A 55752-nucleotide genomic window follows, 5' to 3' on the forward strand; every position below is an offset into this window, starting at 1 on the left:
CCGCGTCCCCCCCCGGGGTTTTCCCCCCCCCCCCTTGGGCCCCGCCGGCCCCCCCCCTTTCCCCCGGGGGGGGCGCCGGGGGCCCCCCCCCCGGGGGCCCCCCGGGCCGTTCCTCGTCCCGACGTGTTAGGTTGTGCGCAATATGATTGCATGCAGCAGGATCACCCGCGCGGTCGGTACCGCCCTCACCGCGCACGGCGCGGCGACGTTCGTCGCCGACCCGCTCCGGCAGCGCGCCGGCCGGATGGCCGACCGCGGCTTCGCCCCTGGCGTCCCGCACGCGGTCCTCGTCCCGCTGCTCGAGGTCGCGTCCGGCACCCTGCTCCCCCGCACCGGACGGGTCGGCGCTGCCGCAGCCGCGGCAGCCACCGCGCTCGGTGCAGTCCGCGTCGGTGCGGACGTCGAGGACCGCACGGTGACCACCGGCACCGCTGCTGCAGCCGGCCTGACCGTCGCCGGGCTGGGCGCTGCCGTCCGCGCCACCCGAGGCCGTGCTCGCGCCGGACTCCTCGCCGTGATCGGCACCGTCGTCGTGTTCGAGCTCGTCCGCCGCCGCCGCGTGCTCCGGGCGCGCTGACCCGGTCCACCTCCCTCCCCTCCGGCTCCCCCACCACCGAAAGGCACCCGAACCGATGTCCCGTCGCCGTTCCTCCCGCTCCTCCGTCCCCCGCACCGTCGTCCGCATCCTGCTCGGCGCGACGATGACCTGGGCCGGCATCAGCCACCTCACCGTCGCCCGCGAGGAGTTCCGCGCCCAGGTGCCGAAGTTCGTGCCGCTCGACCCCGACGTGACGGTCCTGGCATCCGGCATCGCCGAGATCTCGCTCGGCGCCGCCCTCATGTTGCTCGTCCGTCGTCAGGCGACGGTCGGCTGGGTCGCTGCAGTGTTCTTCACGGCGATCTTCCCCGGCAACATCGCGCAGTGGATGCACCACCGCGACGGCTTCGGGCTGGACACCGACACCAAGCGCTTCGTCCGCCTGCTGTTCCAGCCGGTGCTCATCGCCGTCGCACTCTGGGCCACGAACGCGCTCCGCAAGCGCCGCTGAGCCGCCCCTCGCGGTGAGCTAGCCTCGTCCGCGATGACGACGAGTACCCGGGTCACCCTCGGTCGCCGCGAGGACCTCGGCGCCGACTGCGCCAACTGCTTCGGCCTCTGCTGCGTCGCGTTGGCGTTCACCCGGTCGGTGGACTTCCCGGTGGACAAGGACGCCGGCGACCCCTGCGCCAACCTCGACCCCACCGACGGGTGCACGATCCACCCACGCCTGCGGGCCGAGGGGTTCCGTGGCTGCACGGTGTTCGACTGCTCGGGCGCCGGGCAGAAGGTGTCCCGCCACACGTTCGCCGGCCGGTCCTGGCGGGACGACACCGCCACCCGGGACGCGATGTTCGCGGTCTTCCCCGTCGTCCGACGGCTGCACGAACTGCTCCGGTACCTGGACGAGGCGATCACCCTCGCCCACGACGCCCGGGCGGCCGCACCGCTGACGGAGCGGTTCGACCGGGTGCGCGCCCTCAGCGACGCCGACCCGGACACCCTGCTGGCTGCCGACGTGGACGCGGAGTACGACGCCACCCGGCCGCTCCTGCTCGGCGCGAGCCGGGACGCCCGCGCCCGGAGCGCTCGTGACGGCAGCGGCGACGACCGGCGCATCGGCCGCCTGCGCGTCGGCCCCGGCGCCGACCTGCTCGGAGCCGACCTGCGGCGCGCGGACCTGCGGGGTGCGAGCCTCCGCGGTGCGCTCCTCATCGGTGCCGACCTGACGGGTGCCGACCTCCGCCGATGCGAGTGCATCGGTGCAGACCTCCGCGACGCCGACCTGTCCGGAGCCGACCTCCGCGGCGCGGTCTACCTGACACAGATGCAGGTGAACGCGGCTCGAGGGGACGGGCGGACCCGCCTCGACGACGGCTTCCAGCGGCCGTCCCACTGGGCGGGCTGACCCGCACGATCGCGCTCCGCACCGCGCCGCAGCCCGTCGACGACACGGCCGGACGACGGCACGGCCGCGTGACGACACGGCCGGACGACCACTCGGTGCGTCGACGACGCAGCCCGACGCACCCAGACCCGACGCACTCAGACCCGACGCACTCAGACCCGACGCGCCCCACCCGCCGCGACCCACCCGCCGCGACCCGCCGACGGCCGGGAGGCCCGTGGCGGATCCGCCACGGGCCTCCCGTCCGTCAGCCGGCGACGTCAGTAGTCGACGCGCCCGTGCCGGTTGTGGAACTCGCCGGTCGGCCCGTCCGGACCGAGGAGCGCGAGCATGACGGTGGCGTCCGTGCCCTCGGTCACCGTCTGGTGACCGGAGTGCCCGTTGAAGTCCGTCGCGGTGTAGCCCGGGTCGCTGACGTTGACGCGGAAGCCCGGCAGGTTCTTCGCGTACTGCACGGTGAGGGTGATGACGGCGGCCTTCGACGCGGCGTACGGGATGCTCGGCACGTGGAACTCGTCGTGTCCCGGCGTGCTGAGGAACCGCGGCCAGCCGACGCCGGACGCGACGTTCACGATGACGGGGTTCTCGGAGGCACGGAGCAGCGGCAGCGCAGCCTGGGTGACCCGGACGATGCCGGTGACGTTGGCGTCGAGGACGGACGCCATCGCGTCGGCGGTGAGGTCGTCGACCCCGTGCGCGGTGCCGAGCACCCCGGCGTTGTTGACGAGGACGTCGAGCGCCGGGATCGACGCGACGGCCTCGTCGATGCTCGACTGGTCGGTGACGTCGAGGCGGACGACGGTGGCGCCGAGGGCACGCACCTCGTCTGCGTCGTCGGGGTTGCGGACGCCGGCGTACACGGTGTGGCCGGCTTCGAGGAGTCGGCGGGCGGTCTCGAGTCCGAGGCTGCGGTTCGCCCCGGTGATGAGTGTGGTGGTCATGGGGACCATCGTGCTCGCTCTGCCCCGACTCCCCCAGGCCCCGGTCGACGTGCTGTCCGGTGGACCCTGGGACTGTGAGTACCACGGTCCCGCTGCCGATCCGCGCGAGGATGGGTGCATGAGCGAGTTCGCCGACGTCCTGCGGTCCTGGCGCGACCGGGTCACCCCTGCCGAGGTCGGGCTGCCCGCCGGCGCCGGGCGGCGGACCGCGGGCCTCCGGCGTGAGGAGCTCGCGGCCCTCGCCGGCGTGAGCGTCGACTACGTCGTCCGGCTCGAGCAGGGCCGTGCGACGAACCCGTCACCGCAGCTGCTCGCCGCCCTCGCCACCGCGCTCCGTCTGACCGAGCCGGAGCGCGACCACCTGTTCCGCGTCGCCGGCGCCGCTCCCCCGTCGCGCGGGCTCGTCCCCCGGCACATCACGCCCGGTGTGCAGCGGATCGTCGACCGGCTCACGGACGTGCCGCTCGCCGTGTTCACCGCCAGCCACGACCTGCTGCACCGCAACGAGCTCTGGGCCGCGGCCACGGGCGACGGCGACCGGTGGCAGGGGCGCTCGGCGAACCTGGTCTGGCAGTTCTTCACCGACGGCCACGCCGGGGTCGACTTCGACGACGAGCACGCTGAGGCCTTCGCGTCGGACCTGGCCGCAGACCTCCGCACCGCGCTCGGTCGTTACCCGGACGACCGCCACCTCGCCGAGCTGGTGCGGGACCTGCGGGCGACGAGCCCCGAGTTCGAGCGGCGCTGGGGTGAGGCCCGGATCGCCGAGCACCGGACCAGCCGCAAGACCCTGCGGACGCCGGTCGGCCCGATCGAGGTCGACTGCGACACCCTCTCGGTGCCGGGCAGCGACCTGCGGATCGTCGTCTACACGGTGGTCCCCGGCAGCGAGGACGCGTCGCGACTCGACCTGCTGCGGGTCACGGGCCTCCAGCGCGTCTGACCCTCCGCAGAACGCAACGTGGGCGGCACCGCGCAACGGAGTACCGCTGCGAGGAACCGCCCACGTTGCGTGTTGCGAGAGGACTACTCGCCGAAGCCGGAGCGGACCAGGTCCGCCAGCGCGTCGACCGCCGCACGTGCGTCGGGGCCGGAGGCCTCGATCGTCACCGACGCACCCTGCGGCAGGGCGAGCGCCATGATCGCCAGCAGGCTCTTCGCGTCGACGCCGTTCACCCGGACGGACGCGTCGTGCTTCGCGGCGGTCTTCACAAACTCCGCGGCGGGACGTGCGTGCAGGCCGGACGCGTTGACCAGCTCCACGGTGGCGGACGCGTGGGTCCCGTCGGCCGCAGCAGCGTGGGTCCCGTCGGCCGCAGCAGCGTGGGTCCCGTCGGCCGCAGCAGCGTGGGTCCCGTCGGCCGCACCGGCGTCGGTCACGTGGGGCGCGCCTCCCGGGAGGCCCGTGGCCGCGTCGTCGGGACCGGCGTCGGTCCCGCCACCGGCAGCGCTGGCAGCAGCCGCCAGGACCGCGTCGACGGCACCGCCGGTCTGGGCAGCGACCGCCGCAGCGACGGTCCCCTCGACGACCGGTGCCTTCGAGACGTGCACGCGTGCACGGACCTCGTCGTCGAGGAAGTCGAGCGCGGTGTCCGTCGTGAGGTAGGCCGATCCGAGGTCGCAGAGCACGACGATGCCGTCCGCTCCGGCGAGCTGTTCGATGCCGGCGGTGATCGCCTCGAACGAGGTGCCGATGCCGCCCTCGTCGGTGCCGCCCGCTGCGACGAGCTGCACGTCGCCGGCCATCTGCCGGGCGATGTCGACCGTGCCCTGAGCGACGGCGGCGCTGTGCGAGACGACGAGGATGCCGACGCTCATGCCGCGTCCACGGCCGCGCGCAGGACGTAGGCGCTCGACTGGGCGCCCGGGTCGCGGTGCCCGACGGCACGGTCGCCGAGGTAGCTCGCACGGCCCTTCCGGGCGACGAGTGCGTCGGTCGACTCCGCACCGGTGGCGGCGGCGTCGGCGGCCGCGGCGAGCACGCGCTCCGGGGTCTCCCCCGCTGCGGCTGCCGCAGCTGCCGCGTCGACGGCCGGCGTCCACGCGTCGATCATCGTCTTGTCGCCGACCTCGGCCTTGCCGCGGGAGACGACGCCGTCACGCGCCGCGGTGAGGACCGCGACGAGCGTGTCGGCGTCGAGCTCCGTGGCGTCGCCGGCAGCCTGGGCCGCCTTGAGGTACGCGGTGCCGAACAGCGGGCCGGCCGCGCCACCCACGGTGGAGATGAGCTTCGTCGCCACGAGCTTGAACACGGCGCCCGGGGTCTCGAGGTCCGCGTCGTCGAGCGCGACGAGCACCGCCCGGAACCCGCGGTCGAGGTTCTCACCGTGGTCGCCGTCACCGATCTCGCGGTCGAGCGTGATCAGCTCCGCCCGGTGCTCGTCGATCGTGGCGGCGGTGCGGCGGACCCAGTCGATGGCCCAGGCGGTGTCGAGCGACAAGGTGTGTCCCTTCGTGCGGCCGACCCGTGGTCGGCGTCGTGAGCGGAGTCGTCGTGCGGTGTCAGCGCCCCCAGCGGAGCGACGGCGTCTCCACCGGCGCGTCCCAGAGTGCCGTGAGGTCCTCGTCGAGCACCGTGACGGTGAGTGAGAACCCCTGCATCTCGAGGGAGGTGACGTAGTTGCCGACCAGGCTACGCGCGACCGTGTAGCCGCGATCCGACAGGACCTCGGCGGCGCGTCGGTAGGCGATGTAGAGCTCCGACTGCGGCGTGCCGCCCATGCCGTTGACCAGCAGGAGCAGCTGCGAGCCGGCGGGTGCCTGCAGGTCGGTCAGGATCGGCTCGAGCACGCGGTCGACCAGTTCGTCGGCCGGGGCCATCGGGATGCGCTCGCGACCGGGCTCGCCGTGGATGCCGATGCCGAGTTCGACCTCGTCGTCGGCCAGCGTGAACGAGGGCTCGCCGGCGTGCGGGACGGTGCCGGAGGCCAGCGCGAGCCCCATGGACCGGGTCACCTCGTTGACGTGCCGGGCCACCGCCGCGACGGCGTCCAGGTCGTCACCGCGCTCGGCGGCGGCGCCGGCACACTTCTCGACGACGACCGTGCCGGCCACGCCACGGCGACCGGCGGTGAAGAGCGAGTCCTGCACGGCGACGTCGTCGTCGACCACGACGCTCTCGACCCGGACGTCGTCCATCGCGGCGAGCTCGGCGGCGGTCTCGAAGTTCAGGACGTCCCCGGTGTAGTTCTTCACGATGTGGAGCACGCCCGCTCCCCCGTCGACGGTCTTCGTGGCGGCGACGATCGGGTCGGGGGTCGGGCTGGTGAACACCGGTCCGGGGACCGCGGCGTCGAGCATGCCGTGTCCGACGAAGCCGGCGTGCAGGGGCTCGTGGCCGCTGCCGCCGCCGCTGACGATGCCGACCTTGCCGCTGACCGGGGCGTCCCGGCGGTGCAGGTGCAGCGGGTCCTCGACCAGCACCACCTGTTCGGCGTGGGCGAGGGCGAACCCCCGGACGGTCTCGATGACGACGTCGTGCGGGTCGTTGATGAGCTTCTTCATGCTGCGCCTCCGGGAGTGCGACGAGGGTGTGACACGGGTACGACACGGATGTCCGGCACCGGTCCACCGTCTGCACACCGCCGACGTCGTCCGGAGTCGGCTCACTGTACCGCCGGGACGTGTCCGTGCCAGGGGCAGTTCCGGGCACCTGTGCCGTCGTGCTGCACGTTCGTGCAGCCGTCGCTCGTCCCGAGCCCGTCCCCGAGTCCTCGCGCATCCACGTCCGGTGCACGTCCGTTCACTTTCGCCGGAATGCGGTTCGTGTCCATCACCCTCCGGAAATCCCCAGCACTATGCTCGGGCTCAATCACTCGACGGGGAGTGCCGGTGCTCAGCCGGGCCCCCGACCACAGCAAATCGGAGGTACCGGTGGACGACATCGGCGTCAAATTCCTGTCTGAGCTCGTCGGCACGGCGATGCTCATCATCCTGGGTGGCGGCGTGGTCGCCGCGGTCTCCCTCACGAAGTCCAAGGGCTTCGGCGCAGGCTTCCTCATGGTCACGATCGGTTGGGGCTTCGCGGTCTTCGCCGGCGTCACCGTCTCGTACAAGTCCGGCGGCCAGCTGAACCCCGCGGTGACCATCGCGCAGGCCATCATCGGCAACATCACCGTCGGCGAGATGTTCCTCTTCTGGCTCGCGCAGCTCATCGGCGCGATCATCGGTGCCGTCATCGTCTGGCTCGCCTACAAGCAGCACTTCGACGAGGAGCCCGACCCCGCGGCCAAGCTCGGCGTGTTCTCGACCGGCCCCGCGATCCGCAACTACGCGTGGAACCTGGTGACCGAGATCATCGGCACGTTCGTCCTCGTGTTCGTCGTCCTCGCCTTCACGAACGGCAAGACGCCGACCGAACTCGGCGCCATCCCGGTCGCCTTCCTGGTGATCGCGATCGGTGTCTCGCTCGGTGGCCCGACCGGCTACGCGATCAACCCGGCCCGTGACCTCGGCCCGCGCATCGCGCACGCCTTCCTTCCCATCAAGGGCAAGGGCACCAGCGACTGGTCCTACGCCTGGGTCCCGGTCGTCGGCCCGCTCGTCGGTGGCACGATCGCCGCGCTGCTCGCCGGACCGCTGCTCCCGATGGCGTAGCTCGTCCCCGCACCAGCACGACGCACGACGCACGACCAGCAGCACCCGCGCGGCCGCCGCACTGCACCTCCGGCGTGGCGGCCGCGTCCCACCCAGCGCGTCCAGGCGCGCCGCACCACCCGCACCACCCGCACAACCCGCACCACCTGAGCGACCGGGTCGACCCGTCCCGACCGCAGCACCGAACACCGTCGTAAGGAGCACCAATGGCCGACTACATCGTCGCCATCGACCAGGGCACGACCAGCACGCGAGCGATCGTCTTCGACCACTCCGGGTCGATCGTCTCCGTCGGTCAGAAGGAACACGAGCAGATCTTCCCGCGCGCCGGTTGGGTCGAGCACGACCCGGCGGAGATCTGGGACAACACCCGCGAGGTCATCGGCCAGGCACTCTCCCGCGCCGACATCACCCGCCACGACGTCGCCGCCGTGGGCATCACCAACCAGCGTGAGACCGCCGTCGTCTGGGACCGCACCACCGGCAAGGCCGTCTACAACGCCATCGTCTGGCAGGACACCCGCACCCAGGCGCTCGTCGACAAGCTCGCCGACGGTGACACCGACCGCTACAAGGCCATCGTGGGCCTGCCCCTGGCGACGTACTTCGCCGGTACCAAGATCATGTGGATCCTCGAGAACGTCGAGGGCGCCCGTGAGAAGGCAGAGGCCGGCGACCTGCTCTTCGGCACCACCGACACCTGGGTCCTCTGGAACCTGACCGGCGGCACCGACGGCGGCGTGCACAAGACCGACGTCACCAACGCCTCGCGCACCCTGTTCATGGACCTCGAGACGCTGCAGTGGCGCGACGACATCCTGGCCGACTTCGGTGTGCCGAAGTCGATGCTCCCCGAGATCGTCAGCTCCTCCGAGGTCTACGGCCACGTCGAGTCCTCGAGCCTCCTCCGCGAGGTCCCGATCGCCGGCATCCTGGGCGACCAGCAGGCTGCGACCTTCGGCCAGGCGGCGTTCGACCAGGGCGAGTCGAAGAACACCTACGGCACCGGTAACTTCCTCATCTTCAACACGGGCACGGACATCGTCCGCTCGGAGAACGGGCTGCTCACGACCGTCGGCTACAAGCTCGGCGACCAGGAGACGCACTACGCCCTCGAGGGGTCGATCGCCGTCACCGGGTCGCTCATCCAGTGGCTCCGCGACAACCTCGGCATCATCGGCAGCGCGCCCGAGGTCGAGACGCTCGCCAAGTCGGTCGAGGACAACGGTGGCGTCTACTTCGTCCCCGCCTTCTCCGGCCTCTTCGCCCCGTACTGGCGTCCGGACGCCCGCGGTGCGCTCGTCGGCCTCACCCGCTACGTCAACAAGGGCCACATCGCGCGTGCCGCCCTCGAGGCGACGGCGCTCCAGACCCGCGAGGTCCTGGACGCCGTCAACGCCGACTCGGGCGTCGAACTCACTGAGCTCAAGGTCGACGGTGGCATGACCGCCAACGACGCGCTGATGCAGTTCCAGGCCGACATCCTCGACGTCCCCGTGGTCCGCCCGGTGGTCGCCGAGACGACGGCCCTCGGTGCGGCCTACGCCGCCGGCCTGGCCGTCGGCTTCTGGGCGAACCTCGACGAGCTCCGTGCCAACTGGCAGGAGGACAAGCGGTGGACGCCGTCCATGGACGCCGAGGAGCGCGAGCGCACGCTGCGCCTCTGGAAGAAGGCCGTCACGAAGACCTTCGACTGGGTCGACGAGGACGTCCGCTGACGTCGGTCGTCTGACCGACCACGCAACAGACGGGCGGGGGCCGGCCGCGCGGGGGGGGGGCGGCGGGGGCGCCGGCGGGGGGGTGGGGGGGGGGGCGCCCGCCCCCGCCCCCCCCCGCCCCCCCCCGTCGTTGCGTGGTGCGCGCGACCCGACGCGCGCTCCCGTCGGGTGTCGGCGGCTCAGGGCGACGTGACGGCCGGCGCCACACCGACCCACTCGTCCAGTTTGCGCATGGCGGCGCCGGAATCGATCGAGTCCGACGCGATGACCAGCTGCTCGCGGAAGCGCTGCAGGATCGGGCGGTCCGCCTCGGTCGGGTCCTGCGCGAGACGGAAGGACACGAGCCCGGCCGCGGCGTTCAGCAGGACGATGTCGCGCACCGGTCCGGTCTCCCCCGCGAGCACCGTGCGGAGGATCGCCGCGTTCTCCGCCGGCTCGCCGCCGAGCAGGTCCTCGGTCCGGGCACGGGCGATGCCGAGGTCACGCGGGTCGAGGTCGTGCTCGGTGATGCGGCCGCCGGACACCTCCCAGATGTGGCTGTGGCCGGTGGTGGTGAGTTCGTCGAGGCCGTCGTCGCCGCGGAACACGAGTGCGGTCGCTCCCCGGGTCTGGAACACGCCCGTGATGATCGGCACGAGTTCGAGCTGTGCCACGCCCACCGCGTTCGCCTCGCACCGTGCCGGGTTCACCAGCGGGCCGAGGAAGTTGAACACCGTCGGGACCCCGATCTCCCGCCGGACCGGGGCTGCGTGGGCGAATCCGGGGTGGAACGCGCTGGCGAAGGCGAAGGTCAGACCGACACGCCGGAACGTCTCGGCGACACGCGCGGCGTCCATCGTGAGGTCGAGGCCGAGCGCGGCGAGCACGTCGCTCGAGCCGGACTTGGACGAGCTCGCGCGGTTGCCGTGCTTGACGACGGGCACGCCCGCGGCGGCGATGACGATCGCGGCCATGGTCGAGACGTTGACCGTGCCGACCACGTCACCGCCGGTCCCGACGATGTCGAGCGCCATCGGGTCGACGTCGAGCGGGACCGCGGCGTCGAGGATCGCGTCGCGGAAACCGACCACCTCGTCGACGGTCTCGCCCTTGGCGCGGAGGGCCACGGCGAAGGCCGCGATCTGTGCGGACGTGGCCTTCCCCTGCACGATCTGCTCCATGGCCCATGTGGACTGCCTGATCGAGAGGTCCTCGCGCGCCATGAGCGCGCTGATCACGGCCGGCCAGGTGAGTGCGTCAGACATGGCTCGATCGTACTGATTCTGGAGGACCCGCCAGTTGCCTGCGAAAACACTGTCGGGGGTTTCCGCCATAATGGAAGACGTGACAAGCACCCCTCTCTCCAGATCCGTCAGCGGTCCGGTCTTGAACAGGCCGAACCCCGTTGCCGTGGGGACGATCGTGTGGCTGGGCAGCGAGGTCATGTTCTTCGCCGGCCTGTTCGCGATCTACTTCACGCTGCGAAGCACCTCCCCCGAGCTCTGGGCAACCGAGAGCGCCAAGCTCGAGGTGCCGTTCGCTTCGGTGAACACCATCGTCCTGGTGCTGTCGAGCTTCGCCTGCCAGTTCGCGGTCTTCGCCGCCGAGCGGTTCCAGGTGCACCGCACCAGCTGGAACCCCAAGGACTGGGGCATGACGGAGTGGTTCTTCGTCACCTACTGCATGGGCGCGATCTTCGTCTGTGGGCAGATCTTCGAGTACGCCAACCTCTGGCACGAGGGCATGACGCTCTCCTCGAGCGCCTACGGCTCCGCGTTCTACATGACCACCGGCTTCCACGGTCTGCACGTGACCGGCGGTCTCATCGCCTTCCTCCTCACGCTCGGGCGTGGGTTCGCCGCGAAGAACTTCGGGCACAAGGAAGCCACCACCGCGATCGTCGTGTCGTACTACTGGCACTTCGTCGACGTCGTGTGGATCGGTCTCTTCGCCGTCATCTACCTCCTCAAGTGAGAATCAGGCAGCCCCACAGCATGTTCAACACATCGAAGAAGAACAAGAAGGGCCGTCGCTCCCCCCTGGCGACCGTGTCCCTCCTCGCCGTCGCACTCATGACGACGGGTGGTGCGTACGCACTGTTCAGCACGTCGGCCAACGCCGACGACAGCACCAACACGACACTGGCCGCATCCAGCCAGTCGCAGGTCAACGAGGGCCAGAAGCTCTTCGCGTCGAACTGTGCCACCTGCCACGGCCTCTCCGCCCAGGGCACCAGCGAGGGCCCGTCCCTCATCGGTGTCGGCGCCGCCTCGGTCGACTTCCAGGTCGGCACCGGGCGCATGCCGCTCGCCGCCCAGGGTCCCCAGGGTGAAGAGAAGCCCGAGCAGTTCACGGACCAGCAGGTCGACGCCATGGCCGCCTACGTCGCCTCGCTCGGCCCCGGCCCGTCGATCCCCTCGACGAAGCTCACCGACGGTGCCGAAGGGGACGCCGCCGAAGGCGCCGAGCTCTTCCGCATCAACTGCGCGATGTGCCACAACGTCGCCGGTGCCGGTGGCGCCCTGACCGAGGGCAAGTACGCGCCGAACCTGCGCGACGTCTCCGGCAAGCACATCTACGAGGCCATGCTCACCGGCCCGCAGAACATGCCGGTCTTCAACGACCTGAACCTGACCCCGGACCAGAAGGCCGACGTCATCACGTACCTCAAGTACGTGCAGGACAACAAGTCGCCCGGTGGCTTCGGTCTCGGCGACCTCGGCCCGGTGGCCGAGGGCCTGTTCATCTGGATCTTCGGTCTCGGAGCGGTCGTCGCGATGACCGTCTGGCTGACCGCGAAGACCAACTGATCGTCCGTGTCGCACGACACTGAAGGGAACACCATGGCAGAGCACGACGACGAGGCACTGAACTCGTCCTCGGCTGTCGAGAAGCACGGCGCCACGGAGCCGGTCGGGACCGCTGTCCTGCCGCACGAGCCGTTCGAGAACCCGGGCGAGCCGCCGCACCGCGCCCGCCGCACGGACGTCGACCCGAAGAAGCAGCGTCTGGCCGAGCGCCAGGTCGCGACGTTCTTCTACGTCTCGATCGTCGCGAGCGTCCTGTCCATCGCCGCGTACATCGCCTTCCCGATCGACCCGAACGACTTCGGGACGGTCCGCACCGCGAACCTCTTCCTCGGCCTCTCCATCACGCTCGCGCTCCTGGCTCTGGGCATCGGTGCCGTCTACTGGTCGAAGACGCTCGTCTCCGACCGCGAGATCACCGAGATGCGCCACACCACGCGTGGCACGGACGCCACCCGCGCCAAGGCGGTCGAAGCCTTCCAGCTCGCCGACAAGGAGTCCGGGTTCAGCCGCCGCAAGCTGATCCGCAACTCCCTCATCGGTGCCCTGGTGGCCTTCCCCCTCCCCGGCATCGTCCTGGTGCGCGACCTCGCGCCGAAGGAAGACCCGAACGAGCTGCTCCGTCACACCTTCTGGAAGTCGGGCCTGCGCCTGACCAAGGACCCGACGGGTCTGCCGATCAAGGCCTCCGACGTCACCATCGGATCGGTGTTCCACGTCATCCCCGAGGGCATGCTCGACTCCGAGCACATGCTTGAGGAGAAGGCGAAGGCCGCTGTCCTCCTGATGCGCCTGGACCCGAAGGACCTGAACCCCGCCAAGGGCCACGAGAACTGGGGCTACGACGGCATCGTCGCGTACTCCAAGATCTGCACCCACGTCGGATGCCCGGTCGCGCTCTACGAGCAGCAGACGCACCACCTGCTGTGCCCGTGCCACCAGTCCACCTTCGATGTCTCGAACAACTGCGAGGTCATCTTCGGACCGGCGGCCCGCCCCCTTCCCCAACTTCCGATCTCGGTCGATGACGACGGCTACCTGGTCGCACAGAGCGACTTCCACGAGCCGGTCGGCCCGTCCTTCTGGGAGCGTGCCCGCTCATGAGCAGCACAACGACCACATCCCCCACCACCGAGTCGGCGAACAAGCCGGCTCCTGACCGTGGTTCGCGACTGATCAACTACACCGCGAACTACATCGACGAGCGCACCAGCATCTCCGGCCTGGTGAAGGAGGTCGGTCGCAAGATCTTCCCCGACCACTGGAGCTTCATGCTCGGTGAAGTCGCGCTCTACAGCTTCGTCGTCGTCCTGCTCTCGGGGACCTTCCTGACGTTCTTCTACCAGGCGTCCATGGCCGAGGTCGTCTACAACGGCACCTACGTCCCGCTCAAGGGCGTTGACATGTCGGTGGCGCTGCAGTCGACGCTGAACATCTCGTTCGAGATCCGCGGCGGTCTGTTCGTCCGGCAGATCCACCACTGGGCAGCACTGCTGTTCGTGGCCTCGGTCATGCTGCACATGGCCCGCGTGTTCTTCACCGGCGCGTTCCGCAAGCCGCGTGAGCTGAACTGGGTCTTCGGCTTCGTGCTCTGGGTCCTCGCCATGGCAGAGGGCTTCACCGGCTACTCGCTCCCCGACGACCTGCTCTCCGGCAACGGTCTGCGCATCATCGTCGGCATGATCGAGGGTGTCCCGGTCATCGGTGTCTGGATCGCCTACCTGCTCTTCGGTGGCGAGTTCCCCGGTACCGACATCGTCGGCCGCCTGTACACGCTGCACATCCTGTTGCTGCCGGCGATCCTCGTCGCGGTGCTCGGTGTCCACCTCGTGCTCGTCGTCATCAACAAGCACACCCAGTACGCCGGCCCCGGCAAGACCAACGACAACGTCGTGGGCGTCCCGATCCTCCCGGCGTTCGCCGCGAAGGCCGGTGGCTTCTTCTTCATCGTCGCGGGCATCCTCGCCGCCATCGCGTCGTTCTTCACGATCAACCCGATCTGGAACTACGGCCCGTACGACCCCTCCCCCGTGTCCGCCGGTACCCAGCCTGACTGGTACATCGGCTTCGCGGACGGCGCGCTCCGTCTGGTGCCGCCGCACTGGGAGGTCAACTGGTTCGGCTACACGGTCTCGTTCAACATCCTCGTGCCGATCGCGATCCTCATGGGTCTGATCGTGACGATCTTCGTGTACCCGTTCATCGAGGCCTGGGTCACCGGCGACAAGCGTGAGCACCACATCGCTGACCGCCCGCGCAACGCCCCGACCCGCACCGCGATCGGTGTCGCCGGCATCACGCTCTACGGTGCCCTGTTCACCGCGGCGTCGTCGGACCTCATCGCGACCCACTTCATGGTGTCGATCAACCACGTGATCCACGTGCTCCAGGCAACGACGGTCCTCGGCCCGTTCGTCGCCTTCTGGATCACGAAGCGTGTCTGCCTCGCACTGCAGAAGAAGGACCGCGAGATCGTCCTCCACGGGTACGAGTCGGGCCGCATCGTCCGACTGCCGCACGGTGAGTACATCGAGGTCCACGAGCAGCTCGACGAGTACGAGCGCTGGCGTCTGCTCGAGTTCAACGACTACAAGCCGCTGATGATCCGCCCGGACTCCCGCGGCCGCATCACCTCGCTGCAGAAGGCCCGTGCACGTGCCTCCCGCTTCTTCTTCGAAGACCGCATCGAGCCGGTGTCGAAGAACGAGCTCGAAGCAGCGCACGCCGCCCACCACGGTCCGGACCTCGAAGGGACCCACCAGGCCCCGCAGGTCGGTGCCGGTAGATAACACTTCTCGGCAAGAACACACGAGCCCCCGTTCGCTTCGCGAACGGGGGCTCGTGTGTTCGCCTCATGTCGTTCTGCCTCAAGACACCGGACACGCCGCCCCAGTTCACGGGGCGTTCAGACGGCAGTGCTGGAATCGTCGAGGACGGTGTGGCACTGTGTTGCACCACGCACCCGCTGCCAACGGAAGAAGAGACCGATGGACGCCCGGACGGCTGAACACCCCAGGCCGAACCACTTCCTGCTCCACCTCAGCGACACCCACCTCATCGCCGGCGACGGCGCGCTCTACGGAGCCGTCGACTCCGCCGCACGACTCGGTCAGATCATCGCCGAGATCGAAGCCTCCGGCTCCCGCCCGGAAGCGATCATCATCACCGGCGACGTAGCCGACAAGGGTGAACCCGGCGCCTACGTCAAGGTGCGCGACATCATCGAACCCGCCGCCGAACGCCTCGGCGCGCAGGTCATCTGGGCGATGGGCAACCACGACGAACGCGGGGCCTTCCGGCAAGAGCTCTTCGGCCTGCAACCCACCGACCGTCCGGTGGACTTCGTCTACGACGTCAACGGCCTCCGCGTCATCACGCTCGACACGAGCGTCCCCGGGCACCACCACGGCGAGGTCTCCCCCGAGCAGCTCGACTGGCTCGCCGAAGTCCTGTCCGAAGCGGCTCCGCACGGCACCATCCTGGCGATGCACCACCCGCCGGTGCCCAGCGTCCAGGACCTCACCGTCCTCGTCGAACTGCGCGACCAGCCCGCCCTCGCCGAGGTGGTCGAGGGCAGCGACATCCTCACCATCATCGCCGGCCACCTGCACTACTCGACCAGTGCCGTGTTCGCCGGCATCCCCGTCTCCGTCGCCAGCGCCACCTGCTACACGCAGGACCTCAACGAGTTCCAGGGCGGCACCCGTGGCCGCGACGGTGCCCAGTCGTTCAACCTGATGCACGTCTACGGCCACCAGGTGGTGCACTCCGTCGTTCCGATCGGCACCTACTCGACCGTCGGGCAACGCGTCTCGTCGATCGAGACCGAAGCCCGTCTCGCCGCGGCCGGCGTCGTGATCCCGCCGGCCGTCGAGCCAGCGCCCGTCACGTCCTCCATACCGGTGTTCACGCTCGACTCGGTGCCGGTGTCCCCGATCCACCGCTGAGCGCCCAGGAGGGCCAGCCACGGCCCTCCCGGAGCAGCCTCAGGTGCTGGAGCAGCCTCAGGCGCTGGGGCGTTCCCAGGGTGCCGGGAACGGGAAGTAGCGCTCGAGGAAGTCGGTGACGCGCTCGGTGCGCTCTTCGTCGCTGACCTCGGGGAAGCTGCCGTCGTTCAGGCAGAACATGTCGACGTTCCGCTTCTTCAGCAGTTCGTCGAGCTCGCGGAGACCGGCCTCCATCGTCGTGTCGATGTACCCGACGGTGGCGTTCTCCTGGATGATCGCCCGACCCGTCAGCAGCGCGTAGTAGTGGTACAGCGAGTTCGTCACGGAGATGTTGTCGGCCGCGCGGAACCGGGAGCCGGCGGTCGCCGCGAACTCCGCCGCGAACTCGTGCTCCATCTCGGTCATGATGCTCTTCCGCAACGGCGTCGCCGCGTGCTCGAGGTGCCGTGTCGTGACCGCACCGAACCGCTGCTGCAGGAGCTTCCGGTTCACCCGCGCCGAGTTCTCGAACCCGCTGCGGGCCGGGTTGTTCGTCCCGAGACCGATCCGCGTGATCGCCAGGATGAACTTCGTCACCGAGCCCGGGCTGAAGAACATCGACGGGTCGACCTGGCGCCCGAAGAACATGTCGTCGTTCGAGTAGATGAAGTGCTCGCTGAGCCCGGGGATGTGGTGCAGCTGCGCCTCGACGGCCTGCGAGTTGTGCGTCGGCAGGACGGACGGGTCGGCGAAGAACTCCTCGCTGCGGACGATCCGGACCTTCGGGTGGTCGGCGAGCCACTCCGGCGCCGGCGAGTCCGTCGCGATGTAGATGCGACGGATCCACGGCGCGAAGATGTGCACCGACCGCAGAGCGTACTTCAGCTCGTTGATCTGCCGGAAGCGGGCCGGGGCGTCGTCGCCCTCCCCCAGTACGGCACTCGCCTGCGCGGCCTGACGGGCGCGCTGGTACTCGATCGCGTTGCCGTCGACCCACGAGAACACGATGTCGATCGGGAAGCGGATGTCGGACACGTGGTCGTCGAACATGTGCTCGACCGTGGACCAGCCGCGGCCGTAGCGCTCGATGTCGACGAGGACGAACTCCTCGATCGGCAGGCTGCGGCGCATCAGGGCGTTCTCGACGGGAGCCAGGACCTCGGTCTCGGTGACGCGCCAGAACTCCAGCTGCACGCTCGTCTCGGCGCCGTAGCGCAGGCGTCCCATCGGCTCGAGCCGGGGACGGAACAGGCGGAGCACGGGCTCGTCGGCCGAGCCGAAGCCGTCGTCCACGACCAGCAGGGCGGCCTTGCCCGGCGGCTTCGCGTAGAAGGGCTCCCCCGCGGCGGCGTCCATCACGGCACTCTCGGCACGCTGACGGTCGCGCTCGTCGATGGCGATGACGGGCCGCTGGTCGTTCCCGCGGATCAGCAGGTGGTCGACGTCGGCCGCGGTGAGGGCATCGTCGAGGAACAGCAGGTCCTCGATCATCGACTGCTGGGGCGTGAGGTGCCCGTTGATGAGGGTGAGCCGTCCCTTGCGGAGGACGACGTCAGGACGGTCGAGACCGCCGGAGGACGGTCGAGGGGTCAGCAGAGGACTCTCGGTCACCGGCTCGGTCTCGTTGCTCATCCATGCCTTCCAGGTCGCACCGCCGCGCGCGATGCACAGCACGTGCGATCTTACCGGGAGGCGCGGCGTCAGTCCGCCGCGCGCGGCACCTTGACCGTGATGCCGACGACGATGAAGAGCGCCGCCGCGACGAGCTGCAGCGCTGCCCAGAGCTGCCCCGGGATGGGGAGGACCACGACCGGGTTCCAGCAGACGGCGACGGCCGCGGTGAGCACCGCTGCCCACCAGACCCGTCCGCGGATCGCGAAGACCAGCACGATGAGCGCGAGCACGGTGACGCCCCAGCGCGCGAACACGAACGCCGACGAGTCGAGGAACGCCACGCAGGCCAGGAGCACCACGGCCGCCAGCAAAGACGGTGCGAGGGCTGGCCGGGTGAAGTCCGGGAGCGCCTGTCGGTCCCGAGCCGCCCCACGGGCAACACCCGCCCCACGAGCGCGACTCGACCCGGCGGGGGTCGACGACGCCGTCGAAGAGGGCGACGACGCCTGCTGCGACGACCCGATCGCGGGCCGTCCCTTCCGAGCCGTCATCGGTCCTGCGCGTCGCGGAGGTCGGCGAGCGAGATCGGGCGGGACATCGGCGGCAGCTCCCGGACACGCTCGAGCGCCGGGACGAGCTCGGCGACGTACGCGCGGTACCCGTCCTCGGTGAGGTGCAGCCCGTCGGCGGTGAAGCGCTCGTCCAGGTGGTCGCCGTCGGCCAGGGCCGGCCAGACGTCGAGGTACTGCGCGTGGCAGGTGGCCACGAACTGCCGCAGGTGCCGGTTCGCCTGCTCGGTCTTCTGCGCGTACTCGGCCTGCCGCGGCAGGATCGACACGAGGAGCAGCCGGACGCCGGGCAGTGCCCGACGCAGCTGTACCAGGGCCGATTCGACGTTCCGGACGACGTGCTCCGCGCTGGCCCGGTGGTGACCGAAGTCGTTCGTGCCGATCAGCAGCACGATGACCTCGGGTGCGGCCTGCACGACCTCGTCGAGCCTCGCGAGGACACCGTCCGTGGTGTCGCCGTCGACGCCGAGGTTGATCGTCCGCTCGTCGGGGAGCCACTGGCCCCAGTCGCCGCCCGCGGTGATGCTGTCACCGAGGAACAGGACACCGCCGCCACTCGTCGTGCCGTCGTCGCTCATGCCGCCTCCTCGTGCGCTGGCTGCGCGTCGTCATTCTGGTACGTGGAGTTGCGCTGCGTCGAGTCGGTGCGGTGCGCCTCCCGTTCGGCACGGGCGGTGATCCGCTCGACCATCCCCGGGAAGATCACGCCGTGGAACGGCAGGATGCCGTACCAGTAGAGGCGTCCGGCGAGCCCCTGCGGGAAGTAGATCGCCCGCTGGTGGTAGTTGCTGCCGCCGTCGTCGGCCGGGGTGACGGTCATCTCGAGCCAGGCGCGACCGGGCGACTTGAACTCGGCGCGCAGGCGCAGGTACCGACCGCGGACCAGACGCTCGACGCGCCACCAGTCGAGTGCGTCGCCCTGCTCCAGCCGCTTCGGGTCGCGACGACCGCGGCTCAGGCCGACCCCGCCGGCGATCTTGTCGAGCCAGCCGCGCGCGACCCAGGCGAGCGGGAACGAGTACCAGCCGTTCTCGCCGCCGATCGACTCGACGACGCTCCAGACCGCCTCCGGCGGAGCCGACGAGTGCCGCTTGCGATCGTCGACGTAGACGGTGTGACCGGCCCACTCCGGGTCGCTCGGCAGCGGGTCGGCTGAGCCGCTGGAGAGCGTCGCGTTGCGCCAGCTGGTCAGGACCTCGCCGCTGCGCATCTTCGCCAGCGCCAGCCGGACGGCCCGTCGGTACGAGGTCAGTCCACCCTCGGGCTGCGGGATCACGTCGTCGATGTCGTGCTCGCGCTGCACGCACTCGAACTGCAGCGACTCGATGATCGGCGTCGCGAGCTTGCGCGGGATCGGCGTCACGACGTTGAACCAGTGCGCGGCGAGCCGCGGGGTCAGGACCGGGAGGACCGTGATCGGTCGCTGGGGCAGCTTCGCCTCGACCGCGTACCCGTTGAGCATCTGCCCGTACCGGAGGACGTCCGGGCCGCCGATGTCGTACGTGCGGTTGACGTCGGCCGGGATCGTGAGCGCCTCGACGAGGTAGTACAGGACGTCGCGGACGGCGATCGGCTGGATGCGGTTCCGGACCCAGCGGGGCGCCGGCATCCAGGGCAGCACGTCGGTCAGGTGGCGGATCATCTCGAACGAGGTGCTGCCCGACCCGATGACGACACCGGCCTGGAGCGCGATCGTCGGCACGCCGGAGCCGAGGAGGATCTCCCCCACCTCCCTCCGGCTGCGCAGGTGCTTGCTGAGGTCGCCGTCCGGGTGCAGGCCGCCGAGGTAGACGAAGCGCTGGACGCCGGCGTCGTGGGCGACGCGGGCCATGGTCTGCGCGGCGTCGCGTTCGGCCTGCTCGAAGTCGCCGTCCGCCCCCATGGCGTGGGCGAGGTAGTAGACCGCCTCGATGCCGTCGACCGCCGCGGACACCGCGTCGGCGTCCTGCAGGTCGCCCTCGGCGACCGTGACACGGTCGTTCCAGGGAACGTCCTGCAGCTTGCGCGGGTTGCGGACGAGGACCCGGACGTCGTGCCCGGCATCGAGGAGTCTGGGGACCAGTCGACCACCGATGTACCCGGTGGCCCCGGTGACGAGGACGCGCATGCTCCGAACCGTACGCCTCGCGCCTGCTTGTAGGCTTGCCGGGTGGACAACGCATCGAACCCCGTCACCGCAGCCGCTCTCGATGCCGACTCGGTGCGTCGGCTCATCGACCACGCGATCCTCAAGCCCGAGCTGAGCCGTTCCCAGGTGGACGCGCAGCTCGACGAGGCCGCCGCGCACCGGGTGTTCAGCGTCTGCGTCCGACCGGGAGACGTGCAGCACGCCGTCGAGCGCCTCCAGGGCACCGGCGTCGGCGTCGGCACCGTGATCGGCTTCCCGCACGGCACCACCTCCACCGCGGCCAAGGTCGCCGAGTCGCTGCAGGCCCTCGCCGACGGCGCCTTCGAGCTCGACATGGTGCAGGACATCGGCGCCGCGAAGTCCGGCGACTGGCAGCGCGTCGAGCGTGACGTCCGTGCCGTCGTCGACGCCGCCGGCGACACGATCGTCAAGGTCATCCTCGAGACCGCGTACCTGACCGACGACGAGGTCGTCGCCGCCAGCCGCGCCGCGGTCGCCGGGGGTGCCGCGTTCGTGAAGACCTCGACCGGGTTCGCCGGTGGTGGCGCGACCGCCGAGCACATCCGGCTCATGCGCGAGACCGTCGGCCCGGACACGGGCGTGAAGGCCTCCGGTGGCGTCCGCGGCCTCGACACGCTGCTCGAGATGGTGCAGGCCGGCGCGACGCGCATCGGCACCAGCGCCTCGGCCCGGATCCTCGACGAGGTCGCGCACCGTGTCACGACCGGCGCGTCCTCGGACCGCGGCGACGACACCTCGTCCTACTGAAGCCCCTCCCCAGACCGACCAGAACCTGACCGACCTGAACCAGGCCGGCCGCGTCCGGACGTGACCACACGTCGGGGACTGCTGCCGGGCCTCCCGACCGCCACACCGGAGTGCGCATGTCCAGCACCACGACCCCGTCCGCGAACCTCGCCCTCGCCGTCGACCTCGGCGGCACCAAGGTCGAAGCCGCACTCGTCACCGACCAGGGCGTCGTCCTGCCGGCCACCCGGCACCGCAGCCCGACCGGTGCCGGACGCACGTCCGAGGAGCTGCAGGCAGCGGTCGACGAGGTCGTCGTCGCGACCCTCGCCACGCTGCCGTCCGACGCGACCCTGGTCGGCGTCGGCATCGGCTCGGCCGGCCCCGTCGACGAGGAGCACGGCCTGGTCTCCCCCCTGAACATGCCGGTCTGGCGCGGCTACCCGCTCCGCGACCGCGTCGCCGCGCACGTGCCCGACGGCGTCCCCGTCACCCTGCGGATGGACGGCCTGGCGATCACGCTCGCCGAGCACTGGGTCGGCGCCGCGCAGGGCTCCGACCACGTGATGGGCATGATCGTCTCCACCGGCGTCGGCGGCGGGCTGATCCTGCACGGCCGGACCGTCAGCGGGCCGACCGGCAACGCCGGCCACATCGGCCACGTCGAGTGCGGTGGGTACGACGACCCGTGCGCCTGCGGTGGCACCGGCTGCCTGGAGGCCGTGGCCAGCGGGCCGAAGACCGTCGCCTGGGCACGGCGCCAGGGGTTCGCCGGCAGCACCGGCGAGGAGCTCGCGGCCGCCTACGCGGCGGGTGACGACATCGCGGTGGCCGCCGTCAAGCGGAGCGGGCGGGCGCTCGGGCAGGCCATCGCCGCGGCGACCAGCCTGGTCGACCTCGAGGTCGTGGCGATCGGCGGCGGCTTCTCCCACGTCTCCCCCGACCTGTTCGAGTACGCCCGACAGGCCGTCGCGGAGCGGGTCGAGTTCCCGTTCGTGACGAAGGTACGGATCGTGCCGACGGGGCTGTCGCAGGACGGGCCGCTCATCGGGGCGGCCGCGCTCGTGCACCGCGCCGACGTCCTGCGCTGAGGACGCTGGACTGATGTCGCTGGGCTGACCGATCGGCACGGCTTCTCCACAGCGGCGACGCCGGAGGCAGCGGGTGCGGGATCATGTGCTCGTGCCCTCCTCCCGCCTCGTCACGACGGACGACTGGCCGGCGGCAGAGCTGCACGCCGCCGTGCTCGCCGGTGACCTCGTCGCGGTCGGGGCCTGCTGGGCGTCGATCGCCGAACCGCAGGACGCCGCCCTCCGCGCCGCCTCGTTCGCCTGGAGCGTCGGGGACACCCGGATCGTCGCGGGCGGCCTCAGCGCAGCATGGATCTGGGGCGCGTGCTCACGACCACCGGTCCCCCACGACGGCTGTGTCCCCGCGGACGAACGCTTCCGGCGGAAGGGAGCGTGGACCGCGGTGCGGGAGATCGCCCTGGAGGCCGACGACGTCACCACCTCCGCCGACGTGCGGGTCCTGACGCCCGCGGCGACCGCCCTCGACCTGCTGCGGTTGCGCCGACCGTTCGGCGCGCGCGACGCCGAGGCCCTGCGCGGCCTGGTCCTGGCCGCCGGGGTCGATCCCGCCGCCCTCGCCCGCGGCCTGGCAGAGAACGAGCGGGCGCCGATGGGACGGCAGGCACAGCGACGGTTCCGCGACGCCGGAGTCGAACCGGGCTGACTGGCTGCGACTTGCCTGGCCGGGCCGGACTGGCCCGACGGGTTCAGCCCGCGCTGACCCGGTACACGTCGTAGACGGCGTCGATGCGACGGACGGCGTTCAGCACGCGATCGAGGTGGGTGGTGTCACCCATCTCGAACACGAAGCGGGACAGCGCCAGTCGGTCCGACGACGTCGACACGGTGGCGGACAGGATGTTCACGTGGTGGTCGGTGAGGACCCGCGTGACGTCGCTGAGCAGCCCGGAACGGTCGAGGGCCTCGATCTGGATCTGGACGAGGAACACCGACTTCGACGACGGCGCCCACTCGACCTCGATCATCCGGTCGGGCTCGTTCATCAGCGACTTCACGTTGGTGCACGACGCCTGGTGGACCGACACACCCTGGCCGCGGGTGATGAAGCCCACGATCTGGTCGCCCGGCACCGGGGTGCAGCACTTCGCGAGCTTGACGAGGATGTCCGGCGCACCGCGGACCAGCACACCGCTGTCGCTGTTGCGGAGCTGGCGGCTCGTGACGTGGCGCGGGAACGACAGCTCGGGCTCGTCGGTCTCGGTTTCCGTCTGGATGCTGCCGAGGGCCTTCTCGATGACGGACTGGCTGGACACGTGGCCCTCGCCGACCGCCGCGTACAGGGCGGCGACGTCGTCGTACCGCATCGCCGACGCCACCTCGGAGATGGTGTCCTGGCTCATGATGCGCTGGAGCGGCAGGTTCTGCTTGCGCATCGCCCGGGCGATGGCGTCACGGCCCTGCTCGATCGCCTCTTCGCGACGTTCCTTCGTGAACCACTGCTTGATCTTGTTCCGGGCCCGCGGACTGCGGACGAACGTCAGCCAGTCCTGGCTCGGCCCCGAGTCAGGGTTCTTCGACGTGAAGATCTCGACGACGTCGCCGCTCGACAGGGCGCTCTCGAGGGGCACCAGTCGGCCGTTCACCTTGGCACCCATCGTGCGGTGCCCGATCTCGGTGTGCACGGCGTACGCGAAGTCGACCGGGGTCGCGCCGGCGGGCAGGCCGATGACCTTGCCCTGCGGCGTGAAGACGTAGGTCTCCTTCGCGCCGATCTCGTAGCGCAGCGAGTCGAGGAACTCGGCCGGGTCGCTGGTCTCCGCCTGCCAGTCGGTGATGTGTGCGAGCCACGCCATGTCCTGGTCGGACTGCGTGGTGCTCTCGGCTTCGCGACCGGTGATGCGCTGCTTGTACTTCCAGTGCGCGGCGACACCGAACTCGGCCCGCTGGTGCATCTCGTGCGTGCGGATCTGGATCTCGACCGCTCGGCCCTGCGGTCCGAGCACCGAGGTGTGCAGCGACTGGTACAGGTTGAACTTCGGCGTCGCGATGTAGTCCTTGAAGCGCCCGGGCAGCGGTGTCCACCGGGCGTGCACGGCTCCGAGCATCGCGTAGCAGTCACGGACCGTCGGGACGAGGACGCGGATGCCGACCAGGTCGTAGATCTCGTCGAACTCGCGCCCGCGGACGATCATCTTCTGGTAGATCGAGTAGTACTGCTTCGGGCGACCCATCACGTCGCCGCGGATCTTGGCGGACTTCAGGTCCTTCTTCAGGGTCCCGGTGACGTTCTGCACGAACTGCTCGCGCTTGGGCTGCCGCTCCTTGACCAGGCTGTCGATCTCGACGTAGAGCTTCGGGTGGAGCACCGCGAAGGACAGGTCCTCGAGCTCGAGCTTGATCATCTGGATGCCGAGGCGGTGCGCGAGCGGCGCGTAGATCTCGAGCGTCTCCTTCGCCTTGCGCGAGGCGGAGGCGGACTCGACGAAGCCCCAGGTCCGGGCGTTGTGCAGGCGGTCGGCGAGCTTGATGACGAGCACGCGGATGTCCTTCGACATCGCGATGACCATCTTGCGGACGGTCTCGGCCTGGGCGCTGTCGCCGTACTTGACCTTGTCGAGCTTCGTGACACCGTCGACGAGCATGGCGATCTCGTCGCCGAAGTCCTCGCGCAACTGGTCGAGCTGGTAGTCGGTGTCCTCCACCGTGTCGTGCAGCAGTGCCGCAGCGATCGTGATGGTCCCGATGCCCAGGTCTGCGAGGATCTGCGCCACCGCGACGGGGTGCGTGATGTACGGCTCCCCCGACTTCCGCTTCTGCCCGTCGTGCGCCCGCTCGGCGACGGAGTACGCCCGCTCGATGAGCGTGGTGTCCGCCTTGGGGTGGTGCGACCGCACCGTGCGGATCAGGGTGTCGACGGCCCCAGCGGGCTGTGCCCGCGAGAACAGCCGCGGCAGCAGCGAACGGAGCGACCCGAGGTTGCCCGTGGTGTTCGCGCCGAGCGGCGGACTGGAGGGCCGGGGGGACGAGCCGGGACGGCTTCCGTCCCCGGGCCGGGACGCACCACCGTGCTGCGGAGCGGCACCGGCATCCGGCGGCGAGGACTCACGCGTGTCGGTCATGCTGCGCCTCCCGGGACTCGATCCGACAACACTACGCGCGTCGTGTCAGTGCTCGTGACCACGTTCGCCGTCAGCGGCGGCGTCCGAGTCGGCACGGACGACGGGTGCGCCGGACTGCTCCCAGGCGACCATGCCACCGGCCAGGCTGACGGCCGGGACACCGGCGCGCTCGAGCGCGGCGACGACCTGGGCCGACCGGTACCCGCTGTGGCACACGACCACCGCGGGGTGCTCGTCGTCGACCGGCACCTCGGCCCAGCGGGCCTGCAGCTCGGACATCGGCAGCAGCGTGGCCTGCGGGGCGTGCACGTCGTCCCACTCGGACTGCTCGCGCACGTCGATCAGCGGAGCACCCGCGTCGAGACGGGCGAGGGCGTCGGTGAGGTCGACCTCGGCGGCGGCCATCAGACGTCCGCCCCGGCCTCGACCGGACGCTTCTTCGCAGCGGCCTGCTGCTTCTTCGCGTCGGCCGCGACGATCTTCGGCTCCTTCTCGCGGAGGTGCGCGTACATCGGCGACGCCAGGAAGATCGTGGAGTACGTCCCGACGATGATGCCGATGAAGAGCGCGAGCGAGATGTCGCGGAGCGTCCCGGCGCCGAGCACGTAGGACCCGATGAAGAGGATCGCCGCGACGGGCAGGAGCGCCACGATCGAGGTGTTGATCGACCGGACCAGCGTCTGGTTCACCGCGAGGTTCACCGACTGCTTGAACGTACGGATCGACTCGATGCTCGTGTTCTCACGCACCTTGTCGAACACCACCACGGTGTCGTAGAGCGAGTAGCCGAGGATGGTCAGGAAGCCGATGACGGCGGCCGGAGTGACCTCGAGCCCGACGATGCCGTAGACACCCGCCGTGATGAGCAGGTCGTGGATCAGGGCGACCATGGCCGCGAGCGACATCTTCCAGGTGCGGAAGTACAGCGCCATGAACACGGCGGCGAGGGCCAGGAAGATCACGAGACCACGGATCGCCTGCGCCAGGACGTCGGCTCCCCACGTCGCACCGATGAAGGTCGCAGCGACCTTCTCGGACGGCACCTTGTACGCCGTCGCGAGCTCGGACGCGATCTCGTCCGTCTGTGCCGTGGTCAGCTGACCGGTCTGCACGCGGATGCCGTGCTGGCCGAGCTGCGAGACGCGCGGGATGACGTCCGGGACGACGCGTTCGACGGTCTCGGTCGCGATGCCCTGGTCGGTCGACTTCGCGTCGGAGATCGTGAACTCGGACCCACCGGTGAACTCGATGCCGAGCTGGTAGCCGCCGCGGAGCCACGGGATGGCCAGCGACAGCACGATGCACACGATCGCGATGATGTACCAGGTCTTGCGGCGCCCGACGATGTCGTAGGACCGCTTGCCCGTGTAGAGGTCGCTGCCGAACTGGCTGAAGCTCGCCATCAGCTGTCCTTCCCGTTGCCGGTGCCGTTGCCCGTGCCGTTGTCGGAGCCGGCGGCCTTGCGCTCGGCGATGGTCTGGCGACGAGCGGCTTCACGCGCACTGCGCTGCCGCTTGCCGTCCACGATCGGCGCCCGGAACTGGGCACGTCCGCGGTACACCGCGCCGAGGGCTGCCGGATCGAGGCCGCTGAAACGGTGCCCCTCGCCGAAGAAGCGCGTGCGGGCGATGAGCTGCATCATCGGGTGGGTGAAGAGCGCGACCACGACGACGTCGATCAGGGTGGTGAGGAGCAGCGTGAACGCGAAGCCCTTCACGTCGCTGACCGCGAGCACGTAGAGCGTCACGGCGGCGAGGAAGTTGACCGAGTCGGACGCCAGGATGGTGCGGAGGGCACGCTTCCAGCCGGACTCGACGGCGCTCTCGAGCGCACGGCCGTCACGGAGTTCGTCACGGATGCGCTCGAAGTACACGATGAACGAGTCCGCCGTGATGCCGATCGCCACGATCAGACCCGCGACCCCCGCGAGCGAGAGTCGGTAGTCGACACGCCAGGACATGATCGCGATCACCAGGTACGTCAGCGCGGCGGCGACACCGAGCGACAGGACCGTGACGAACGCCAGGGACCGGTACTGGATGACCGAGTAGATGACGACCAGGATCAGCCCGATCAGCCCCGCGACGAGACCGCCGACGAGCTGCGCGGTGCCGAGCGTCGAGGAGATGACCTCGTTCGACTGCACCTGGAAGTTGATCGGCAGGGCACCGTACTTCAGCTGGTCGGCCAGGGTCTTCGACGAGTCGGCGGTGAAGTTGCCGGTGATCTGCGCCTTGCCGTTGGTGATCGCGGAGTTCGTCGTCGGCGCCGTGATGACGGTGCCGTCCAGGACGATCGCGAACTGGTTCTGCGGCTGCGTCAGCTTGACCAGGCGGTTCGTGACCGAACCGAAGTCCTTCGTGCCCGCACCGTTGAAGGACAGGTTGACCGCCCACTCGCCGGTGGTCGTGCCCTGCGAGTTCGACGCGAGGCCGGAGGTGGCGTTGCTGATGTCGGCACCCGACACCTCGACCGGACCGAGGATGTACTTGGCGGCACCGTCGTTGTCACACGTGACCAGGGGCTCGTCGTCCGGGGCCGACGTGACGTCGTCCGGAGCCGAGCACTTGTAGTTCGTGTACAGGTCCTGCAGCTTCGGCGTCACCCAGGCGAGGTCGCTGCCGTTCGTCGGCTTCGAGCTCGGGGTCGCCTGCAGTGAGGCAGGCGGCGAGTACGGCGTCGGCGAAGCGGTCGAGCCCTTGCCGGAGTCGCCCACGGCGCTGTCGGACGCGGCCTCGGTGAAGAGCACCGGGCGGAAGGTCAGCTTCGCCGCGGCCTCGATGCGCTGGATCGTCTGCTGGTCCGGCTTGCCCGGGATCGACACGACGATGTTGTTCGCGCCCTGGGTGTTGATCTCGGACTCCGAGACACCGGTGGCGTCGATGCGCTGGCGGATGATGTTCACCGCCTGCTGCAGCTGCTGCGAGGTGACTGCCGAGCCCTCGGTGCTCTGCGCCGCCAGGGTGATCTGGGTGCCGCCCTGCAGGTCGAGTGCCAGCTCGGGGACCCAGCTCGCGCCGGCGTACCACTTGTCGGAGGCGTCCTTGGTGCTGCCCGCGAGGACCGATGCGGCGGTGTTCAGCCCCGCGAGGACCGCGATCAGGATCACCAACCAGGTGAGCGAGCGGAGCGCCTTCTTGACGGGTGTCGATCGTGCCACCGGTCGTCTCGTCTTTCTGTCGTGAGCCCCGCGCGTCGCAACGCACGGGGCTCATGGTGTCGCACCGCCGGTCAGCCGGCGGCGTCGGAGGTCAGTCTTCGGTCTTGCGCTTCGTGCTGTCGACGTCCTCGACACGCTCACCGTAGATCGGCTCGCCGTTGAGTTCGGTGACGTGGGAGTCCGCTTCGGTCTCGGTCGTGACGGTCGTGTCGACGGCCTCCGTGGTCTCCTCCGGGACGACGCGGGACAGCGTCTGGCGGTGCACCGTGATGACGGTGCCCGGCGCGATCTCGACGTCCGCGGTGACCTTCTCGTCATCGACCGACACGAGCGTGCCGTACAGGCCGAACGAGAGCATGACGCGCGCGCCCGGGACCATCTGACTGGCGGTCTCGGTCTGCTGCTTCTTGCGCTTGCGGCTGCTGTAGAACATGAAGGCCGCGAACGCCACGACGATGATGATGAGGAAGTACTGGTCCATGGGAGCCTTCGGTCGGTCGAGCGGTTTCGGGCGCGAGCAGTCTAGAGCACGTACATGTGCAGTACTTCACGCATCGTCGGCGGCGAAGAGTCCGGGCTGCGCGGCGGCCTGTCCGGGCGTCAGACCGAAGTGGCGCCAGGCCTGCGGCGTCGCGATCCGCCCGCGGGGCGTCCGAGTCACGAGACCGATCCGCACGAGGAACGGCTCGACCACGGACTCGATCGTCTCGGACTCTTCACCGACGGACACCGCGAGGGTGTTCAGGCCGACCGGACCGCCGTCGAAGCGGGTCAGCATGGTCTCGAGCACCGCACGGTCCAGCCGGTCGAGGCCGTACTCGTCGACGTCGTACAGCTCGAGCGCGCCCTGGACCGCGGCCATGCCGTCCCGCGTGCCGCGCACGAGTGCGAAGTCCCGCACCCGTCGGAGCAGTCGGTTCGCGATGCGCGGGGTGCCGCGGGAGCGCCCGGCGATCTCCCGCAGGGCGTACCGGTCGAAGTCGAGTTCGAGCAGGTGCGCGGCGCGGATCAGGACCTGTTCGAGTTCGTCGCGCTCGTAGAACTCGAGGTGCGCGGTGAAGCCGAAGCGGTCGCGGAGCGGGTTCGGCAGGAGCCCGGCTCGGGTGGTCGCGCCGACGAGGGTGAACGGCGCGAGGTCGAGTGGGATGCTCGTCGCCCCGGCGCCCTTGCCCACCATGACGTCGATGCGGAAGTCCTCCATCGCCAGGTAGAGCATCTCCTCCGCCGAACGGGCCATGCGGTGGATCTCGTCGATGAACAGGACGTCACCGGGCATCAGCGACGACAGCACCGCGGCGAGGTCACCCGCGTGCTGGATCGCCGGCCCGCTCGACATCCGCAGGGGGCGCGACGACTCGTGCGCGACGATCATCGCCAGCGTGGTCTTGCCGAGTCCGGGAGGCCCGGCCATCAGGATGTGGTCCGGCGTCCGGTCCTGCATGGCGGCGGCCTTGAGCAGCAGGTCGAGCTGCCCGCGGACCTTGCGCTGGCCGACGAACTCGTCGAGCGACTTCGGCCGGAGCGCGCCCTCGAACGCCAGCTCTTCCGGTGACTGCGCGTCGGCGGCGGTGATCCCGCCGCTCATCGGCCGGCACCCGTGGGGCGGAGGGTCCCGAGCGCGGCGCGGAGCAGTGCCTGCGTCCCCATCTGCTCGACGCCGGGCTCGTTCGCGACGGCGTCGTCGACCGCGCTGCGCGCTGCGTCCTCGCGCCAGCCGAGGCCGACCAGGGCGATGACGACGTCCTCGGTCGCGGGGTGGGCGACCGCGGCGGCGGCACCGGTGGTCGTGGGTGCCTCGAACGCGGCGAGCTTGCCGGAGAGGGCGACGATGATGAGCTTGGCGGTCTTCGGGCCGATGCCCGAGACCTTGCGGAACGCCCCGTCGTCGTCGTGCGCGACGGCGTTCGCGACCTGGGCCGCGGTCATCTGCCCGAGGACGCCGAGTGCGGACTTCGGGCCGACGCCGGAGACGCTCCGGAGCAGGTCGAAGACGCGCAGGGCGTCGGTCGACTCGAAGCCGAAGAGCTCGAACGCGTCGTCGCGGACGATCAGGGCCGTGCGGACGAAGACCTCTGATCCGTGGCGCATCGTCAGGGCGTGGGCGGGCGTCACCGTGACGGCGTACCCGACTCCGCTGACCTCCACCACGGCGGTCGATCCGGCGACGTCGATGCAGGTGCCCCGGAGACTCGCGATCATGCCCCGAGCCTAGGGCGGGCCGGGGACGTCCTCGCGCCGCCGCTCCGCACGAGGGGTGACGCGGCACTGCGGCCGGCTGCCCCGGCCTGCGCGTCCCGCCAGGCACGCTGTGCCGGGGTGAGGGTCCCGGGGCCGGAACTGACGGCGTCGGGTGAGCCGAGCCTCCAGGCATGGCAGACCGCCAGGGCGAGCGCGTCCGCGGCGTCGGCGGGCTTCGGTGCCTCGGCGAGGCCGAGGACCCGGGCGACCATCGCCTGGACCTGCCGCTTGTCGGCGTTGCCGTAGCCGGTGATCGCGGCCTTGACCTCGGACGGGGTGTGCAGCCCGACCGGCAGCCCGCGCGCGGCGGCGGCGTGCAGGGCGAGGCCGGACGCCTGCGCCGTGCCCATCACGGTGCGGACGTTCGCCTGCGCGAACACCCGCTCGACGGCCACGGCGTCGGGCCGGTGCGCGTCGATCTGCTCGGCGATGCCCTCGGCGATCGCGAGCAGCCGGAGCTCCAGCGCCATGTCGGCCGGGGTACGGACGACCGTGACGTGCACCAGGCGGGCGCGGCGGTCCGGCGTGACCTCGACCACGCCGACGCCGCAGCGGGTGAGCCCGGGGTCGACCCCGAGCACCCGCAGCGCGCCGGCCCTGGCCGTGATCAGTCCTCGTCTTCGTCGAGCTCGGCCTGCACGTCCGCCGGCACGTCGAAGTTGGCGTAGACGTTCTGCACGTCGTCGCTGTCCTCGAGCGCGTCGATGAGCTTGAACACCTTGCGGGCGGTGTCCGCGTCGACCTCGACCTTGAGGTTCGGCACGAACTCGGCGTCCGCGGCGTCGTAGTCGATGCCGGCCGCCTGCAGGGCGGTGCGGGCCTCGACCAGGTCGCTCGCCTCGGTGATGACCTCGAAGCCACCGCCCTGGTCGATGACGTCCTCGACACCCGCGTCGAGCACGGCCGTCATGACGTCGTCCTCGGTCAGGGCGTCGGTCTTGGTGACCGAGATGACGCCCTTGCGGTTGAAGTTGTACGCGACACTGCCCGGGTCGGCCATGGTGCCGCCGTTGCGGTTCATCGCCGTCCGGACCTCGGCCGCGGCACGGTTCTTGTTGTCGGTGAGGCACTCGACCAGGAGCGCGACGCCGTTCGGGCCGTACCCCTCGTACATGATGGTCGTGTACTCGATCGACTCGCCGGTCAGGCCGGCACCGCGCTTGATGGCGCGGTCGATGTTGTCGTTCGGCACCGAGGTCTTCTTGGCCTTCTGGACCGCGTCGACGAGGGTCGGGTTGCCCGACATGTCGGCCCCGCCCATCTTCGCGGCGACTTCGATGTTCTTGATGAGCTTGGCGAACGACTTCGCACGGCGACCGTCGATGACGGCCTTCTTGTGCTTCGTCGTCGCCCACTTGGAATGCCCGGACACGGTTCTCCTTGCGTCGTGCGGAAAGTCTCCGACAGTTTACCGGCCCGGGAGGCGCGGTGTGCGTCCGCCGCGCAGGCCCGGCTGGCCAGGTGGCCCAGGCGGCCGGGGATGCCTCAGGTGGACGAGGGATCAGGCCCGACGGACGATGTCGAGGAAGCGGCGGTGGAACCGGTCCTCGCCCGCGACCTCGGGGTGGAACGCACTCGCGAGCACGTTGCCCTGCTGCACGGCCACGACCTGACCGTCGGGCAGGGCACCGATGACGTCGACGCCGGCGCCGTGCTGCTCGACCACCGGCGCCCGGATGAACACCGCGTGCACCGGGGCCTCGCCGAGGTCGGGCATCGGGATGTCGATCTCGAACGAGTCGTTCTGGTTGCCGAACGCGTTCCGCCGCACCGTGGTGTCGAGGACGTCGAGCGTGTGCTGCCCGGCGATTCCGTCGGTGATCCGCGAGCTGAGCATGATCATGCCCGCGCAGGTGCCGTAGGTCGGGAGTCCCCCGCGGATGGCGTCGCCCAGCGGTCCGGCGACCCCGAACGCCCGGGACAGCTTGTCCATCACGCTCGACTCGCCGCCGGGGATCACGACACCGTCGAGGCTGTCGATCTCCTCCGGCCGGCGGAGCGGCACGACGTCAGCGCCGAGTTCGGTGAGCGACGCGATGTGCTCGCGGAAGTCGCCCTGCAGGGCGAGGACGCCGATCCGGGGCGACGGCTTACCAGCCACGCTCGGCGAGGCGGTGCGGTGCGGGGACGTCGGCGACGTTGATGCCGACCATCGCCTCACCCAGACCGCGGGACACCTCGGCGATGACCTTCGGGTCGTCGTGGAAGGTGACGGCCTTCACGATGGCGGCGGCACGCTTGGCCGGGTCGCCCGACTTGAAGATGCCGGAGCCGACGAACACGCCGTCCGCGCCGAGCTGCATCATCATCGCGGCGTCGGCCGGGGTGGCGACGCCACCGGCGGTGAAGAGCACGACGGGCAGCTTGCCGGTCTGGGCGACTTCCTTCACCACGTCGTACGGCGCCTGCAGTTCCTTGGCGGCGACGTAGAGCTCGTCTTCCTTGAGGTTCCGCAGCGCCGCGATCTCCTTCGAGATGGTGCGGATGTGGCGGGTGGCCTCGGACACGTCACCGGTGCCGGCTTCGCCCTTGGAGCGGATCATCGCCGCGCCCTCGGTGATGCGACGGAGTGCTTCGCCCAGGTTGGTGGCACCGCAGACGAAGGGGGTCGTGAACTTCCACTTGTCGATGTGGTTCACGTAGTCGGCCGGCGACAGGACCTCGGACTCGTCGATGTAGTCGACGCCGAGCTCCTGCAGGACCTGTGCCTCGACGAAGTGACCGATGCGGGCCTTCGCCATGACGGGGATCGACACGGCGGCGATGATCTCCTCGATCATCGACGGGTCGGACATGCGGGCGACACCACCCTGGGCGCGGATGTCGGCGGGGACGCGCTCGAGGGCCATGACGGCGGTGGCGCCGGCTTCCTCGGCGATGCGTGCCTGGTCGGCGTCGATCACGTCCATGATGACGCCGCCCTTGAGCATCTCCGCGAGACCGCGCTTGACGCGCGAGGACCCGGTGGTCGAAGTGGCGTTGACGGTGCTGGGGGTGCTGTCGCTCATGATCCCCTCAGTCTAGTCCGACGGCCACCCCTCGGCGACGAGTCGACGAGTGTCGCCGAGCATCTGCGAGAGCGACTTCGTCCGGGCGATGATCGGGAAGAAGTTCGCGTCCGACTGCCACCGCGGCACGATGTGCTGGTGCAGGTGGGCGGCGACGCCCGCTCCGGCGACCTCGCCCTGGTTCATGCCGATGTTGAAGCCGTCGCAGTGCGAGACCTCGCGCAGGACCCGCATCGCCGTCTGGGTGAGTTCGCCGATCTCCTGCAGCTCCTCGGGCGTCGCCTCGTCGTAGAGCGGGACGTGCCGGTAGGGGCAGACCAGCAGGTGGCCGTTGTTGTACGGGTACAGGTTGAGCAGCACGTAGGCGTGCTCGCCCCGCGCGACGATGAGGGCGTCCTCGTCGGACTTCCGCGGTGCCTCGCAGAACGGGCAGTCGTCACGGTGGCCGCGGCCCTCCCCCGCACGGCCGGCGTCGATGTACGCCATCCGGTGCGGGTTCCACAGGCGCTGGAAGGAGTCCGGGACCGCCGCCTGGGTGGCGGCGTCCCGGATCTCCAGCGGGTTGCCCTCGTCGTCGAGCGGGCCGGTCATCAGACCTGTACGCGGTCGCGGATCGCGGTCGTGATGCGCTCGACCGCTTCGTCCACGGGCACACCGTTGTCCTGGCGGCCGTCGCGGAAGCGGAAGCTCACGGCCCCGGCGTCACGGTCGTCCCCGCCCGCGATGAGCTGGAACGGCACCTTGGCCTTGGTGTGCGTGCGGATCTTCTTCTGCATGCGGTCGTCCGAGTGGTCGACCTCGGCGCGGACGCCCTGGGCGCGGAGCTTCGCGACGACCTCGTCGAGGTAGTCGCCGTACTCCTCGGCCACCGGGATGGCGACGACCTGCACCGGCGACAGCCACGCGGGGAACGCACCGGCGTAGTGCTCGGTGAGGACACCGAAGAACCGCTCGATCGAGCCGAACAGGGCGCGGTGGATCATCACCGGGCGCTGGCGGGTGCCGTCGGCGGCGGCGTACTCGATGCCGAAGCGCTTCGGCAGGTTGAAGTCCAGCTGCACGGTGGACATCTGCCAGGTGCGGCCGATGGCGTCCCGGGCCTGCACCGAGATCTTCGGGCCGTAGAACGCCGCTCCGGCGGGGTCCGGCACGAGTTCCAGGCCGGTCTCCTCGGCGACCTCGCGCAGGGTGTTCGTCGCCTCTTCCCAGACGTCGTCGTCGCCGACGTACTTCTCCGGGTCCTTCGTGGAGAGCTCGAGGTAGAAGTCGTCGAGGCCGTAGTCACGGAGCAGCGACAGCACGAACTGCAGGGTCGTGGTGAGCTCCTCCTTCATCTTCTCCTTCGTGGTGAAGATGTGGGCGTCGTCCTGGGTCAGGCCGCGGACCCGGGTGAGGCCGTGGATGACGCCGGACTTCTCGTTGCGGTAGACCGTGCCGAACTCGAACATCCGCAGGGGCAGGTCGCGGTAGGAGCGAGCCTGCGACCGGTACGCCAGGATGTGCATCGGGCAGTTCATCGGCTTGAGGTAGTAGTCCGCACCCTGCCGGGTGACGTTGCCGTCCTCGTCGCGGGCCTCGTCCATGTGCATGGGCGGGAACATACCGTCCTTGTACCAGCCCAGGTGTCCGGACTGCTCGAACAGGTCGCCCTTGGTGATGTGCGGCGTGTAGACGAACGAGTAGCCCTCCTGCTCGTGCCGACGGCGCGAGTAGTCCTCCATCTCACGGCGTATGATGCCGCCCTTGGGGTGGAAGATCGCCAGGCCCGAGCCGATCTCGTCCGGGAACGAGAACAGGTCGAGTTCGGCACCGAGCTTGCGATGGTCACGCTTCGCGGCTTCCTCGAGGCGGACGAGGTAGGCCTTGAGCTGGTCCTTGTCGGGCCAGGCGGTGCCGTAGACGCGCTGCAGCTGCGGGTTCTTCTCGGAGCCGCGCCAGTACGCAGCCGCCACACGCATGAGCTTCGCGGCGTTGCCGATCCAGCGGGTGTGCGGCACGTGCGGGCCACGGCAGAGGTCCTGCCAGACGACGTCGCCGGACTTCGGGTCGACGTTCTCGTAGACGGTGAGTTCGCCGGCACCGACCTCGACGCTCTCGCCCGAGTCGCCCTCGGACGCGGCGCCCTTGAGCCCGATGAGCTCCTGCTTGTAGGGCTCCCCCGCCATCAGCTGGCGGGCTTCGTCGTCGCTGACGACCCGGCGGCGGAAGCGCTGGGCCTGCTTGACGATCCGGTCCATGCCCTTCTCGATCGCCTTGAGGTCCTCCGGCGTGAAGGGCTCGGCGACGTCGAAGTCGTAGTAGAAGCCGTCGGTGACGGGCGGCCCGATGCCGAGCTTGGCGTCGGGGTTGATCTGCTGCACGGCCTGCGCCAGCACGTGGGCGGCGCTGTGCCGGAGGATGTCGAGGCCGTCCTGCTCGTCGAGCGTCACCGGCTCGGCGGTCTCGCCCGCCTGCACGTCCGCGGCGAGGTCCTTGAGGACGCCGTCGACCCGGATGGCGACGACGCCGCGGACGCCGTCGAAGAGCTCGGTGCCCGTCGTGGTGGTCGTCGCGGTGCGGGGCTCGGGTGCCTGGGGCACGTCGTCGGGCTCGGCGGACGGTGCGGCGACTGACTCGGTCACGATGGTGGGGCTCCCTCGGTCTGGTGGTACGTCGATGGTAGTGGCGGGCCGGGTCAGGCGGGCACGCGGCCGAGCGTGGTGACGGGCAGGCGCGGCTCGATGCGTTCGCGACCGGACAGGCCGTCGAGTTCGAGGAGTGCGGCGAAGCCGATCGCCTGGTACCCGGCACGTTCGAGCAGGGTCACGGTCGCGGCGGCGGTGCCCCCGGTGGCCAGGACGTCGTCGACGACGAGCACCCGGGTGCCCGGTTCGAGCTGGCCCGGACGGAGTTCGAGTTCGGCTTCGCCGTACTCGAGCGCGTACTGCTCGCTGAGGACCTCGCCGGGCAGCTTGCCGGCCTTGCGGACCGTGAGCACGCCGACCTGGTGCTGCGCGGCGATCCCACCGGCCAGCGCGAACCCGCGCGCCTCGATGCCGGCGACGGCGGCGAAGCCCCCACCGACGGCGAAGGGCGCGGCGAGGGCCTCGCACACGCGGCCGAAGGCGATCGGGTCGGCGAACACCGGCGTCACGTCGCGGAAGAGCACGCCCGGCTTCGGGAAGTCGGGGACGATCGTGGTGAGGCGCTCGACGAGGGCAGCGGCGGAGTCGGTCATGTCCTCAACCGTACGGGGCTGGCAGGGTCCCGCCGTTCCGCGGTCGGGTGCGCGGCTGGTGCCGGACGGGAGGCGCGGCGCCGGCTGGTGCCGTGCCTCCCGTCCGACGCTGGTCGCGCTGGGCGTCCACGTCGGTCACCGCCACATGTGCATGGCGGCGCCGAGGACCACCCACTCGGCTTCACGAGCGAGGCGGGCCTGTTCTTCGCGGTGCCGCCGGAGTTCGGCGGCGGGGTCGATCTCGTGCGGCTGACGCCGGGTGCGGCGACTCCACACGATGAGGGCGAGTCCGATCCGGAGGGCGATCCGGTCCGGCAGCGACACCCGGTGGAGTCGTCCGGTCGGTGGTCGCACCGGGCGGAGGAGGGTCTTCGATGACATGGTGTTCCCTGTTCGGAGAATGGCGGAGGAAAGCGGAATCGGGGTCGACGAATCGACCAGGGTCGCACCTCGGTCGACGTCGAGGCGCGATGAGCGGACGCGCGACGGATCACCCGAGGAAATGCGTTCGCGTGAATGCACGGGGAAATGCGTGTGCATTCAGCGACGATGACCTGCGGTGCGGTCCACTCGCGTGATGAACGGTCGAGTCAGCGTGGACGAGCAGCCGTCGTGGACGAGCCCTGTCGTGGATGACGAGCCGCAGCCCAGCAGCCGGACGGCATGCGGCCGGCGACGACACGAGCCAGGGACCGGGGCCTGAAGGGCCACGGAACCGGCGACTGGACGAGTCCAGCAACGGGACGAGTCCGGCGGATGGACGTGCCCGGCGAGGGGCCGACCCAGGTCAGCCCGGGTCAGCCCTGGCCGTGGTTCAGGACGGCGTGTTCATCAGCACGACCAGGCGAAGGAGCCGGTGGTTCCACGGACTGCTCGGAACGGCGTCTGCGTGGTGATCATTGTCGGCCCCCTTTCGGCACGGTGTCTGCTGGTTCTCGACGGCGGATCGGTGATCCGTTCGCGTCGAGAGAACACTATCCACCTCGAGAACGCACGCGCAACCCTTTTCTCGCATTTCTCCGAGATTGCACTCGGGAACACCCGAGAAGCCCCCGGTACCGCAGTACCGGGGGCTTCTCGATGAACAGCTGACTAGACCGCGACCGGTGCGTCGACCACCGCGACGAGCACGTCCTCGGCGACGTCGATCCGGACCGTGTCACCCTCGTGCGCCGACCCGTCGACCACGAGCTCCGCGATCCGGTCGTCGACCTCGCGCTGGATCAGCCGACGGAGCGGACGGGCGCCGTACTCCGGCTCGTACCCGTGCTCGGCGAGCCAGTCCGTCGCGGCCTCGGACACCGACAGGACCATGCCCTGCGCGGCGAGCCGGAAGGCCGTGTCCTGCAGCAGCAGCGACACGATGGACCGCAGCTGCCCGCGCTCGAGCTTGCGGAAGAGCACGATCTCGTCGATGCGGTTGATGAACTCCGGCCGCATCGACTCGCGGAGCTTGCCCATCACCCGGTTGCGCAGGTCGTCCTCCGCGTAGCCACCGTCGGCGGCGACCGAGAACCCGAGCGCCCCCGAGCGGGAGGCCAGGAACTCCGACCCGATGTTCGAGGTCATGATGACCACCGTGTTCCGGAAGTCGACCGTGCGGCCCTGCCCGTCGGTGAGCCGGCCGTCGTCGAGCACCTGCAGCAGCAGGTTGAACACGTCGGGGTGAGCCTTCTCGACCTCGTCGAGCAGGATCACCGAGTACGGGTTCCGACGGACGCGCTCGGTGAGCTGCCCGGCCTCGTCGTGGCCGACGTACCCGGGAGGGGCACCGACCAGCCGCGAGACCGTGTGCCGCTCGCCGAACTCGCTCATGTCGAACCGCAGCATCGCCGACTCGTCACCGAACAGCGACGCGGCCAGGGCCTTGGCGAGTTCGGTCTTGCCGACACCGGTCGGACCGAGGAACAGGAAGCTGCCGACCGGACGACGCGGGTCGCCCATGCCGGTGCGGCTGCGCCGGACCGCCTTCGCGATCGCCCGCACGGCGTCGTCCTGGCCGACCACACGGTCGTGCAGCTCGGACTCCAGAGCGGCGAGGCGGGTCTTGTCGGCCGAACCGAGGCGGGTCACCGGGATCCCGGTGGCACGCGACACCACGGCGGCGATGTCCGCTTCGGTGATGGCGTCGTCCGCGGGCGCCGGACGGGAGGCGCGTTCGACGTCACCGGTGGCGGCGGCGGTGATCCGCGCCTCCAGTCCGGCGATCTCGTCGCGCAGGAGCGATGCCTCTTCGTACTGCTCCTCGGCGACGGCGCGGTCCTTCCGGGCCGTCAGGTCCGCCACCTGGGCGCGGAGGGCCTCGACGTCGACGTCACCCGAGCGGGCGAGACGACGACGGGCGCCGGCCTGGTCGATGAGGTCGATGGCCTTGTCCGGCAGGTGCCGGTCGGTGACGTAGCGGTGCGACAGCTCGACGGCGGCGCGGATCGCGTCGTCGGCGTAGGTCACCCCGTGGTGCTCGGCGTAGCGGGGGCTGAGGCCGGTGAGGATCGCGATCGCGTCCTCGACGTTCGGCTCCCCCACCGTGACGGGCTGGAACCGACGCTCGAGGGCCGCGTCCTTCTCGATGCGGCGGTACTCGGTGAGCGTCGTCGCGCCGACCAGGTGCAGGTCGCCCCGGGCCAGGCGCGGCTTGAGGATGTTGCCCGCGTCCATCGACCCGCCCTCGCCGCCGCCACCGGCGCCGACGACGGTGTGGAGTTCGTCGACGAAGACGATGAGTTCGTCCGCGTGCGCGGCGATCTCGTCCATCGCGTTCGTCAGGCGCTCCTCGAAGTCACCGCGGTAGCGGGTGCCGGCGAGCATGCCGGGCAGGTCGAGGGCGACGACGCGCTTGCCCTGCAGCAGGGCGGGGACATCGCCGTCGACGATGCGCTGGGCGAGTCCCTCGACGATGGCGGTCTTGCCGACGCCGGGCTCACCGATGAGGACGGGGTTGTTCTTGGTGCGACGGAGCAGGATCTCGACGGCCTGTTCGATCTCGTCCGCGCGACCGATCACCGGGTCGATGCCACCCTCGCGGGCGCGGGCGGTGAGGTCGGTGCCGTACTGGTCCAGCGTCGGGGTCTCCGACTGCTGGTCCTGCTGGGCGGTGGTGCCGGGCATGGGACGCCCCTCTCGCGCGGCCTCGGCCGCTTCCTGTGCGTAGGACTGCATCACCTGCGGGGTGACGCCGGCGCTCGCGAGCAGCTGGCCCGCGACCGTGTCCTGGTCCGTGACGAGCGCGAAGAAGACGTGCTCGGGGTCGGTGTAGGTGCTGCCGAACCCGCGGGCGGCCTGGGTCGCCTCGAGCAGGATCCGCTGCGCGGACGGGGTCAGCGCCGGACGACCCTCGACGGTGTCGCCGGACGGCATCGGCAGGCGCTGCTCGACCTCGGCGGCGAAGCGCTCCGGGTCGGCGCCCGCAGAACGGAGGACGGCCGCGAAGGGCTCGGTACCGACGAGCACGTGCAGGACGTGCAGGGCGTCGATCTCGTGCTGGCCCTGCTCGACGGCGTACGCGGCCGTCTGCTGGAGCAGCTCGTGGGTCCGCCGGCTGAGCAGGCGGGTGATGTCGACCGGTCGTCCGAACGGCATGGACCGCTGGGCCTGGCCAGGGTTCTGGGACGCCGCGAGCAGTCGTGCGAGGAACTCGTCGAACGAGTCGTTGCCGCCGGTCGGGCCGAACGTCTGTGGCAAAGGGACCTCCTGAGGAACTTGAGTGCCTTCGACTCAATGCAACGCAGGGGGGCCGTGCTCATTCCCGCTCGGTGGAAGAACTTGCGGCGGCTCGACTCAACTCCGGGCGATGGGGGCCGTACTGGCCTCGGTGACCCGTGCCAGGTCCGCCGGGGACAGCTCGATGTCGAACCCACGACGCCCGCCGGACACGAAGATGGTCGGGTGGTCGGACGCCGACGCGTCGAGCACCGTGCGGATCCGGGTCTTCTGCCCGACCGGACTGATCCCCCCGACGACGTACCCGGTCCGTCGCTCCGCCAGGGTCGGGTCGGCCAACGAGGCCTTCTTGCCGCCGAGGGCCGCCGCGATCGCCTTGAGGTCGAGACGGTCGGCCACCGGCACGATCGCCACCGCCAGGTCACCGTCGACCGAGACGACCAGCGTCTTGAACACCTGCTCCTCGCGGAGCCCGAGCGCCGCCGCCGCCTCTTCGCCGAAGTTCGTCGCGCTCTCGTGGTGCTCGTACACGTGCGGGGTGAACGGCACGCCGGCCCGCTCCAGCGCGAGGGTCGCCGGGGTGCTCGGGGAAGCTGCGCTCATGCCCTGATCCTGCCCCGGAGGACCGTCACGGCCTCGGAGGCTCGCGGTCGCTACGCTGAGCCACACCATGACCGTCATCGAGGTGCTGCTCCGCGGGGTGTCCGCCCTGCACGGCCTCGACCCGTCCGCGCTCGGCTCGCTCCCGGCCCTTGCCGCCGCCGCCCTCGGGCTCGGCGCGCTCGGCATCACCGCCACCGCGGTGGCCGCCCTCGCCGCGGCACTGCTCGTGGTGCGACTGGTCGCCCTGCTGACCGGAGCCGACGGGGCGGGCGCACCACGGGCCTCCCGGACGACACCGGACCTCGTGACCCGGATCGCCTGGAGCGACCCGGACGCCGACGGACACCCGCGACCGCGGGCACCGGGAGCCGTCCCGGCGGTCTGACACCGATCGGTGTCGGGCCGCAGACGCTCCCGACCCCACGATCGAAGGACCACCGTCATGGACATCACCACCCTGCCCGGACTCAGCACCCTGCTGCACGCCGGCGCCACGCTCGTCACCACCCTCACCGACCTGCTCACACCCGTCGCCGGAACGGCCGCTGCGGCGCTCGCCGTGGTCCTGCTGACCCTGGCGGTCCGACTCGTGCTCGTCCCGCTCGCCGTCCTGCAGGTCCGCGCCGAGCGGGACCGGCGCCGACTCGCTCCGCGGATCGCCGAACTCCGCCGCCGGGCCGGGAAGGACACCGCACGGTTCCAGCGGTCACTGCAGGAGCTGTACACGAGCGAGCGGGTCTCGCCCCTCGCGGGATGCCTGCCCGTGCTCGCGCAGGCGCCGGTCGTGTCGCTGCTGTACACGCTGTTCACGCACGCGAGCATCGACGGAACGGTCAACACGCTGCTGCGGGCGACCCTGGCCGGCATCCCGCTCGCGCAGTCCGCGGTGGCCGTCGTGACATCGCCGCTGTGGGTGCACGGCTGGGTGCTGCTCCTGCTGCTCGCCATGCTGGCCGTCGTCGTCGAGCTGACCCGACGCGCACAGTTGCACTGGAACCCGCTACCCGTCCCGGAGCCGTCCGATCCGGCCGTTCCCGGCGCGGCGGCGATGACCGGGATCGCCCGGTGGATGCCGTTCGTCTCGGTCGGGTTCGCGGCGATCGCGCCCCTGGCGGCAGCGCTCTACGTCGTGACGAGTGCGCTCTGGACCCTCGGCGAACGGGCGGTGCTGCGGCGGGTGCTCCGGTGACGGGCGGGCCGGTCCGGTGACGGTCGGGTGTGGCTAGCCGCCCTGGCCCTCCTGCTGCGGCCCCTGGTCCACCGGGTCGTACTCGGTGTCGCGGCCCTGCTCCTCCTCCGGCAGCGGGACGTGCCGTTCGGTGCCGCTGCCGCCCGGGCTGGTCGCGACGTAGTCGGCCTCGCCGGACTGGGTGTCGTGGCTGAGCGGTTCGAGGGTCTCGTCGTCGACGTCCTGCGGCGTCGATCCGGTGGCGTCCGCGGGGACGGCGGGGTCGTTCGGGTCGGCGGCCTGGTCGTTCTGCGCATCGGTCATCCCTCGGGCGTACTCCCCCCGGTCTGGGTGCGCGCCGTCGCCGCAGCGGTGGCAGCATGAGGACGGGCGTGACGACGAGGAGCGCGGATGAGCCGGACCGACGACGACGCGGCAGCACGAACGCGTCTCGAACGCATCGCGTGGGGCGCCGGGTCGTCCCCGGCGGACGCGGCACGCGCCCGCATCGCGCTGGCAGACCTCGACCGGGAGGCCCGCAAGCGCCCCGCCACGGCCGTCGGCCCCGCCACGGGGTCGCGCCGCGGGCGCCGGGTCGGCGCCGGGTCTGCGGACGCCGAGCGGACCGTTCCGGAGGCTGGGCCGTCCGTCCCGGTCGCTGCGTCGGCTGTTCCTGCGGCTGCGTCGGCTGTTCCTGCAGCTGCGCCGGCCGTTCCGAGTGTGACGCCGTCCGTTCCGGACTCGGTGTCCGCCGTTCCGAGGGCGGAGTTCCCTGCTGCTGCGGCGGCAGATGCTGCCGACGATGCTCGTGACGGTGCACCGGCTCCGGTGCCGGACCACGACGTGGATCGTGCAGCTTTCCACGGAGACGGGGACGGCGACGGCGACCAGACGCCCGAGGCGCCTGGCGACGGCGGACGCGGGGCGGGCCTCCAGGCCGGCGGTCGGCGGCTCCTCGACCGGGCCCGGGTGCTGCTGCGCCGGGTCCGACGCACCGACCGGACCGTCCTGTGGGCGCTCGGCGGTGCCGCGGTCGTGATCGGTCTCGTCGCCGGCACCGGCGTCGGACTGTCGATCGGGACCCGGAGCACGGCCGAGCCCGCGTCCGCCGTGACGACCCCGGCGGCTGGCACCGTGACTCTCGAACAGATGCTCGACCTGCCGCAGACATACGCCGACCAGCTGCCCGGCGGGATCGACGCGCCGGTTTCCCTGCACACGACCCGGCTCGTCTTCACGAACCGGTCCCTGGCGGGCGACGACGCCGCGACGCCCTGGAACGTCTGGGCCGGGGTCGGGCGGGACAGTTCGACGCTCTGCCTGGTCGCGACGGCCGACCGACTGCAGGGCACGAGCGCCTGCTACCCCCGCGACGACGCTCTGCACGGGGTCGTGTCGTTGTCCGCGACCTCGCTGAGCGGGACGCTCTGGGTGCGGGTCGTCGGCGGTGCGGTCCGGGGCACCGTGACCAGCTCGCCGCCGCCGCTGTACTGACCCGGAGCGGCTGGAACCCACTGCTCCAGGTGGGCAGTGCGTTGGAGCGCTCCTGAGAACGACCGGGGAGCCCTCGCGCGATCGGCGTGCACCGTGCAACACTGGATGGAGCGCACTCGCCGTGGAGTGGCCAGAACCACATCTCCACATCCCCAGTCCACCACCGAGCGCGCTCCGACCGGTCGAACAGTCCCTCGTTCCCGCGCGCTCCTCGCACGTCCTCGAGGAGGTCAGCCGCCGTGTCCACCACCAGCAACCGAACCGTTCACCCGCACACGACGCCGATCACCGTCACGACGTCGTCGGTGATCGGGATCGCCGTCCTCGGCCTCGCGACGTTCTTCGCCATCACGACCGAGCTCATGCCGGTCGGCCTGCTCGGCACGATGAGCCAGGACCTCGGCGTCACCGAGTCGACCATGGGCATCGTCATCACCGTGTACGCCGCCGCCGTCGCGCTGCTCGCACTACCGCTGACCTCGCTCACCGCGAAGCTGCCGCGGAAGACCGTCCTCGTCGCCACCCTCGTCGGCTACACGGTGTCGAACGCACTCGTCGCACTGGCCCCGTCGTTCGCGGTGGTCTGCGCCGGTCGGGTGGTCGGCGGCATCGCACACGCCCTGTTCTTCTCGGTCGCCTCGGCTTACGCGACCCGGATCGTGCCGCCCCGGCTCGCCGGCCGCGCCATCGCGTTCGTCTACTCCGGCAGCTCGCTCGGGTTCGTGATCGGCGTCCCCCTCGCCACCGGTGTCGGGCAGTCCGTCGGGTGGCGCCCGGCGGTCGGCGGCGTCGCGGCCTGCGCCGCACTGCTCGCCGTCGTCGCCGCGCTCTGCCTGCCCGCCGTGCGCGGAGCCGCCTCGCCGCACATCGGCTCGCCGAAGGCCTGGGCCCGGACCGGGCTGCTGTCGGTCGTGGTCGCCGACCTGCTGCTCTTCGCCGGGCACTACATCGTGTACACGTACATCGGCCCCTACGTCATCGACGCCGGGCTCGACGCCGGCATGGTGTCCGGCGCGCTGCTCGTCCTGGGCGGGACCGGCGTGATCGGCCTCTGGCTGGCCGGGATGTTCGTCGACCGGGCACCCCGTCAGACGCTCCTGGCCGCCATCGCCGCCATGGCCGTCGCGTTCGCCCTGATGCCGTTCGCGCACGGGTCCCTCGTCGGCACGATGGTCGTCGCGGGCATCTGGATGGCGGCGAACGGCACCACCGGCACGCTGTTCATGGCCGCGGCGATCCGCACCGGTGGCGTCAGCCCGGAGATCGCGGGCGCCCTGGTGAACGGGGCGTCGAACATCGGCATCGCGGGCGGTGCGGCGATCGGCGGGCAGGTGCTCGGGTTGTCGGGACTGCAGACGCTGCCGTTCGCCGGCGCACTGGTCCTGGTCGCGGGGCTGTCCGTCGTCGCCTTCGCGAAGCGTGGGTTCCCGGTGCACGCGACGGCGCAGCCGCACCTCAGCACGTCGTCGATCGAGGTGTTCACCTCCTCGCTCGCCGTCGTCACGAGCTCGATCCCGACCGTCAGCCGGGCGATCCAGACCATCACCGGGTCCGTCGCCACGGTGCACCGGGCGGCCACCGGGTCGATCCGGACGGCGACCGGGTCGATGCGGACCGTCCGCGAGCGGTAGCCGCCGCCGACGTACCGCCGCCGACGTGCCGGGCGGCTGCGGGCCTCCCGGTCGGAGCAACGGGCGGCCTGGTACGCGACTGGAGGCCTGGGAAACGAGACGCCGCCGACCCCTCGGGGCCGGCGGCGTCTCGTCGTGCTTGCGAGGTCAGTCGTGCATCTCGGGGCGGCGACGGTTCCGGACGCCGCGGAGGGTCAGGAGGCCCGCGCCGAGCAGCAGCAGCACGCCCGCGGCGACGAGCCCCGGGGTGAGTTCGGCGCCGGTGAAGGCGAGGCCGCCGGCGGTCGGGGTCGTCCCGGCGCCGGTGCCCGGAGTGCTGCCGCTCCCCGGTACCGGGCCGCCGCCGGCCGCAGGGGGCGTGGTCGGCGCGACGGTCGGCGTGGGAGACGGGGCGCCCGGAGTCGGCGTCGGAGTGGGCGTCGGCGTCGGCGTCGGCGTCGCGGCGGCCACGACGAGGACGAGCGGGGTCGCCGCCGTCCCGGCTGCCGGCGTCGTCACGAGCTGCGGTTCGCCAGCGTCGTCACCGGTGCCGGCGACGACCGCGTACTCGGTCTCGGTCCGCAGGTCCGGCAGCGTGAAGGTGCCGTCGGACGCGGTCGTGACCGTCACGGGACCGCCGACGGTCGTGTCGGTCGGTGTCGCCGTCACGGCGAGGTCCGGAACCGGCTCCCCCGCAGTGTCGGTCACCGTGCCCGGGAGGTCGACGACCGTCGGCACCGGGACGGCGGCCGGGATGACGAGTGCGAGGGGCGCCGTGGTGGCACCGGCCGCCGGGGTCGTGACCAGCTGCGGGACACCGGCCTGGTCTCCGGTGCCGGCGACCACGGAGTACGCGGTCTCGGTCTGCAGCTCCCGCAGGACGAACGAGCCGTCCGTCCCGGTCTCGGCCGTGACCGGGTCGCTGACCTCCGGGTCGACCGGGGTCGCGACGACGGGGACGTCGGCGGCCGTCGCTCCCGCGGTGTCCGTCACGGTGCCGGTCAGGTCGACGACGGCGGCCGGGGTCGTGAAGGCGAAGTCCTGGGTCGTGCCGGTCGCGGGGATCGTGACCGCCTCGGTCGCGGGGCCGGTCGTCCCCTCCGGCGCGGTGACACGGATGCGGTGGTCGCCGGGCGTGGTCGTGAAGCGGTAGCCGCCGGCCGCGTCGGTGGTGGTGGCGGCGATCTCGGTGCCGTCGGTGTCGAGCAGCTCGACGCGGGTGCCGGTCGGCACCGGGCTGCCGTCGAGGGTCACGGTGCCCGTGACCGAGGCGAAGACGAAGTCCACGCCGGTCCGGTCGGCGCCGCCCGGACTGCCGGCGAGCGAGACGCCGGAGACCGTCGCGTCGGCGGCCACTCCGGGCGGGGCGGTCAGGGTGACCCGGTACCCCGAGTCGACGCCGAGGTCCGGGAAGACGTAGGTGCCGTCGGCCTGGGTGGTCGTGGTGACCTGGCGGCCGCCGGGTGCGGTGGCGGTGACGGTCGCGCCGGCGACCGGGGCTCCGTCACGCGTCGCGGTGCCGCTGATCGCAGCCGTCCGGTCGGCGAACCAGGTCTGGTAGACGGGGAACCCGCTCCGCTGCTGGTACCGGATCGTCAGCGACCCCAGCGGGACGGTGGGCGTGAACCACGCGGTCGCCCCGGCCGTGTCGGTCGCGGTGGCGTTGCCGGTGAGGGTCCGCGTCGCGGCGTTCCACGTCGGGACGTCCCGGCCGGTGGTGCCGTTCGGGTCGGCCAAGCAGGACGGCCCGCCGGGCGACACGGCCGAGCAGGAGTTGTAGGCCCCCTGGAACCCGAGTTGCGCAGCCGTCGCGGTCCCGCCACCGGGCAGGGTCGCCGAGATGGTCGCCTGGTCGGCGTCGATGTCGCCCAGGACGAAGGACCAGCTGCGGGCGCCGGGCGTCGGCGTCGCGAACCGGTACGTCGTGACCGATGCTCCGGTCGGGTTCGGGGTGTCCACGCTCGGGCGCTGGTTGAGGTACGTGTTCCCCCGGCTCGACCCGTACGTCTGGCCCGGACCGGTCGCCGGCCCCTGCCAGGTGGAGGCTCCGCTGATCACCGTCGTCTGCCGTGAGGTCGACGTGTAGGTCGTCTCCGGGAAGCCCGGCAGGCTCATCGTGCCCGTGTAGGCGCGCGCACCCCCGTCGACGGTGAAGGTCCCCCAGTGGCCGACCGGTGCAGCGGAGGCACCGGTCGCGCCGCCCACCGCCGACCCGGCTCCCATGACGAGTGCGGTCACTCCCGCGACCAGCATCCGGCTGCGCTGCATGTGCTCCCCTGTCCCCTCTTCGGCCCGTAGTGCGACACATGTCGCGGACCTGAACGACCCTCAGGCTATCCAGGCAACGCAGACGCGGCCAGGCCGTGCGTCGAACGGCCAGTCACGGCAGGTGGGTCGGCCTCAGATCCTGGCAGCCAGGGCGTCCAGGGCCGCGACCTGGCCCGCGACGACGAGCTGCCGGGCCTCGGCCACGCCGACCCAGCGTGCGTCGTCGACCTCCGGCACCTCGACGAAGCGCCCGGACCCACGCGGGAGTTCCAGCGACACGGTGTTGCTCCGCACGGCCTCGATGGTGAAGTCCGGTGCGGCAAGGGTCCAGACGGTCACGACCTTGCCGGACGCCTGCCGGAAGTCCCCGAGTAGTTCGGGCGTGCCCGCGGGCGCCGGGGTCCCGATCTCCTCGCCGAACTCGCGGAGCGCCGTCGCCAGGGTGTCCTCGCCCGCCTCGAGCTCGCCCTTCGGGATCGACCACGCACGCGGTCGCCGACGCCAGAACGGACCACCCATGTGGGCGATGAAGACCTCGAGCGACGGTCCGGTGCCACGGTGCAGCAGGAGTCCGGCGGAGCGTGGGGGCACGGCCGGAGACTACCCTCCGGCGCATGCAGACCATCGAGCTCCGTGACGGCCGCGCCGTCCTGGTCGACGACACCGGTGCCGCCGACTCCACCAGCGGCAGCGGCCGCGGCAGCGGCACCGACGCCGACCGGCCGACCCTCGTCTGGCACCACGAGTCGCCGCACACCGGCGTCCTCTTCGAGCCACTCCGCAGTCTGGCCGCCGACCGCGGCCTGCGCCTGCTCGCACTCACCCGCCCCGGCTACGGCGGCGCCGACCCGCTGCCCGGGCGCTCGGTCGCCGACGGCGCTCGGGATCTCGCCCAGGTCCTCGCCGCCCTCGGCATCGCCCGCGTCGCCGTGTTCGGCGGCTCCGGCGGCGGTCCGCACGCCCTCGCCGCAGCGGCGCTGCTGCCCGACCGGGTCGCCGCGGTCGCGACCGTCGCCTCCCCCGCCCCCTTCGTCGACACGCCGGCCTGGTGGGACGGGATGGCCGACGATGGCGGGCTCCGCGCCGCGATCGCCGGACGGGAGGCACGCCTCACCTGGGCAGCGACCGCCGAGTTCGACCCGTCCCAGTTCGTCGACACCGACTGGGTCGCCCTCGACGGCGACTGGGCCGCCCTGGGACGGGACGCGACGGCGGCGGGTGGGGCGGGCCTCCAGGGCGGTGCGGACGACGACGTGGCGTTCGTGACGGACTGGGGCTTCCCGCTGTCAGCCGTGACGGTCCCGACCGTCGTGGTGCACGGCACGCGCGACCGGGTCGTGCCGGTGGCGCACGGTCGGGCCTTGGCCGAGGCGGTGCCGCACGCGACGTACGAGGAGCGACCGCACGACGGGCACATCGCGGTCCTGTCGACCGTGCCGTCGCTGATGGACCGGTTGGCCGCGATCCTGCGCGGCTGAGCTGCCGACGCGAGGGCCCGCCGGACCGCGGACGATCAGCCGAGCAGGTCGCGGAGCTCCGCGTCGACCTGCCGCGTCAGGTACCGGACACCCGCCGGGTTCGGGTGCAGCGCGCCGGGCTCGAGGTCGATGCTGCTGAACCCGCCGAACGAGTCGAGGGACACCCCGGAGACGTAGGCGCCGGACCGGGCACACGCCGAGTGCGCCTGCGTCGCCGCGAAGACGTCGACGAAGCGGACGCCGGCGGCCCGGGCGGCGTCCTGGCCGACCTCGTCGAGCTGCTCCTGGATGCCGTGCAGCCACCGGACGTCGGTGTCGGTGAACGGGTACGTGTCCGTCGGGAACCGCCCGGCGAGGGTGCCGAGGTCGACGGCCGGCCGGAAACAGCCCCGCTTCGGCGTGTGCTCCGCGTCCGGGAAGATCGCCGGGTAGCCGAGCAGCAGCACGGTCGCGTTCGGGGCGGCACGCCGGATGTCGGCCAGCGTCGCCGCGATGCCCAGGGCGACGCGGCTCTCGATCTTCGCGCCCAGCGTGTCGACCCCGTCGACGTCGAGCGTGCTCCGGCACGACGGCGCGTTCTTGCCCGAGAACACCGGGCCGGACGCCGACAGCGCCATGCACGACGCCGCGGTGCCGAACAGGTCGGCGTCGTTGCCCCCGATCGTCAGGGTGACGAGCCGGGTGGACTCGGAGAGCGCCTCGACCTGCGGCGGAGCCCCGCGCCACTGCGTGCGGTCGCGGACGTCCTCGCTGGTCGCGCCGGCGCACGTGACGTCCGTCAGCGCCAACCCGAAGCGCGCGGCGATCCGGTGCGGGTAGTCCCGCCCCGACTGCGCACACGCGGCGACGGGCAGACCAGTCGGGTTCGCCAGGCCGTACCCGGCGGAGTACGAGTCGCCCATCGCGACGTACTCGCTGCCCGGCGGCAGGTCCGTCAACGTCTCGGGCGGGTCGTCGGTCACGGGGAACGGCTGCGGCACCGGCCACTGCGGGGCGGCGACCGCCGACGGTGGGGCGAGCGGTCCGCCGGCCGGCCCACCGACCAGGGCGGCGCCGACGAGCACGGCGGACACGACGAACGCGCCCAGCAGGCGGGTGGCGCGCTGGCGGGCGGAGGGCGGACGGCGCAGGGTGGGCTCCGGGAGGCTCGGGTCGGGTCGAGCGGACCAGGCTAGCCGGTCCCGCTCGACCCGTCCTGCGACGACGCCGGCGTGGTCGTCAGGTGTCAGCGACGACCGAGACGGCGCTCGCCGCCCGAACCGGCCTGGTAGTCGAGGCCGTAGTGCTGGAACAGCTCCGGCTCGGTGGCGGCGTCGAGCTCGCCATCGGTCGCGATGGACGGCGCGTCCTTCACGGTCTTCTTGTCGAACGCCACGAGCAGGTGCTTCGGGGCGACGGTCGCGCCGACGAGCGGCACGAACACGAGCTTCTTGCCGACGACACCGGTGGTCACGGAGCCGAACGCCGGCTGCTGCGTCGCGGTGTCGTAGTAGATGCTCTCGAGGTTGCCGATCTTGTCCTCGTTGCCGTCGACGACCGGCAGGCCGATCCAGTCCCGGATGTTGGCTGCTTCGAACACGGCGACTCCCTCCGACGACCGGACTGTCCGTGCCGTCGGATCGACGCTACCGACTCGCGCTGTGCGCCGCGCTACCGGTCGCCGTCGTGCGCGGGGACGGCCGGCGTGGCGCCGAGTCCGTCCACCGCGGCGAGGACGTCGTCGGCGCTGACCGCGAGGATCGCCGGGTCCGGGTCCTCGGCGAACACGTCGCCGCGGCGGACCGAGGCGTCGGTCAGCACCACGTGCGGGCCGGACGCGGGCGGACCCCAGGCCTCGGGCGGTGCCGGGCCGAAGAGGACGACCGAGGGGATGCCGTAGGCGGAGGCCAGGTGCGCGGCTCCCGTGTCGACGGTCACCAGGAGGCTCGCAGCCGCCACGACGGCGGCGAACGGCTGCAGGTCCAGGCGTCCGGCGAGGACCGCCGAGTCGTCCAGGCCGGCCAACTCGGCGACGGCCAGCGCGCGCTCGACGTCGTCCGCGCCTCCCGTCAGGACCACGTGGTGACCGCGTGCGACCAGACCGCGAACCACGTCGGCGAAGCGGTCGACCGGCCAGTGGCGGGCACCGTGGAAGGCACCGACGTGCACGACCGCCGCGCCCTCGACGACGGCGGGCAGGGCGGGGAACGCGATCGACACGTCGTCCGGGTCGGCGGGCATGCCGTGGGCGGTCATCAGGCCGGCCCAGCGGACCCGCTCGTGCACGTCGTGCTGCCACTCCGGACCGTCGGGTGCGCCGTGACCGATCACCCGGCGGGCCTGCAGCGCGTCGATGAGGTCGCCCGACTCGGGGCCGGCGCCGTGCAGGTTGACGGCGACGTCGACGACGCCGGTCGGCACCTGGATCGGGTGGTCCAGGCCGTGCTGGGCCAGGTGCACGTCGACGTCCGTGACGAGCTCGACCACCGGGGCGAGCCAGGCGGTCGTCGCCAGCGTGATGCGGTGCCCGGGGAACGCCCGGCGGAGGGCGTGCAGCGCGGGGACGGCGACGAGCAGGTCGCCGAGCTTGATCGCTCGGAGCACCACGAGCTCGGGTCGGCCGTCGGACGGGGGCAGGGTGGGTACGGCGGTCACGTGGCCCGACGCTACCGGCCCGGCACCGCGGCGTCCGCCGGGCGGCACCGGCTTGTCCACGGCGCGCCACAGGGCGGGGTCCGACTGGTCGAGGACACGGCGCGGCCGGTAGAGAGGGGTGTGGCCCTCTCCGACCGTCCGCTCCGCGGCGTCCTCTTCGACCGTGACGACACCCTGGTGGTCGACGTCCCCTACAACGCCGACCCGGGCCGGGTGGTGCCGGTGCCCGGTGCCGCCGACGCGGTCGCCGCGGCCCGCGCCGCGGGTCTCGCCGTCGGGGTCGTCACGAACCAGTCCGCGATCGCCAAGGGCCTGGCGACCCGCGACCAGGTCGACGCGACGAACGCCCGCGTCGACGGGCTCGTCGGCCCGTTCGACGTGTGGGAGGTCTGCCCGCACGACCGCGGCGACGACTGCGACTGCCGGAAGCCCCGTCCCGGCATGGTGCTGCGTGCCGCCGACCGGCTCGGGCTGGACGCCGCGGACCTGGTCGTCATCGGCGACATCGGCGCCGACGTCGGTGCCGCGGTCGCCGCGGGAGCGCAGGGGATCCTCGTGCCGACCGCGCGGACGATGCCGGCCGAGGTCGAGGCCGCCGCCACCGTCGCCGGTTCGGTCAGGGAAGCCGTGGCGCTCGTCGTCGCCCGCGCTGCCGGGGCGTCGGCATGAGCGACCAGGTGGCCGCGGGCGGACCTGCCGGGCGCCGGGTGCTGGTCGCCCGACTCGACTCGTTCGGGGACGTCCTGGTCGCCGGTCCCGCCGTCCGCGCCGTGGCCGCCGGCGCCGACCACGTCACGCTGCTCTGCGGCCCACAGGGTGCGCCGGCCGGGGCGCTCCTGCCCGGCGTCGACTCGCTCCGCGTCTGGGCCGCACCCTGGGTGACGGAGACCGTCCGCCCGCTCGACGACGCCGTGCTCGCCGAGTTCCGCGCGCTGGTCGCCGAGGAACGCCCCGACGAGGCGGTCGTCCTGACGTCGTTCCACCAGTCGCCGCTGCCGCTCGCGATGCTCCTGCGGCTCGCCGGGGTCCCCCGGGTCTCCGGCGCCTCGGTCGACCACCCCGGGTCCCTGCTCGACGTGCGACTGCGGCCCGGCGAGGACCTGCCCGAAGACGTCCCCGAACCCGAACGGGCCCTCCGCATCGCCGCCGCCGCGGGCTTCGCACTGCCGGACGGTGACGACGGGCGGCTCCGTGTCCGGCCGGACGACTCGGCGGTGCTCCCCGTCGAGGTCGCCGCGCTCGACCGGTACGTGGTCGTGCACCCGGGCGCCAGCGTGGAGGCCCGCTCGTGGCCGCCCGCCGCCCACCGTGCCCTCGTGGCCGCGTACGACCGGCTCGGCATCCCCGTGGTCGTCACCGGGTCGCCCGGCGAGCGGGACCTCACCGCCGAGGTCGCCGGCACCACCGGCATCGACCTGGGTGGTCGGACCAGCCCTGCCGTGCTGGCGACCGTCCTGGCCGGCGCCGAAGCGGTCGTCGTCGGCAACACCGGTCCCGCGCACCTGGCCGCGGCCGTCGGGGCCCGGATCGTCTCGCTGTTCTCCCCCGTCGTGCCCGCCGTGAAGTGGGCGCCGTACGCCGAGCACGTCGAACTGCTCGGCGACCAGGACGCCCCCTGCCGTCTCTCGCGCGCCCGCGAGTGCCCCGTCCCGGGCCACCCGTGCCTGTCCGGCGTGAGCGTCGACGAGGTCCTCGCGGCACACGAACGGCTCGTCGGATGCGCTCTGCGGACGAACGACGACTCCCTGCGAGGAGCGCCAGAAGCCCGTGCGTAGCGTGCAGCACTGCTTCTCCTTCTCCTTCTCCTCCTCCTGATCGACAGCGACCGAAAGGCAGTGCATGCGGATCCTCGTGTGGCACGTGCACGGCGGCTGGATGGACGCCTTCGTCCGCGGCCCGCACGAGTACCTCATCCCCACGACCCCCGCCCGTGACGGCTGGGGCCTCGGTCGTGGTGGCCGGAACTGGGGTACGAACGCCGTCGAGATCGCACCCGAGGACGTCGCCGACGCCGAGGTGGACCTGGTCGTCCTGCAGCGGCCCGAGGAACTCGAGGTCGCCCGCGAACTGCTCGGCGGTCGTGACGTGCCCGTCGTCTTCGTCGAGCACAACGCCCCGCGCATCGACGTGCCGGACAGCCTGCACCCCTTCCGGGACCGCGACGACGTGACCATCGCGCACGTCACGCACTGGAACGCCCTGATGTGGGACTGCGGCTCCACCCGGACGACCGTCGTCGAACACGGTGTCGTCGACCCCGGCCCGCTCTACACCGGCGAGCTCGAGCGGTTCGGCGCCGTCATCAACGAACCCGTCCGACGGAACCGCGTCGTCGGGACGGACCTGCTCCCCCGCTTCGGCGCCGTCGCCCCGGTCGACGTCTTCGGGATGGGCACCGAGAAGCTCGCCGGGCTCGGCTACGGCGACCTGCTGGTCGGCATGGGCGACGTCAAGCCGGACCCGATGCACGCGGCCCTCGCGCAGCGCCGGGCCTACGTGCACGCCAACCGGTGGACCTCCCTCGGACTCTCGCTCATCGAGTCGATGCACATGGCGATGCCAGTGCTGGTCCTCGCCACGACCGACGCCGCCCGGACCGTGCCCGCGGAGGCCGGCGCGATCGGGACCGACGTCGAGGAGCTGGTGCGGGCCTCCCGGACGCTGCTCGACGACCCGGACGAAGCACGCCGACGCGGCCTCGTCGCCCGGGAGGCCGTGCTCGCGCGGCACGCGTTGCCCCGGTTCCTGGCGGACTGGGACGAGTTGCTGGACGACGTGCGGTCGCGACACCGGTCGAGGACCGGCACCACGACCGCCGGTGCGGGTGCCACGGCACCCGCGGGGAGGAGCATCTGATGAAGATCGCCATGGTCTCGGAACACGCGAGCCCGCTCGCGACCCTCGGCGGCGTCGACGCCGGTGGTCAGAACGTCCACGTGGCCGCGCTGTCCGCCGCCCTGGCCGACGGCGGACACACCGTCACCGTCTACACGCGTCGAGACGACGCCTCGCTGCCGGTCCGCGTGCCGCTGCGGCCGGGTGTCGATGTCGTCCACGTCGACGCCGGTCCCGCGCGGCACGTCCCGAAGGACGACCTGCTCCCCTACATGGGCACGTTCGCGCAGGTGCTGGCGTCGGAGTGGTTCGTCGACCGACCCGACGTCGTGCACGGGCACTTCTGGATGTCCGGCCACGCGACCGTCGACGCCGTGAACCAGGTCCAGGCGCGGACCGGTGGCACCCGCATCCCCGTCGTGCAGACCTTCCACGCGCTCGGTGTCGTGAAGCGTCGCCACCAGGGCACGGCCGACACCAGCCCCGCCGAGCGCGAGTGGCTGGAGCCCGCCGTCGGCCGGAGTGCCGACCAGGTCGTCGCCACCTGCTCCGACGAGGCGTTCGAGCTGAAGAGCCTCGGCGTCCCCCTCCGCTCCATCTCCGTCGTCCCCTGCGGCGTCGACGTCGAGCTGTTCCGACCGGACGGCCCCGTCGAGGGACGCGGGCGGACCTTCCGCGTGCTCACCGCCTCCCGGCTCGTGCAGCGGAAGGGCGTCGGCACGACCATCGCCGCCGTCGCCCAGCTCGTCGCGGCCGGCCTTGACGTCGAACTCGTCATCGTCGGCGGTGCCGGCACGGCCGGTGCGGACCTGCCGGACGACCCGGAGTACCAGCGTCTGGACGCGCTGGCCCGCGGCCTCGGCATCCGCGACCACGTCTCGTTCCGCGGGCAGCTCGCCCAGGAGGCCATGGGCGCGGTGTACCGGAGTGCCGACGTCGTCGTGTGCGCACCCTGGTACGAGCCGTTCGGCATCGTCCCGCTGGAGGCGATGGCCTGCGGTGTGCCCGTGGTCGCCTCCCGCGTCGGCGGACTCATCGACACGGTCGTCGAGGACGCCACCGGGCTGCACGTCGAACCCCGCGACGAGGACGGCCTGGCCACCGCGCTCGGCGGGCTGCTCGACGACCCCGAGCGTCGTGCCGCCTACGGTCGCGCCGGTCGCCGCCGTGCCGAGTCCCGCTACACGTGGCAGAAGGTCGCCACCGACACCGAACGCGTCTACGAGCGGCTGGTCGCCGGCGGCCGGGTGCGTCCCGT

General features: G+C 71.4%; 55 protein-coding genes (1 of these 55 only partly in view). 23 read left to right on the top strand and 32 right to left on the bottom strand.

The window, feature by feature from the left end:
- The first annotated feature begins 142 nt into the window (after window positions 1-142).
- From QCD68_RS03260 to QCD68_RS03270, 3 genes are read left to right on the top strand one after another with little or no spacing between them, the layout of a single operon-like run.
- A complete protein-coding gene (locus QCD68_RS03260; protein WP_301222006.1) occupies window positions 143-577 on the top strand; it encodes a hypothetical protein in 435 nt (144 codons plus the stop codon).
- A 55-nt stretch (window positions 578-632) separates the two neighbouring features.
- Window positions 633-1049 carry a DoxX family protein gene (locus tag QCD68_RS03265; RefSeq protein ID WP_111073471.1) on the top strand — a complete coding sequence of 139 codons (417 nt, stop codon included), beginning with the start codon at window positions 633-635 and terminating at the stop codon, window positions 1047-1049.
- Between the two features lie 33 nt (window positions 1050-1082).
- Window positions 1083-1946: a pentapeptide repeat-containing protein gene (locus tag QCD68_RS03270; protein WP_301222007.1), complete on the top strand. Its 864-nt coding sequence runs from the start codon at window positions 1083-1085 to the stop codon at window positions 1944-1946.
- 260 nt (window positions 1947-2206) lie between these two features.
- Here QCD68_RS03270 and QCD68_RS03275 read toward each other — a convergent pair whose 3' ends face one another.
- Window positions 2207-2887 carry an SDR family NAD(P)-dependent oxidoreductase gene (locus QCD68_RS03275; RefSeq protein WP_221849543.1) on the bottom strand — a complete coding sequence of 227 codons (681 nt, stop codon included), beginning with the start codon at window positions 2885-2887 and terminating at the stop codon, window positions 2207-2209.
- A gap of 118 nt (window positions 2888-3005) precedes the next feature.
- On the opposite strand from QCD68_RS03275, the gene QCD68_RS03280 reads away from it, so the two are divergent.
- Window positions 3006-3830 (top strand): helix-turn-helix domain-containing protein, encoded by an 825-nt coding sequence (locus QCD68_RS03280; RefSeq protein ID WP_253463116.1) that lies wholly within the window; start codon window positions 3006-3008, stop codon window positions 3828-3830.
- An 83-nt stretch (window positions 3831-3913) separates the two neighbouring features.
- On the opposite strand, the gene dhaM is transcribed toward QCD68_RS03280, so the two are convergent.
- The 3 genes from dhaM to dhaK form a co-directional block, all read right to left on the bottom strand.
- Window positions 3914-4705, bottom strand: a complete 792-nt coding sequence (dhaM, locus tag QCD68_RS03285; protein WP_301222008.1) for a dihydroxyacetone kinase phosphoryl donor subunit DhaM — start codon at window positions 4703-4705, stop codon at window positions 3914-3916.
- A complete protein-coding gene (gene dhaL, locus QCD68_RS03290) occupies window positions 4702-5328 on the bottom strand; it encodes a dihydroxyacetone kinase subunit DhaL (protein ID WP_221849546.1) in 627 nt (208 codons plus the stop codon). Before dhaL ends, dhaM begins: the two co-directional genes overlap by 4 nt.
- Before the next feature lie 61 nt (window positions 5329-5389).
- Window positions 5390-6391, bottom strand: a complete 1002-nt coding sequence (dhaK, locus tag QCD68_RS03295) for a dihydroxyacetone kinase subunit DhaK (RefSeq protein ID WP_301222009.1) — start codon at window positions 6389-6391, stop codon at window positions 5390-5392.
- Window positions 6392-6808: 417 nt separating this feature from the next.
- On the opposite strand from dhaK, the gene QCD68_RS03300 reads away from it, so the two are divergent.
- Together QCD68_RS03300 and glpK are read left to right on the top strand one after the other, a co-directional pair.
- Window positions 6809-7483 (top strand): MIP/aquaporin family protein, encoded by a 675-nt coding sequence (locus QCD68_RS03300; RefSeq protein WP_253467887.1) that lies wholly within the window; start codon window positions 6809-6811, stop codon window positions 7481-7483.
- A 206-nt stretch (window positions 7484-7689) separates the two neighbouring features.
- The gene (gene glpK, locus QCD68_RS03305) at window positions 7690-9201 is read left to right on the top strand and encodes a glycerol kinase GlpK (protein ID WP_111073464.1); all 1512 of its coding nucleotides are present in this window, start codon (window positions 7690-7692) and stop codon (window positions 9199-9201) included.
- Between the two features lie 179 nt (window positions 9202-9380).
- Here the strand turns inward: glpK and trpD are convergent, their stop codons facing one another.
- On the bottom strand, window positions 9381-10445 hold the full coding sequence (gene trpD, locus QCD68_RS03310; protein WP_301222010.1) for an anthranilate phosphoribosyltransferase: 1065 nt from the start codon (window positions 10443-10445) through the stop codon (window positions 9381-9383).
- Between the two features lie 70 nt (window positions 10446-10515).
- Here trpD and ctaE point away from each other — a divergent pair, with 70 nt between their 5' ends.
- The 5 genes from ctaE to QCD68_RS03335 all read left to right on the top strand — a co-directional run bounded on the left by ctaE (window position 10516) and on the right by QCD68_RS03335 (window position 15934).
- Window positions 10516-11154: an aa3-type cytochrome oxidase subunit III gene (gene ctaE / locus QCD68_RS03315; protein WP_110902297.1), complete on the top strand. Its 639-nt coding sequence runs from the start codon at window positions 10516-10518 to the stop codon at window positions 11152-11154.
- 20 nt (window positions 11155-11174) lie between these two features.
- Window positions 11175-11990, top strand: coding sequence for a cytochrome bc1 complex diheme cytochrome c subunit (qcrC, locus tag QCD68_RS03320; protein WP_111073462.1), 816 nt, complete (start codon window positions 11175-11177; stop codon window positions 11988-11990).
- 33 nt (window positions 11991-12023) lie between these two features.
- Window positions 12024-13091, top strand: a complete 1068-nt coding sequence (qcrA, locus tag QCD68_RS03325) for a cytochrome bc1 complex Rieske iron-sulfur subunit (RefSeq protein WP_111073461.1) — start codon at window positions 12024-12026, stop codon at window positions 13089-13091.
- Complete coding sequence (gene qcrB / locus QCD68_RS03330) at window positions 13088-14776, top strand: cytochrome bc1 complex cytochrome b subunit (protein WP_301222011.1); 1689 nt, start codon at window positions 13088-13090, stop codon at window positions 14774-14776. The genes qcrA and qcrB overlap by 4 nt, the downstream gene beginning before the upstream one ends.
- Window positions 14777-14974: 198 nt before the next feature.
- Window positions 14975-15934 carry a phosphodiesterase gene (locus QCD68_RS03335; protein WP_301222012.1) on the top strand — a complete coding sequence of 320 codons (960 nt, stop codon included), beginning with the start codon at window positions 14975-14977 and terminating at the stop codon, window positions 15932-15934.
- A 57-nt stretch (window positions 15935-15991) separates the two neighbouring features.
- On the opposite strand, the gene QCD68_RS03340 is transcribed toward QCD68_RS03335, so the two are convergent.
- The 4 genes from QCD68_RS03340 to QCD68_RS03355 form a co-directional block, all read right to left on the bottom strand.
- Window positions 15992-17545: a stealth conserved region 3 domain-containing protein gene (locus QCD68_RS03340; RefSeq protein ID WP_111073695.1), complete on the bottom strand. Its 1554-nt coding sequence runs from the start codon at window positions 17543-17545 to the stop codon at window positions 15992-15994.
- 68 nt (window positions 17546-17613) lie between these two features.
- Window positions 17614-17886 carry a DUF6804 family protein gene (locus QCD68_RS03345; RefSeq protein ID WP_301222013.1) on the bottom strand — a complete coding sequence of 91 codons (273 nt, stop codon included), beginning with the start codon at window positions 17884-17886 and terminating at the stop codon, window positions 17614-17616.
- A gap of 188 nt (window positions 17887-18074) precedes the next feature.
- Window positions 18075-18674: a GDSL-type esterase/lipase family protein gene (locus QCD68_RS03350; RefSeq protein WP_221849554.1), complete on the bottom strand. Its 600-nt coding sequence runs from the start codon at window positions 18672-18674 to the stop codon at window positions 18075-18077.
- On the bottom strand, window positions 18671-20203 hold the full coding sequence (locus tag QCD68_RS03355; protein ID WP_301222014.1) for an SDR family oxidoreductase: 1533 nt from the start codon (window positions 20201-20203) through the stop codon (window positions 18671-18673). Before QCD68_RS03355 ends, QCD68_RS03350 begins: the two co-directional genes overlap by 4 nt.
- A 42-nt stretch (window positions 20204-20245) precedes the next feature.
- On the opposite strand from QCD68_RS03355, the gene deoC reads away from it, so the two are divergent.
- The 3 genes from deoC (at window position 20246) to QCD68_RS03370 (ending at window position 22705) form a co-directional block, all read left to right on the top strand.
- On the top strand, window positions 20246-20992 hold the full coding sequence (gene deoC / locus QCD68_RS03360) for a deoxyribose-phosphate aldolase (RefSeq protein WP_301222015.1): 747 nt from the start codon (window positions 20246-20248) through the stop codon (window positions 20990-20992).
- Between the two features lie 116 nt (window positions 20993-21108).
- Window positions 21109-22062, top strand: a complete 954-nt coding sequence (locus QCD68_RS03365) for an ROK family protein (protein ID WP_111073455.1) — start codon at window positions 21109-21111, stop codon at window positions 22060-22062.
- Between the two features lie 91 nt (window positions 22063-22153).
- Window positions 22154-22705 (top strand): type IV toxin-antitoxin system AbiEi family antitoxin, encoded by a 552-nt coding sequence (locus QCD68_RS03370; RefSeq protein WP_301222016.1) that lies wholly within the window; start codon window positions 22154-22156, stop codon window positions 22703-22705.
- A gap of 43 nt (window positions 22706-22748) precedes the next feature.
- On the opposite strand, the gene QCD68_RS03375 is transcribed toward QCD68_RS03370, so the two are convergent.
- The 17 genes from QCD68_RS03375 to ybaK form a co-directional block, all read right to left on the bottom strand.
- Window positions 22749-25121: a RelA/SpoT family protein gene (locus tag QCD68_RS03375; protein ID WP_301222017.1), complete on the bottom strand. Its 2373-nt coding sequence runs from the start codon at window positions 25119-25121 to the stop codon at window positions 22749-22751.
- A 45-nt stretch (window positions 25122-25166) separates the two neighbouring features.
- Window positions 25167-25526 (bottom strand): rhodanese-like domain-containing protein, encoded by a 360-nt coding sequence (locus tag QCD68_RS03380; RefSeq protein ID WP_301222018.1) that lies wholly within the window; start codon window positions 25524-25526, stop codon window positions 25167-25169.
- Window positions 25526-26524 (bottom strand): protein translocase subunit SecF, encoded by a 999-nt coding sequence (secF, locus tag QCD68_RS03385; protein ID WP_111073452.1) that lies wholly within the window; start codon window positions 26522-26524, stop codon window positions 25526-25528. Before secF ends, QCD68_RS03380 begins: the two co-directional genes overlap by 1 nt.
- Window positions 26524-28281, bottom strand: coding sequence for a protein translocase subunit SecD (gene secD, locus QCD68_RS03390; RefSeq protein WP_111073451.1), 1758 nt, complete (start codon window positions 28279-28281; stop codon window positions 26524-26526). Before secD ends, secF begins: the two co-directional genes overlap by 1 nt.
- Window positions 28282-28372: 91 nt before the next feature.
- Window positions 28373-28762 (bottom strand): preprotein translocase subunit YajC, encoded by a 390-nt coding sequence (locus QCD68_RS03395; protein ID WP_301222019.1) that lies wholly within the window; start codon window positions 28760-28762, stop codon window positions 28373-28375.
- Window positions 28763-28828: 66 nt separating this feature from the next.
- A complete protein-coding gene (gene ruvB / locus QCD68_RS03400; protein ID WP_301222020.1) occupies window positions 28829-29866 on the bottom strand; it encodes a Holliday junction branch migration DNA helicase RuvB in 1038 nt (345 codons plus the stop codon).
- Window positions 29863-30480: a Holliday junction branch migration protein RuvA gene (gene ruvA, locus QCD68_RS03405; protein WP_253463091.1), complete on the bottom strand. Its 618-nt coding sequence runs from the start codon at window positions 30478-30480 to the stop codon at window positions 29863-29865. Before ruvA ends, ruvB begins: the two co-directional genes overlap by 4 nt.
- Complete coding sequence (ruvC, locus tag QCD68_RS03410) at window positions 30477-31100, bottom strand: crossover junction endodeoxyribonuclease RuvC (protein ID WP_181439114.1); 624 nt, start codon at window positions 31098-31100, stop codon at window positions 30477-30479. The genes ruvA and ruvC overlap by 4 nt, the downstream gene beginning before the upstream one ends.
- Window positions 31101-31126: 26 nt before the next feature.
- Window positions 31127-31891, bottom strand: a complete 765-nt coding sequence (locus QCD68_RS03415; RefSeq protein WP_111073446.1) for a YebC/PmpR family DNA-binding transcriptional regulator — start codon at window positions 31889-31891, stop codon at window positions 31127-31129.
- Window positions 31892-32020: 129 nt separating this feature from the next.
- Window positions 32021-32620, bottom strand: coding sequence for a pyridoxal 5'-phosphate synthase glutaminase subunit PdxT (gene pdxT / locus QCD68_RS03420; RefSeq protein ID WP_301222021.1), 600 nt, complete (start codon window positions 32618-32620; stop codon window positions 32021-32023).
- Complete coding sequence (gene pdxS / locus QCD68_RS03425) at window positions 32610-33527, bottom strand: pyridoxal 5'-phosphate synthase lyase subunit PdxS (protein ID WP_111073444.1); 918 nt, start codon at window positions 33525-33527, stop codon at window positions 32610-32612. The genes pdxT and pdxS overlap by 11 nt, the downstream gene beginning before the upstream one ends.
- A 12-nt stretch (window positions 33528-33539) precedes the next feature.
- Entirely contained in the window at window positions 33540-34118 is a 579-nt protein-coding gene (locus tag QCD68_RS03430) for an HIT family protein (RefSeq protein ID WP_301222022.1), read from the bottom strand.
- Complete coding sequence (gene thrS, locus QCD68_RS03435) at window positions 34118-36106, bottom strand: threonine--tRNA ligase (protein ID WP_301222052.1); 1989 nt, start codon at window positions 36104-36106, stop codon at window positions 34118-34120. Before thrS ends, QCD68_RS03430 begins: the two co-directional genes overlap by 1 nt.
- Before the next feature lie 95 nt (window positions 36107-36201).
- Window positions 36202-36744, bottom strand: a complete 543-nt coding sequence (locus tag QCD68_RS03440; RefSeq protein WP_111073442.1) for an adenine phosphoribosyltransferase — start codon at window positions 36742-36744, stop codon at window positions 36202-36204.
- Window positions 36745-36879: 135 nt separating this feature from the next.
- Window positions 36880-37125, bottom strand: a complete 246-nt coding sequence (locus tag QCD68_RS03445) for a hypothetical protein (protein WP_301222023.1) — start codon at window positions 37123-37125, stop codon at window positions 36880-36882.
- 711 nt (window positions 37126-37836) lie between these two features.
- Entirely contained in the window at window positions 37837-40425 is a 2589-nt protein-coding gene (locus QCD68_RS03450; protein ID WP_301222024.1) for an ATP-dependent Clp protease ATP-binding subunit, read from the bottom strand.
- A gap of 96 nt (window positions 40426-40521) precedes the next feature.
- A complete protein-coding gene (ybaK, locus tag QCD68_RS03455) occupies window positions 40522-41007 on the bottom strand; it encodes a Cys-tRNA(Pro) deacylase (protein ID WP_301222025.1) in 486 nt (161 codons plus the stop codon).
- Window positions 41008-41074: 67 nt separating this feature from the next.
- Here ybaK and QCD68_RS03460 point away from each other — a divergent pair, with 67 nt between their 5' ends.
- Both QCD68_RS03460 and yidC read left to right on the top strand, forming a co-directional pair.
- The gene (locus tag QCD68_RS03460; protein WP_301222026.1) at window positions 41075-41392 is read left to right on the top strand and encodes a DUF6412 domain-containing protein; all 318 of its coding nucleotides are present in this window, start codon (window positions 41075-41077) and stop codon (window positions 41390-41392) included.
- A 57-nt stretch (window positions 41393-41449) separates the two neighbouring features.
- Window positions 41450-42196, top strand: coding sequence for a membrane protein insertase YidC (gene yidC, locus QCD68_RS03465; protein WP_301222027.1), 747 nt, complete (start codon window positions 41450-41452; stop codon window positions 42194-42196).
- 33 nt (window positions 42197-42229) lie between these two features.
- On the opposite strand, the gene QCD68_RS03470 is transcribed toward yidC, so the two are convergent.
- Window positions 42230-42499 (bottom strand): hypothetical protein, encoded by a 270-nt coding sequence (locus tag QCD68_RS03470; protein WP_111073436.1) that lies wholly within the window; start codon window positions 42497-42499, stop codon window positions 42230-42232.
- Between the two features lie 519 nt (window positions 42500-43018).
- Here QCD68_RS03470 and QCD68_RS03475 point away from each other — a divergent pair.
- Together QCD68_RS03475 and QCD68_RS03480 are read left to right on the top strand one after the other, a co-directional pair.
- Window positions 43019-43669 carry a hypothetical protein gene (locus tag QCD68_RS03475; RefSeq protein ID WP_301222028.1) on the top strand — a complete coding sequence of 217 codons (651 nt, stop codon included), beginning with the start codon at window positions 43019-43021 and terminating at the stop codon, window positions 43667-43669.
- Window positions 43670-43908: 239 nt separating this feature from the next.
- Window positions 43909-45300: an MFS transporter gene (locus tag QCD68_RS03480; RefSeq protein ID WP_301222029.1), complete on the top strand. Its 1392-nt coding sequence runs from the start codon at window positions 43909-43911 to the stop codon at window positions 45298-45300.
- Between the two features lie 147 nt (window positions 45301-45447).
- On the opposite strand, the gene QCD68_RS03485 is transcribed toward QCD68_RS03480, so the two are convergent.
- Together QCD68_RS03485 and QCD68_RS03490 are read right to left on the bottom strand one after the other, a co-directional pair.
- Window positions 45448-47547 (bottom strand): carboxypeptidase regulatory-like domain-containing protein, encoded by a 2100-nt coding sequence (locus QCD68_RS03485; protein ID WP_301222030.1) that lies wholly within the window; start codon window positions 47545-47547, stop codon window positions 45448-45450.
- A gap of 132 nt (window positions 47548-47679) precedes the next feature.
- A complete protein-coding gene (locus tag QCD68_RS03490) occupies window positions 47680-48138 on the bottom strand; it encodes an NUDIX domain-containing protein (protein ID WP_301222031.1) in 459 nt (152 codons plus the stop codon).
- 23 nt (window positions 48139-48161) lie between these two features.
- Here QCD68_RS03490 and QCD68_RS03495 point away from each other — a divergent pair, with 23 nt between their 5' ends.
- Window positions 48162-49025, top strand: a complete 864-nt coding sequence (locus QCD68_RS03495; RefSeq protein ID WP_301222032.1) for an alpha/beta fold hydrolase — start codon at window positions 48162-48164, stop codon at window positions 49023-49025.
- A 35-nt stretch (window positions 49026-49060) separates the two neighbouring features.
- Here the strand turns inward: QCD68_RS03495 and QCD68_RS03500 are convergent, their stop codons facing one another.
- The 3 genes from QCD68_RS03500 to QCD68_RS03510 form a co-directional block, all read right to left on the bottom strand.
- Complete coding sequence (locus tag QCD68_RS03500; RefSeq protein ID WP_301222033.1) at window positions 49061-50098, bottom strand: SGNH/GDSL hydrolase family protein; 1038 nt, start codon at window positions 50096-50098, stop codon at window positions 49061-49063.
- A 152-nt stretch (window positions 50099-50250) separates the two neighbouring features.
- A complete protein-coding gene (locus tag QCD68_RS03505) occupies window positions 50251-50604 on the bottom strand; it encodes a PRC-barrel domain-containing protein (protein ID WP_111073430.1) in 354 nt (117 codons plus the stop codon).
- Between the two features lie 71 nt (window positions 50605-50675).
- Window positions 50676-51659, bottom strand: coding sequence for a glycosyltransferase family 9 protein (locus QCD68_RS03510; RefSeq protein WP_301222034.1), 984 nt, complete (start codon window positions 51657-51659; stop codon window positions 50676-50678).
- 120 nt (window positions 51660-51779) lie between these two features.
- On the opposite strand from QCD68_RS03510, the gene QCD68_RS03515 reads away from it, so the two are divergent.
- The 4 genes from QCD68_RS03515 to QCD68_RS03530 form a co-directional block, all read left to right on the top strand.
- The gene (locus QCD68_RS03515) at window positions 51780-52328 is read left to right on the top strand and encodes an HAD-IIIA family hydrolase (RefSeq protein ID WP_301222035.1); all 549 of its coding nucleotides are present in this window, start codon (window positions 51780-51782) and stop codon (window positions 52326-52328) included.
- A complete protein-coding gene (locus QCD68_RS03520; RefSeq protein ID WP_301222036.1) occupies window positions 52325-53434 on the top strand; it encodes a glycosyltransferase family 9 protein in 1110 nt (369 codons plus the stop codon). Before QCD68_RS03515 ends, QCD68_RS03520 begins: the two co-directional genes overlap by 4 nt.
- Before the next feature lie 64 nt (window positions 53435-53498).
- Window positions 53499-54515, top strand: coding sequence for a glycosyltransferase (locus QCD68_RS03525; protein ID WP_301222037.1), 1017 nt, complete (start codon window positions 53499-53501; stop codon window positions 54513-54515).
- Window positions 54515-55752 carry the 5' portion of a glycosyltransferase gene (locus QCD68_RS03530; protein ID WP_301222038.1) on the top strand. Its footprint extends 121 nt past the window's final position, so the window shows 1238 of its 1359 coding nt (coding positions 1-1238); it begins with the start codon at window positions 54515-54517; its stop codon lies beyond the right edge, outside the window. Before QCD68_RS03525 ends, QCD68_RS03530 begins: the two co-directional genes overlap by 1 nt.

This window comes from Curtobacterium sp. PsM8, assembly GCF_030433875.1.
Classification (GTDB): domain Bacteria; phylum Actinomycetota; class Actinomycetes; order Actinomycetales; family Microbacteriaceae; genus Curtobacterium.

What these genes read in the sequence shown, in the direction of transcription:
- QCD68_RS03260 (WP_301222006.1), top strand. Translation starts at nt 143, where the DNA reads ATGATTGCATGCAGCAGGATCACCCGCGCGGTCGGTACCGCCCTCACC.
- QCD68_RS03265 (WP_111073471.1), top strand. Translation starts at nt 633, where the DNA reads ATGTCCCGTCGCCGTTCCTCCCGCTCCTCCGTCCCCCGCACCGTCGTC.
- QCD68_RS03270 (WP_301222007.1), top strand. Translation starts at nt 1,083, where the DNA reads ATGACGACGAGTACCCGGGTCACCCTCGGTCGCCGCGAGGACCTCGGC.
- QCD68_RS03275 (WP_221849543.1), bottom strand. Translation starts at nt 2,887, where the DNA reads ATGACCACCACACTCATCACCGGGGCGAACCGCAGCCTCGGACTCGAG.
- QCD68_RS03280 (WP_253463116.1), top strand. Translation starts at nt 3,006, where the DNA reads ATGAGCGAGTTCGCCGACGTCCTGCGGTCCTGGCGCGACCGGGTCACC.
- dhaM (WP_301222008.1), bottom strand. Translation starts at nt 4,705, where the DNA reads ATGAGCGTCGGCATCCTCGTCGTCTCGCACAGCGCCGCCGTCGCTCAG.
- dhaK (WP_301222009.1), bottom strand. Translation starts at nt 6,391, where the DNA reads ATGAAGAAGCTCATCAACGACCCGCACGACGTCGTCATCGAGACCGTC.
- QCD68_RS03300 (WP_253467887.1), top strand. Translation starts at nt 6,809, where the DNA reads ATGCTCATCATCCTGGGTGGCGGCGTGGTCGCCGCGGTCTCCCTCACG.
- glpK (WP_111073464.1), top strand. Translation starts at nt 7,690, where the DNA reads ATGGCCGACTACATCGTCGCCATCGACCAGGGCACGACCAGCACGCGA.
- trpD (WP_301222010.1), bottom strand. Translation starts at nt 10,445, where the DNA reads ATGTCTGACGCACTCACCTGGCCGGCCGTGATCAGCGCGCTCATGGCG.
- ctaE (WP_110902297.1), top strand. Translation starts at nt 10,516, where the DNA reads ATGGAAGACGTGACAAGCACCCCTCTCTCCAGATCCGTCAGCGGTCCG.
- qcrC (WP_111073462.1), top strand. Translation starts at nt 11,175, where the DNA reads ATGTTCAACACATCGAAGAAGAACAAGAAGGGCCGTCGCTCCCCCCTG.
- qcrA (WP_111073461.1), top strand. Translation starts at nt 12,024, where the DNA reads ATGGCAGAGCACGACGACGAGGCACTGAACTCGTCCTCGGCTGTCGAG.
- qcrB (WP_301222011.1), top strand. Translation starts at nt 13,088, where the DNA reads ATGAGCAGCACAACGACCACATCCCCCACCACCGAGTCGGCGAACAAG.
- QCD68_RS03335 (WP_301222012.1), top strand. Translation starts at nt 14,975, where the DNA reads ATGGACGCCCGGACGGCTGAACACCCCAGGCCGAACCACTTCCTGCTC.
- QCD68_RS03340 (WP_111073695.1), bottom strand. Translation starts at nt 17,545, where the DNA reads ATGAGCAACGAGACCGAGCCGGTGACCGAGAGTCCTCTGCTGACCCCT.
- QCD68_RS03350 (WP_221849554.1), bottom strand. Translation starts at nt 18,674, where the DNA reads ATGAGCGACGACGGCACGACGAGTGGCGGCGGTGTCCTGTTCCTCGGT.
- QCD68_RS03355 (WP_301222014.1), bottom strand. Translation starts at nt 20,203, where the DNA reads ATGCGCGTCCTCGTCACCGGGGCCACCGGGTACATCGGTGGTCGACTG.
- QCD68_RS03365 (WP_111073455.1), top strand. Translation starts at nt 21,109, where the DNA reads ATGTCCAGCACCACGACCCCGTCCGCGAACCTCGCCCTCGCCGTCGAC.
- QCD68_RS03375 (WP_301222017.1), bottom strand. Translation starts at nt 25,121, where the DNA reads ATGACCGACACGCGTGAGTCCTCGCCGCCGGATGCCGGTGCCGCTCCG.
- QCD68_RS03380 (WP_301222018.1), bottom strand. Translation starts at nt 25,526, where the DNA reads ATGGCCGCCGCCGAGGTCGACCTCACCGACGCCCTCGCCCGTCTCGAC.
- secF (WP_111073452.1), bottom strand. Translation starts at nt 26,524, where the DNA reads ATGGCGAGCTTCAGCCAGTTCGGCAGCGACCTCTACACGGGCAAGCGG.
- QCD68_RS03395 (WP_301222019.1), bottom strand. Translation starts at nt 28,762, where the DNA reads ATGGACCAGTACTTCCTCATCATCATCGTCGTGGCGTTCGCGGCCTTC.
- ruvB (WP_301222020.1), bottom strand. Translation starts at nt 29,866, where the DNA reads ATGAGCGGCGGGATCACCGCCGCCGACGCGCAGTCACCGGAAGAGCTG.
- ruvA (WP_253463091.1), bottom strand. Translation starts at nt 30,480, where the DNA reads ATGATCGCGAGTCTCCGGGGCACCTGCATCGACGTCGCCGGATCGACC.
- pdxS (WP_111073444.1), bottom strand. Translation starts at nt 33,527, where the DNA reads ATGAGCGACAGCACCCCCAGCACCGTCAACGCCACTTCGACCACCGGG.
- QCD68_RS03430 (WP_301222022.1), bottom strand. Translation starts at nt 34,118, where the DNA reads ATGACCGGCCCGCTCGACGACGAGGGCAACCCGCTGGAGATCCGGGAC.
- QCD68_RS03440 (WP_111073442.1), bottom strand. Translation starts at nt 36,744, where the DNA reads ATGACCGACTCCGCCGCTGCCCTCGTCGAGCGCCTCACCACGATCGTC.
- QCD68_RS03445 (WP_301222023.1), bottom strand. Translation starts at nt 37,125, where the DNA reads ATGTCATCGAAGACCCTCCTCCGCCCGGTGCGACCACCGACCGGACGA.
- ybaK (WP_301222025.1), bottom strand. Translation starts at nt 41,007, where the DNA reads ATGAGCGCAGCTTCCCCGAGCACCCCGGCGACCCTCGCGCTGGAGCGG.
- QCD68_RS03460 (WP_301222026.1), top strand. Translation starts at nt 41,075, where the DNA reads ATGACCGTCATCGAGGTGCTGCTCCGCGGGGTGTCCGCCCTGCACGGC.
- yidC (WP_301222027.1), top strand. Translation starts at nt 41,450, where the DNA reads ATGGACATCACCACCCTGCCCGGACTCAGCACCCTGCTGCACGCCGGC.
- QCD68_RS03470 (WP_111073436.1), bottom strand. Translation starts at nt 42,499, where the DNA reads ATGACCGATGCGCAGAACGACCAGGCCGCCGACCCGAACGACCCCGCC.
- QCD68_RS03485 (WP_301222030.1), bottom strand. Translation starts at nt 47,547, where the DNA reads ATGCAGCGCAGCCGGATGCTGGTCGCGGGAGTGACCGCACTCGTCATG.
- QCD68_RS03495 (WP_301222032.1), top strand. Translation starts at nt 48,162, where the DNA reads ATGCAGACCATCGAGCTCCGTGACGGCCGCGCCGTCCTGGTCGACGAC.
- QCD68_RS03520 (WP_301222036.1), top strand. Translation starts at nt 52,325, where the DNA reads ATGAGCGACCAGGTGGCCGCGGGCGGACCTGCCGGGCGCCGGGTGCTG.
- QCD68_RS03525 (WP_301222037.1), top strand. Translation starts at nt 53,499, where the DNA reads ATGCGGATCCTCGTGTGGCACGTGCACGGCGGCTGGATGGACGCCTTC.